Consider the following 56,205-nt stretch of genomic DNA (forward strand, 5'->3'; position numbering starts at 1 on the left):
CGGGCCCCAGCTCATCCACGGTTTAGGCTACCTGAGGGGTGACGGGCTCTCGATCGCCGCCACGGATCAGGCAAACACCTGGTCCGTGGCACCCTCAACATGCACGATTCCAAACACACAAGGGGTGTTCCAACGGAGTGAGGCGTTGGCTTTCCCTGGAACACCCCTCATCCGGCCCCGCCGACCATCTCCGCCAGCCTGCGCACCGTGTTCCAGTTGCGCGACGTTCCGACGCCTAGGCGCTTGTGATTGGCGGCGGCGAGCAGCCGCGAGCTCGGCCGCTGGCGCGAAAAGACCAGCCAGATATCGCCGTCGACCAAAAGCACCTTCTCATCATCGGCCGCGCGAGCCTGAAGTCCCGATAGCGCTTCGTCGGCGACAGGCTGGCGCATCACCCGAATCGCGACCTGGTCGCCGGCTTCCGCCGATTCGGCAGGGAATGGATTGGACGCCGCAAGCTTCAACCAATCCTCTGCGCGGCGCACGATAATATCGACATGGCGGCCGAAAGTTTTCTCGAAGGCCTTTTCCAGACGACGCTCAAGTTTCGAAATTTCGCCTGCCCGCGCCTCGAAGACCAGGTTGCCGGTCGACACCAGCGTGCGGACATTGTTGAAGCCGAGGCCCTCGGCCATCGCCTTGAAGTCCGACATGACGAGGCGCCGGCCTTCGCCGAGGCCAATGCTGTAGAGCAGCGCGACATAGGTTTGCATGATGGGTCCGCACGGCCGGCTCGCTGGATGGAGCGGGATGTGTTGAGATTCAGGTCAGGCCGAGCCGGAGTCGAAGACGGGCGCGAAGCGACCAAACTGGGTGGGTTCCGAGAACCGGCCTACGCCGGCCGAAGCCTTGTCTTACTCCCTCGTCACTACCATGAACGCTTCGGCCGGCGTAGGCCGGAAGCGCAGGAAGCCGCCATTTGCAGGCCGGCCTCACCTGAGTATCAACACATCCTAAACCAGGCGCGACTGGTCCACTGCCGCCGAGATGAAGCTGGCGAACAGCGGGTGCGGCTCAAGCGGCCGGCTCTTCAGTTCAGGGTGGTATTGCACGCCGATGAACCAGGGATGGTCGGGATATTCGACCGTCTCCGGCAGCACGCCGTCGGGCGACATGCCGGCGAAGACCAGGCCGCAATCTTCCAGCCGCTGCTTGTAGTCGACATTGACCTCGTAGCGGTGCCGGTGGCGCTCGGAAATCTGCGTGTCGCCGTAAATGTCGGCGATTTTCGAGCCCTTGGCGAGTTCGGCCTGGTAGGCGCCGAGCCGCATTGTGCCGCCGAGATCACCCGTGGCACGGCGCTTCTCCAGCATGTTGCCTTTCAGCCATTCGGTCATCAGGCCGACGACCGGCTCGTCTGTCGGGCCGAACTCGGTCGACGACGCGTGATCGACGCCAGCCAGCGAGCGTGCCGCCTCGATGCACGCCATCTGCATGCCGAAGCAGATGCCGAAATAAGGCACTTTCCGCTCACGCGCGAACTTGGCGGCCAGGATCTTGCCCTCGGAGCCGCGCTCGCCAAAGCCGCCGGGAACGAGGATGCCATGCACCTTTTCCAGCCAGGGAGCGGGATCCTCCTTCTCGAAGATCTCGCTCTCGATCCAGTCGAGCTTGACCTTGACGTGGTTGGCCAGGCCGCCATGCGACAGCGCTTCGATCAGCGACTTATAGGCATCCTTGAGGCCGGTATACTTGCCGACGACGGCGATGGTTACCTCGCCTTCCGGATTGTGGATGCGCCTGGACAGCGCCTGCCACGGCTCCATGCGCGGCTTCGGCGCCGGATCGATGCCGAAGGCGGCGAGCACCTCGGAATCAAGCCCTTCCTGGTGATAGGCCATCGGCACGTCGTAGATGTGCGGCACGTCCAGCGCCTGGATGACGGCGCTTTCGCGCACGTTGCAGAACAGCGAAAGCTTGCGGCGTTCTTCCTTCGGGATCGGCCGGTCGGCGCGCACCAGAAGGATATCAGGCGCAATGCCGATGCCGCGCAATTCCTTGACCGAATGCTGCGTCGGCTTGGTCTTCAATTCGCCGGCGGTCGGGATGTACGGCATCAGCGTCAGATGCACATAGACCGCATTGTTGCGCGGCAGGTCGTTGCCGAGCTGGCGTATAGCTTCCAGGAACGGCATCGCCTCGATGTCGCCGACAGTGCCGCCGATCTCGCACAGCACGAAGTCGTAGTCGTCATTGCCGTCCAGCACGAAATGCTTGATCTCGTCGGTGACGTGCGGGATCACCTGCACGGTCGCGCCGAGATAGTCGCCGCGCCGCTCGCGCTCGATGATGTTCTTGTAGATGCGGCCGGTGGTGATGTTGTCCTGCTGGTTGGCCGAGCGCCCGGTGAAGCGCTCGTAATGGCCGAGATCGAGATCGGTCTCGGCGCCGTCATCCGTCACGAACACTTCGCCATGCTGGTACGGCGACATCGTTCCGGGGTCGACATTGAGGTAGGGATCGAGCTTTTTGATCCGCGCGCGATAGCCTCGCGCCTGCAGGAGAGCCCCAAGAGCTGCTGCGGCGATGCCTTTTCCGAGTGAGGAAACCACGCCGCCTGTGATGAATACATATCGCGCCATGGGAGTCATCGCTTAACGCGGCCTGATTGATTCCGCCAGAGAAAAAACCGCCGCGAAGGCTTTTTCCCAAAATGGCGCGGGTGCCTCCAGAGCATGATCCCGAAAAGTGGAAACCGGTTTTCGGGAAAGATCATGCTCCACAAGGAACAGCCTTGGATTCAGTCAAAACAAAAGGGCCGGCGGTGCCGGCCCTTTCGGCAGTACGATGAAAAACGTCAGATGATGACGACCTTGGTGCCGATCTTGACGCGGCTGTAGAGGTCCATGACGTGCTCGTTGATCATGCGGAAGCAGCCGTTGGAGGCGCTGGTTCCGATCGAGTTCGGCGCGATCGTGCCGTGGATGCGCAGATGCGTGTCCTTCTTACCGTCATAGAGATAGATGGCGCGCGCGCCGAGCGGGTTCTCGCCGCCGCCGGGCATGCCGTCCTTGTACTGGCCGTAATGCTTCGGCTCGCGCTTCTGCATGTCGAGCGTCGGGATCCAGCGCGGCCATTCCTGCTTGTCGCCGACCGCCACCGTGCCCTTGAACTGCAGGCCTTCGCGGCCAACCGCGATGGCGTAGCGGCGGGCAGTGGAAAACGACTCGACGAGGTAGAGGCGGCGAGCGCTGGTGTCGATGACGATGGTGCCCGGCTCATAGCCTGTGAACGTGACGTCCTGCGGCACGAATTCCGGCTTTACCTTGAAGGGCCGCTTGGCGTCCTTTTTGGCTAGCGCCGAATCAAGTGCGCGGGTCTCTGGCAGATAGCTGATCGAAGACACCGAGGCACCGCCGAAGAGGCCTGCGAACAGCCCGCCGCTGCTCGTCTGCTTCTGCCCGGGTTGCTCGCTGCGCAACTCGCCATTGTTGCCGGTGGCGGTGATGTTCATGGCTTCGGCGGGGATCGGCTCTTCGGCCTTGACCTGACCGAGCGGCGCTATCGGCTCCAGCGGCGCGAGGATATTGGTGGTCTTCTTGGCCGGTTTGGCGTCGGCGACTTCAGATGCGGCCGCCCCGCCACCCTTCTTGGCGATCCATTCCTGGCGCGCTGCGTCCGCCTTGGCCTTCGCCGCTTCCCGCATCGCCAGCTTGCGAGCCTCGAGCGCCTTTTCCTTGGCGGCCTCCTTGTCGGCCGCGATCTTGGCCTCGAGCTTGCTGATCTGCGCAAGGTCGTCCGAGGTTGGATTTTTCTTCTTCTTGAGAAGCCTCAGCTGCGATGCGTCGCTCTTGGCGGCGACGACTGGAATTGCGTCGGTCGTCTCTACCGACGGGGAAGTGGCCAGATTTGCCGGTCCGGCAAAGGCCGCGGAACCCATGCCGAGGACGGCACAGACTCCCAGGAGGATGAAGCTGCGAAGCTGCATGGCGAAGATCCGATTGTTCAAAAGCAAGTTGCCCACGGCGTCGCCCGGCGCCCCCCAAGGACGCCGATAATGTGCCGCGCGCAATCTATAATCGATTAGCCGTCACCGCCTCAAGCTGAGGCAGGCGCCACGCCCAGTTGAATCTTTGTGATCGGACGCGCATTTGCCGCGACTGTGTTCAAAGAACAACAGGTCGCGGCCCGGTCCTTGGCCGGCTATTGGTTCGGAACCTGCGGGGTGACCGGCAGTGTGACGCCGTTGGTTGCCGGCGCCGGCGCAGCCGGAGCAGGCGTTGTCGCCGGAGCCGGCGCAGGCGCAGTGCTGCCGTTGGCAAGAGGCGTCGTGGTCGTCGTACCGCCCGACGGAGCCGCGGGAGCCGTGCCGCTGGCCGGAGCCGCGGGCTTGGAGGTGCCCACCGGTCCATTGGAACCCGGCAGCTGGTTGAGCACGCCGCTGCCCTGGCTCGACGTCGCCGGACGGTCGAGAATGTCGATCGGCTTCTCGCCGTAGCGGGCAAGGATCGACAGCGCCAGCGATGTCACGAAGAACGCAGCCGCCAGGATCGCCGTCGCGCGAGTCAGCGCATTCGCAGCACCTCGCGCGGTCATGAAACCGGAACCGCCGCCGATGCCCAGGCCGCCGCCTTCGGAGCGCTGCAGCAGCACCACGCCGACAAGGGCGAGCACGACCATGAGGTGGATGACGATCAGTACGGTTTCCATAATTTATCCTGGCGAGGCCTTGCGCGGCCGCGCATACGACCGGTGTTTTGGAGGCGGCTCCTTACAATGCTTTGGCGGCATTTCCAAGCCCGTGGCCGGGAATATGGGAAGCAATGCGGCCAATACAACGATTTATGCCGCGGAAGCCCGGGCGACGGTCTCTAGGCAATGTTCATGTAGGCTTCCGCGATAGCGAGGAAGTCGGCCGCCTTCAGGCTGGCGCCACCGACCAGCGCGCCATCCACATTCTCCACGCCGAGCAGTTCCACCGCGTTGGACGGCTTGACCGAGCCGCCATAGAGAATGCGCATCCTGGCCGCGGCATCGCCGAGCAAGCCGGTCAGCTTGCCGCGGATATGCGCATGCGCCTCGGCGACGTCGGCCGCCGTCGGGGTCAGGCCGGTGCCGATCGCCCACACCGGCTCATAGGCGATGATGGTGTTCGCCGCGGTGGCGCTGCTCGGGACGGAGCCCTCGAGCTGACGCGACAATATATCGAGCGTGGCGCCCGCCTCGCGTTCGGCGCGCGTCTCGCCGATGCAGATGATGGCCACCAGCCCTGCCCGCCAGGCGGCCGAAGCCTTGGCATGGACCATCGCGTCGTCCTCACCGAACAGTTCGCGGCGCTCGGAATGGCCGACAATGACGTGGCTCGCGCCGGCATCCTTCAGCATCTCGGCGGAAATCTCGCCGGTAAACGCGCCGCTTTCCTTGGGATGGCAATCCTCTCCGCCGGCCCGCACCGGCGTGCGCGACAGGATCTCGGCCGCGCGCTGGAGCAACGTCGCCGGCACGCACACCACCGCTTCGGTCTCGGCGTCGAGTCCGCTCATGAACCCGTTGCCGATCGACCGCAGCTCGTTGAGCGAGGCGCTGGTGCCGTTCATTTTCCAGTTGCCGGCGACAAGCGGGCGGATTCCAGGGGTCATGGGACGCGTTCTCCGAGCGACATTAAGCAGCGCCCTCACTACCAAAATCAGGTCACAAAGCAATCGACAGTGGACCGGAAGGGCGCTATTGCGCTTGTTTCAAACTCGGCGCATGCGAAAATGCGCAAAACTCGGAAGTATGCATGCTTGGTATATTGAGAAGCGCGGCGGGCACCTGGGTCGCGAAGGCGTTGCTGTCCTTGCTGGTGGTGAGTTTCCTCGCCTGGGGCGCCACCACACGCATGGTGGGTGGCGTGCTGGGCGGCCATCACGCGGTGATCACCGCCGGCGGCACCGAGGTCTCGATCAACGAGTACCGCCTGGCCTATAATCGCCAGCTCAGCCTGCTTTCCCAGCAATATGGCCAGCGCGTTACCCAGGAACAGGCCAAGCTGCTCGGCGTCGACAATCAGGTGCTGGCGCAGCTCGTTTCGGGCGCCGTGCTCGATGAACAGGCGCGCAAGCTGGGCCTCGGCCTTTCCAAGGACCGGCTGGCGGAGCTGACGCGCGAGGATCCGGCCTTCAAGGGCCCCAGCGGCCAGTTCGATCGCCGCACCTTCGAGTATCTCCTTCGCCAGCTCGACATGCGGCCGGAGGACTATCTCAGGAACCGTTCGCAGGTGGCCGTGCGCCAGCAGATCGTCGAGGCGATCTCCGACGGCCTCAAGGTTCCGCAGACCTTCTTGAAGGCGGTCTCGCTCTATCGCGGCGAGGATCGCACGATCGACTACCTCGTGCTGCCCAAGACGCTTGTGCAGCCGATCGAGGCGCCGTCCGATAGCGCCCTCAACGCCTATTTCGACGCCAACAAGAAGAACTACGCCGCGCCGGAATACCGCAAGTTCTCCTATGTCCGGCTCGAACCGCAGGACATCATGGATCCGTCCGCGGTGACCGACCAGCAGGTCAGCGACGACTATAAGAAGAATGTCGCGCGCTACACGACGCCCGAGATGCGCACCATCGAGCAACTGGTGTTCAAGACGCCGGATGCGGCCAAGGCGGCTTTGGATTCGCTGAAGGCTGGCGCCACCTTCGACAAGCTCGTCACCGCCGAAGGCAAGACGCAGGCCGACACGCTGCTCGGCACGCTGTCCAAGGACAAGATCGCCGACAAGGCAGTTGCCGACGCGGCCTTCTCGCTCAATGCCAACGAGGTAAGCCAGGTCGTCCAGGGCGCCTTCGGTCCCGTGCTCCTGCGCGTCACCGAGATCAAGCCGCAGGTCGTGAAACCGCTTTCGGAAGTGTCCGACCAGATCCGCAAGGACCTGGCGCTCGGCGAGGCAAGCCGCATCCTGCTCGACGTGCATGACAGCTACGAGGACACCCGCGCCTCGGGCGCCTCGCTCGCGCAGGCCGCCGACAAGCTGAAGCTTAAGGTCGTCACCATCGACGCTATCGACCGCACCGGCCAGCGGCCGGACGGCACTGTTGTCAACGACCTGCCGCAATCGGCCGATCTCATCAAGGCGGTGTTCGCGGCCGAGCCCAACACCGAGAATGAAGCCCTGACGACCGCCGACAACGGTTTCGTCTTCTACGAGGTGCAGTCGATCACGCCGGCGCGCGACCGCACGCTGGACGAGGTCCGCAAGAAGGTCGTGGCCGACTGGACGGAAGCCGAGACCGAAAAGCGGCTCGACCAGAAGGCGCAGGAGCTCGAGAAGCGCCTCAAGGCCGGCACCACGCTCGGCGTCATCGCAGGCGAGCTCAAGCTCGACAAACAGACCAAGCGCGGCTTGAAGCGCGAAGCCGACGATGCCGATTTCGGCAAGGAGGGTGCCGCCGCCATGTTCGGCGTCGGCGAAGGCGGCACCGGCCTGATCCCCTCGCCCACCGGCGACGGCCAGATCCTGTTCAAGGTCGCCGAGGTCTTCGAGCCGGCTGGCGCCGACGGCAGCACCGTGCCGGACGAGGCGCAGAAATCCTTCGGCGCCGGCATGTCCGACGACCTGCTCGACCAGCTGGTGGCGCAGCTTCAGTCGCAATACAACGTCCGCGTCGATCCGAACGCCGTTTCGCAAGCACAGACACGATGAGCGCGCTGAAGACACACATAGCCAAGGTCGCGACCGGCACCGCGCTGTCTTTCGAAGAGGCGCGCGAGGCGTTCGACATCATCATGTCGGGCGACGCGACGCCCGGCCAGATCGGCGGCTTCCTGATGGCGCTGCGCGTGCGTGGCGAGACGGTAGGCGAGATATCCGGCGCGGTCGCCACGATGCGCGCCAAGATGCTGCGTGTCGAGGCACCGCACGGCGCCATCGACATCGTCGGCACCGGCGGCGACAATTCGCACTCGGTCAACATCTCGACCGCTTCGGCCTTCGTCATCGCCGCCGCCGGCGTGCCGGTCGCCAAGCATGGCAATCGCGGCCTGTCCTCGCTGACCGGCTCCGCCGATGTGCTGACGGCGCTGGGCGTCAAGATCGATATCTCGCCGGAGATGATCGGCCGCTGCATTCACGAAGCCGGTGTCGGCTTCATGTTCGCGCCGGCGCATCATCCGGCGATGAAGCATGTCGGGCCGACCCGCGTCGAGCTCGGCACGCGCACCATCTTCAATCTGCTTGGACCGCTGTCGAACCCCGCCGGCGTCAGCCGCCAGATGGTCGGCGTCTTCCTGCCGGAATGGATCATGCCGGTGGCCGAGACGCTGAAGGCGCTGGGCGCCGAGCACGCCTGGGTCGTCCATGGCGATGGCTATGACGAGATCACAACCACGGGCGAGACCCAGGTTGCGGAGCTTGCCGGCGGCGAGATCCGCACCTTCACCCTGACGCCGGAAGCCTTCGGGCTGAAGCGGCACACCAAGGAAGAGCTGCGCGGCGGCGACGCAGCCTATAATGCCAAGCAATTGCGCGATATGTTGGGTGGCGCCGCCGGCGCCTATCGCGACACGGTGCTGATGAACGCCGGCGCCGGTCTGGTTGTGGCCGGCAAGGCGACGACGCTTGCCGACGGTATCGCGGCGGCAGCGCAAGCGATCGACAGTGGCCGCGCTCTTGCGGTGCTGGACAAGCTTGTCGAGATTTCGAACGGATAAGGCCTTGTCGGACATCCTGCGCAAGATCGAAGCCTATAAGCGCGAAGAGATCGCCGCGGCAAAGGGGCGCGTGCCTCTGGCCGAAATCAAGGCGCGTGCGAAGGACGCAGACGCGCCGCGCGGCTTTCTCGCGGCCCTGGAGGCAAAGCGCAGGTCCGGGAACTTCGCGCTGATCGCCGAAATCAAGAAGGCCAGCCCTTCCAAGGGCCTGATCCGCGCCGATTTCGATCCGCCGGCGCTCGCCAAGGCCTATCAGAAGGGCGGCGCCGCCTGCCTTTCGGTGCTGACCGACGCACCGTCTTTCCAGGGCGCGCCGGAATTCCTGACGGCCGCGCGGGCAGCCGTGCGCCTGCCGGCCCTGCGCAAGGATTTTCTCTTCGACACCTATCAGGTCCACGAAGCGCGCGCCTGGGGCGCGGACGCGATCCTGATCATCATGGCTAGCGTCGACGACGCGCTGGCCAGGGAATTGGAAGCGACCGCCTTCGAGCTCGGCATGGACGCGCTGATCGAGGTGCATGACGAAAAGGAAATGCGGCGCGCGCTTACCTTGTCGTCGCGGCTGATCGGCATCAACAACCGCGATTTGAGAACCTTCGCGACCAGCCTCGATGTTTCGGAGCGTCTGGCCGCCATGGTGCCGGCGGACCGGCTGCTGGTCAGCGAAAGCGGCATCTTCACGCATCAGGATTGCCGCCGGCTGGAGAAGAGCAAGATCGGTACATTCCTCGTCGGCGAGAGCCTGATGCGGCAGGCGGACGTGGCCGCGGCGACCGAGCTTCTGCTGACGGGCAAGGCGCCGGCCGAGGCCATCTGAGCATGGCCCTCACCCATCTTGGCGCCAAGGGCGAAGCCAACATGGTCGATGTCGGCGACAAGGCTGAGACGACCCGCACGGCAATCGCCGAAGGTTTTGTCACCATGCGGCCTGAAACGCTGGAGATGATCCTGGCCGGCGACGCCAAGAAGGGCGATGTTCTGAGCACCGCCCGCATCGCCGGCATCATGGCTGCGAAGAAGACGCATGAGCTGATCCCGCTTTGCCATCCGCTGCTTCTGACCAAGGTCGCCGTCGAGATCGAGCCGGACCGCGCGCTGCCCGGCCTCAAGGTCACGGCGCTAGCCCGCGTCACCGGCAAGACCGGCGTGGAGATGGAGGCGCTGACCGCCGCCTCGGTCACCTGCCTCACCATCTACGACATGGCCAAGGCGGTGGATCGCGGCATGGTGATTTCCGGCATAAGGCTGGTCGAGAAAACCGGCGGCAAGTCGGGCGACTACAAGGCCGATTCCTGATGCCGTTGGTTCCGATCGCCGAAGCGCTCGAACGCCTGCTCGACGGCGCAGCACCGTTGCCCGTTGAAAGCATTCCGCTGGCGGAAGCAGCCGATAGGGTCCTGGCGCAGCCGGTTGTGGCACTGCGCACGCAGCCGCCCTTCAACGCCTCGGCCATGGACGGCTATGCCGCGCGTTCCGCCGATGTGGCCTCAGTCCCAGCCCAGCTGGAAGTGATAGGCATGGCACCTGCCGGGCGCGGCTTTGCCGGAACCGTCGGCGACGGCCAGGCGGTTCGCATCTTCACCGGCGCGCCGCTGCCTGAAGGCGCCGACACCGTCGTCATCCAGGAAAACGTCCGCGACCTTGGCAACCGCAAGGTCGAAGTAACGGAACCAACCGTACCAGGACGCAACATCCGGCGCCGTGGCCTCGATTTCGGCGAGGGCGACGTGCTGCTGGACAAGGGTCGCGTGCTCGATGCGGCGGCGCTTTCGCTGGCGGCTTCTGCCAACCACCCGAGCCTGAATGTCGTGCGGCGCCCGCTGGTCGCGATCATCGCCACCGGAGACGAATTGCTGCCGCCGGGCAGCACGCTCGGCCCCGATCAGATCATTTCCTCCAATGCCTATGGCGTTGCCGCCGCCGCGCAGTCGGTCGGCGCGCAGGCGCTCGATCTCGGCATCGCCGCCGACCGCAAGGAAGCGATCGCCGCGCTGGTCAGGAAAGCGGTCGAGGCGGCCGCCGACGTCATCGTCACGCTCGGCGGCGCCTCTGTCGGCGACCACGACCTGATCCATGACGTGCTCACGGGCGAAGGCATGCAGCTCGACTTCTGGAAGATCGCCATGCGCCCCGGCAAACCGTTGATGTTCGGCCGGCTTGGCAATATCCGCTGCATCGGCCTGCCCGGCAATCCGGTGGCAAGCATCGTCTGCTCGCAGCTCTTCCTGAAACCGCTGCTTGCTCGGCTCGGCGGCCGCGATTTCAGGCAGGACGTGCGAACGGCCCGGCTGGGCGCCGCGATGCAGGCCAACGATCTCAGGCAGGACTATGTGCGCGCCGTGGTGCGCGATGACTCCGGCACGCTGGTCGCGACCCCCTTCGGCATCCAGGACTCGTCGATGCTCAGGATGCTCGCCGACGCCAACGGCCTGATCGTGCGCGAGCCCTTCGCGCCGGCCGCGGAGATTGGCGCCGAATGCAGCGTGCTTATGCTGCGCTGATACATCGACAACGCCGATCATTATTCGTCCACCAGCATCCGCGTCAGGGGATGGTCCGGATCGGCGAGACCATCGACAACGTTGAAATGATGCCGATCCGGCTCGACCACTGAACCGGTGGCGGCACCGAGCCCAGTCCAGATGTTGGCGAGCAATGCGCTCTGGCGAAGAAATTCCGAGCGCTCGCCGCCGCCGACCCAACAGGTGATGCGGGCTCCCTGCCGGGGCCGCAGCAAAGCCGGGCTTTCGCTCAACGCTTCCCGCTCGTCGATATTCAGGGTCTCGTTCAGGGCGGTGAACATCAGCGGCCGGAGGTCGTGCAGGCCTGAAATCGAAACGACCTGACGGATGCGCCGCGCCACGCCGGGCCCCAGCGGCGAGCCCTCGGTCACCATGCGGCTGGCGAGATGTCCGCCGGCCGAGTGCCCGCTCAGTATCAGCGGACCGTCGACCATGGCCGCCGCCTTGCCGATCGCGGCCGCGATTTCATTGACGATGCCGCTGATCCTGGTCTGCGGGCACAGCGTATAGGAAGGCATGGCGACGGCAAAGCCGCGACCGACAGCGCCGGCGGCCAGATGCGACCAGGAGTTCTTGTGCGACTCCATCCAGTAGCCGCCGTGGATGAACACCACGAGCCCCCTCGGCACGGCGGACGGGAGGAAGAGATCGAACCGGTTGCGCGGCGCCTCGCCATAGACGATGTCGAGCCGCGCCCTGCTCTGCGCCAACAACTTTTCGCGAAATGCGTGAGCCGGGCCGTCCCAGGCAGCCGGCCAGCGGTCGCCGCCGGCGATGTTCGCGCCGTTGGCGTAGGCGTCATCCCAGTCGACAATGCGGTGTCCCAGCACCGTCCCCTCCCGCGATCAGATCGATTTCGAGTTGTCTTTGTTCGGCATGCCATTCGAAGTCACGTGACGGCCTCCTTGACCGCATAGCGGGCCTCTTGCCAGGCGCCGGTGCGCAGGATGTCTTCCAGCACCTCGACGGCGTCCCAGACGTCCCGGTAGCCGACATAGAGCGGCGTGAAGCCGAAACGGACTGTCGACGGCGCTCGGAAATCGCCGATCACGCCGCGCTCGATCAAGGCGCGCATCACCTGGTAGCCATGCGGATGGGCGAACGACACCTGGCTGCCGCGTTCGGCGCCGTCGCGCGGGCCTTCCAGCTCGAGACCCAACGCGCCGCATCTAGCTTCGACAAGGCGGATGAACAGATCCGTCAGCGCGACGCTCTTCTCGCGCACGGCCGTCAGGTCGACTTCGTCCCAAAGATCCAGCGCGCCTTTCAGCGCCCGCATCGACAGCACCGGCTGCGTTCCGCACAGGAACCGCCGGATGCCTGAGCCGGCGGCATAACCCTGTTCGAACGCGAACGGCCTGGCATGCCCCCACCAGCCGCTCAGCGGCTGGCTAATGTCGCCATGGTGGCGGGTCGCGGCATAGATGAAGGCCGGCGCGCCCGGCCCGCCATTGAGATATTTGTAGGTGCAGCCGATCGCGAAATCGGCATTCGAGCCGTCGAGATCGACCGGCAGGGCGCCGGCCGTGTGGCAGAGGTCCCAGACGATCAGCGCACCGGCGTCATGGGCCTTGCGGGTCAGGGCGGCCATGTCGCGCAGCCGGCCGGACTTGTAGTTGACGTGGTTGACCAGGATGACGGCAACATCGTCGTCGATCAGGTCCTCGATCGTCGGGGCATCGACGCCTTCGAGCCGCAGCACCGTGCCGGGCCGCGTCGAGGCCACCCCTTCCGCCATATAGAGGTCGGTCGGGAAGCTGTCGCCCTCGGCAACGATCACCGGGCGCTCGGGCCGCATCGCGAGCGCCGCATGCAGGACCTTGTAGATGTTGATCGAGGTTGTGTCGCACACCACCGTCTGGCCAGGCGCGGCGCCGATCAGACGCCCGAGCCGGTCGCCCAGCTGGACAGGCATGTCGAACCAGCCGGCGGTGTTCCATGCGCGGATGAGATCCCGCGCCCATTCCTGCTTCGCTGACTTCTCGATCTCGCTGAAGACGTTGATTGAAGCAGCGCCGAGCGAATTGCCGTCGAGGTAAATCACCCCTTCCGGCAGAACGAAGCGATCGCGCAGGGCGCGCAGCGGGTCCGCGGCATCCATTGCCTCGACCTCGGCAAGATCGGGAATTCCCCTCATTGTGCTACCGCCTCCGCTTCGAACCGTGCCGCTACATCCTCAGGCGACCGAGGAGTTGTCTCATCACCGTCAGCGGCACGGCAAGAACCTTCTGTCCTGTGTTAGCTGGTCCATAGACGGCAAAGGCTGAGGGCCGGAATCGTCGCCAAGGTTGGCATTTTGGGTTCGTTTCGTTCACGGTACGGTGCATGCATGAATGAGCCGACGCGAAACCCTCGGTGCCTCAGCGACGGTGTCGCCTCTCAATTTCAGCTTAAGGAGAATTGCAAAATCGAGCGGAATCAATGACACAGCCCAGCCGCCGGCGGCCGGGCACCGTCGGATGCAACATTCTTTCGGCAGCCTTAAGAAATTCATTAAACTTTAAACGGTTGCGGAACACAACTGGAACAGATAGTGTTTGTTCTGGGTTTGTTTTTCTGATTCTGGTTTCGGAACCCATGGGGGCCGCCAATGCTGACGCGCAAACAACATGAACTCCTGATGTTCATCCATGAACGCCTGAAGGAGAGCGGGATTCCTCCATCCTTCGACGAGATGAAGGAAGCGCTGGACCTGGCCTCGAAGTCCGGCATCCACCGGCTGATCACGGCGCTGGAAGAACGCGGCTTCATTCGCCGGCTGCCAAACCGGGCGCGCGCGTTGGAGGTCTTGCGGCTGCCCGACTCGATCGCGCCCGGCCTGAATGCCGCAAGGAAATTTTCGCCAAGCGTCATCCAGGGCGGCCAGGGCAATCTAAGCCGCCAGGTCAAGCCGGCAGCGCCTTCGCGTACGCCGACGCCGAGCAATGACGACGACGCCGTTTCGGCCGTGTCCATTCCGGTGATGGGCCGAATCGCCGCCGGTGTTCCGATCGACGCCATCCAGCACCAGACGCATTCGATCTCGGTGCCGCCGGACATGATCATGGGCGGCGAGCATTATGCGCTGGAGGTCAAGGGCGACTCGATGATCGAGGCCGGGATCTTCGACGGCGACACCGTCATCATCCGTAACGCCAGCACGGCGAGCCCGGGTGAGATCGTTGTGGCGCTGGTCGACGATGAGGAAGCGACGCTCAAGCGCTTCCGCCGCAAGGGCGCCTCGATCGCGCTGGAGGCTGCCAACCCGGCCTACGAGACCCGGATCTTCGGACCGGATCGGGTCAAGGTGCAGGGCAAGCTCGTCGGGCTGATCAGGCGCTACTGATCCGGCTGCGAGGGCTTGGCCCTCTCAGGGCTTTTCATAAGGCGGCAGCCCCCTCGCCTCGCGCGAGTATTTGCGCTGCTCGTGCCAGGGCCGATATGGCTTTTCGACGGCATATTGGATGGCTGGGCGGGCCGTTGCCGATTGTGGATCGAAGAAGACGGCGGCGCTGCCGTCACGCGCCAGCTGGCGCTTGGTGACGACAAGCACACGCGGATCCCAGCAGGGATTGTAGGCCGTCGCATCGTTGATGACGATGAGGTCGGCAAAGCCGCAGGCAGGCCGGGCGCTGTCGCGGTTTTCGGCAAGCGCGACGATCGCGCCGGAAGGGTGCCGGCCGATGCAGAGGTCACCGGTGCAATAGAAGGGCGATCCTGGTGGCAGGTCGACAGGATCGGCGATGTCGAGAGCGTCTTTGGCAAACGTCTCCGGCGGCACGATTTCCTCGGCTTTCAGCGCCCGCTTCCAATTGTCGGTGGTGAACTCGTTGGAGCGTTCGCGGTTGACGGCAAGTTCGCCGCCGCCGATCGGCATCGCCACCAGATGCGCATCCTCCGAGATCAGCACATCCGGCGTGCGCACATGCGGGATCGCCAGCAGCGCGGCGAGGGCGAAGGGAACAGCGGCGAGCCTTAGCCAGGTGGTGGCCATGGTCGCGATGACCAGCGCGATTGTCGCCAGCAGCACCGACTGGATCGAGATCAATCCCACGGCATCGACCGGCGAGCGCTCGGAAATCCATGCCGAAATGGCAATCATCGCTGTCAGTCCCTTGCCCATCACATAGAGGAAGGGACCGTCGAAGCCGAACGGCATGGCGAGCGCGCTCAACACGGCGAACGGCATGACGATCAGCGAAACGATCGGCATCACCGCGAGGTTGGCCAGCAGGCTGAGCGGCGACACGCGTTGGAAATGCCAGATCGCAAACAGCAATGTCGCGCTGCCCGCAATGAGCGAGGTTACAGCGGCGCCACCCACGCCAACCGCCAGTTTTCGCGACAGGTATCCGAGGAACGAATGCTTTGCCAGCGGCGCGGTCGCTTTGCCGGCGCGATAGTCGGCAAAGCCGGCATAGGCCCCGACCAAGGCAGCGGTGGCGGCGAAGGACATCTGGAAGCTCGGGCCGACCACTTCATGTGGCGACACAAGGATGACGGCAATCGCCGAGATCGCCAGGTTGCGCATCGTCAGCGCCGCGCGGTCAAAGAGCACCGCGATCAGCATCACGGCGAGCATGATGAAGCTCCGTTCGGCCGCCACCACGATGCCGGAGATGACGAGGTAAGCGGCAATCGAGGCAAGCGCGATCGCAGCGGCGTATTTCTTCACCGGGCGGCGCGACGAGAAATCCGGAAACAGCGCGAAAGCGCCGCGCAGCAGGAACATGATCGTGCCGGCCACCAGCGCCATGTGCAGACCGGAGATCGAGATAATGTGGTAGATGCCGGTGCGTCGCATCGACTCGTTGATCGCTTCCGGAATGCCGGCGCGCACGCCGACGATCAGCGCCGCCGCGATCTCGCCTTCGGACCCGCCGATGCTGCTCCGGATGTGGTCGGCGATCCCTTCGCGCGCGTTTTCTATGGCCGATGCAATGCTTGCGCCCAACAGCACCCCCGTTGGCGCAGACGGAGTCGGTGCAATCAGCTTCGGGTCGCCCAGGAAAAAACCGCTGCCACCTATTCCGGCAAAATAGCTATCGAAGGAATAGTCGTAGCTGTCCGGCCGAACTGGGCCGGTCGGCGGCAGCAGCTTGACATAGCCGGTGAGCATCGACCCGGCCGTCATGCCGGGCGGGATCCTGCGCGCCGACAGCCGAACGCGGTCCGGCGCGTAGCGCAGCGTCGGATGCTCGGCGGACATGACGTCGATGGTCAGCCGCACACGGCCATTGGCCATCGCTTCGGCGGTGACCAGGCGGCCGGTCAGCCGTGTCTGGATTTCGGAACCCAGCATCGGGGTCGCCATCCGCCAGGTCTCCACCTTGGCCGCGAGAAACCCGAGCGCGCAGAAAAGCGATGCCATGAAGACAAGATGCGTTTTCTGCCAGGAGCGCGACACCGCCGCGCAAAGAGCCATCAGGGCCACCGCCGCAAGCGGCCTATAGAGATCGGGCTCGGTGCTCAGCGAGAAGTAATAGATGACGCCGGCGGCCAGAAACACCGGCACCAGCAGGAAGCCGACGCCGCGGTCGAGTTCCGTGGCGGCAGCGACGGCAACGCTTCGGCGCAGCGCAGGAAGCGAAACGGTGCCAAGCTGTTTTCGGATCCTGCCGACGATGGCTGTTGGCGAGGCTGGCTGCAGCGCACCGCCACCGGGCGGCGGTAGCTCGGCGGGCGGATGGAGTTCCGGAAGCGAAACCGGCGGTTCTTCGGCAGGCGCGGCATGAGCAAACATCAGGCGCTCGCTGACGCCAGCTGTCGTTTCCCCGCCCTCCCTCACGCCCCGGCCACGTCCAGCCATCGGGTCTGCCCCTTGCGCCCCAGACCGCCTATGGTACATGAACGCCGATCGCGTGGAAGTCTGCGCGAAACATGCATTTTTTCAGGTGCTTCTTCGAGAGTTCCATGTCCGACAAGGTCGTCACCCGTTTTGCCCCCTCGCCTACAGGCTACCTGCATATTGGCGGGGCGCGCACGGCGCTGTTCAACTGGCTCTATGCCAGGCACACCGGCGGCACGATGCTGCTGCGCATCGAGGACACCGATCGCGAGCGTTCCACGCAGGCTGCGACTGCCGCCATTCTCGACGGACTGACCTGGCTTGGCCTTTCCTGGGATGGCGAGGCCGTATCGCAGTTCGAGCGCGCCCCGCGCCATCGCGAGGTGGCCGAGGAGCTCGTGCGCTTGGGCAAGGCCTACTACGCCTATGAGACGCCGGCCGAGCTCGAGGCAATGCGCGAGGCGGCCCGCGCCAAGGGCCTGCCGCCGCGTTACAACGGCCAGTGGCGCGACCGCGATCCGTCCGAGGCGCCGGCAGGCGTCAAGGGCGCGATCCGCATCAAGGCGCCGACCGAGGGCGTGACGATCGTCAACGACCGCGTTCAGGGCGAGGTTCGCTTCCCGAACAAGGATCTCGACGACTTCATCATCCTGCGTTCCGACGGCGTCCCGACCTACATGCATGCCGTCGTCGTCGACGATCACGACATGGGCGTCACGCACATCATCCGCGGTGACGATCACCTGACGAATGCCGCGCGCCAGACGGTGATCTACAACGCCATGGGCTGGGACGTGCCGTCGATGTCGCACATCCCGCTGATCCACGGCGCCGACGGCGCCAAGCTGTCGAAGCGGCACGGCGCGCTCGGCGTCGAGGCCTACCGCGCCATGGGCTATTTGCCGGAGGCGCTGCTCAACTATCTGGCCAGGCTCGGCTGGAGCCATGGCGACGATGAGGTGATGTCGATCAAGGACATGGTCGCCTGGTTCGACATCGGCGACGTCAACAAGGGCGCTGCCCGCTTCGACTTCGCCAAGCTCGAGGCGCTGAACGGCGTCCATATGCGCAAGATGGACGACCAGGCGCTGTTCGACATCTTCGTCGCCACCTTGCCCTACCTCGAAGGCGGTCCGGCGCTCGCCGCAAAGCTCGATGACAAGCGCAAGGCGCAGTTGCTTGCCGCCATGCCCGGCCTCAAAGAGCGCGCCAAGACCCTGGTCGAGCTGGTCGACGGCGCGGCTTTCCTGTTCGCCGAGCGGCCACTGCCCCTGGACGAGAAGGCGGCGGGCTTGCTCAACGCTGATGCGCGCGCGATTCTGCGCGGCGCGCATGGCGCGTTGTCTTCCGTTCAAGGCGAGTGGAGCGCGGCCTCGGCGGAGGCTTCGATCCGCGAGTTCGCGCAGGCCGGCGGGCACAAGCTCGGCGCCGTGGCCCAACCGCTGCGGGCCGCGCTGACCGGCCGCAGCACCTCGCCCGGCGTGTTCGACGTGCTTGCCGTGCTGGGCCGCCAGGAAAGCCTGGCGCGCATTGGAGATCAAATCGATTAGGAGCGAGCTGGCCCAAAAAGATTGGCATTGAAAGGTGTGTTTCGCAGTGCAACATTAGGCCTTGGCCCAATCTGGCACGCACCTCCTAAAATGCGGTGGCGAGTTCGCGCATTCCGGTGACTTCGACGTGCCGTTTGCAGGAATTGCCTTGCCGGCATGAGGATACAAAAGGAGTTTGAGAATGAGCGAAGCTGCGACAAAACTGGAACCGGGCAGCAAGGCGCAAGGGTCGACCGCCAGGCTCGAACTCGCCGGCAAGACGCACGAATTCAAGGTGCGAAGCGGCTCGACCGGACCTGACGTGATCGATATCGGCGCGCTTTACAGCACGACCGGCGCCTTCACCTACGACCCCGGCTTCACCTCCACCGCAAGCTGCGAGTCGGCGATCACCTTCATCGACGGCGATGCCGGCATCCTCTTGCATCGCGGCTATCCGATCGACCAGCTTGCCGAACATGGCGACTTCCTCGAGGTCTGCTACCTCCTGCTCTACGGGGAACTCCCGACCAAGGCGCAGAAGGAGGATTTCGACTACCGCGTGACCCGCCACACCATGGTGCATGAGCAGATGTCGCGCTTCTTCACCGGTTTCCGCCGCGACGCGCATCCGATGGCCGTCATGTGCGGCGTGGTTGGAGCGCTGTCGGCCTTCTATCACGACTCGACCGACATCTCGGACCCGTATCAGCGCATGGTCGCCTCGATGCGCCTGATCGCCAAGATGCCGACGATCGCCGCGATGGCCTACAAATACCACATCGGCCAGCCGTTCATTTATCCGAAGAACGAGCTGAACTTCGCGGCCAACTTCCTGCACATGTGCTTCGCCGTGCCCTGCGAGGAGTACAAGATCAACCCTGTTCTGGCACGTGCCATGGAGCGCATCTTCATCCTGCACGCCGACCACGAGCAGAACGCCTCGACCTCGACCGTTCGCCTTGCCGGCTCGTCGGGCGCCAATCCCTTCGCCTGCATCGCCGCCGGCATCGCCTGCCTGTGGGGCCCGGCGCATGGCGGCGCCAACGAAGCGGCGCTCAACATGCTGGGCGAGATCGGCCATGTCGATCACATCCCGGAGTTCATCGCCCGCGCCAAGGACAAGAACGATCCGTTCCGGCTGATGGGCTTCGGCCACCGCGTCTACAAGAACTACGATCCGCGCGCCAAGATCATGCAGAAGACCGCGCATGAGGTGCTGGGCGAGCTCGGTATCAAGGACGACCCGTTGCTCGACATCGCGATGGAGCTGGAGAAGATTGCGCTGACCGACGCTTACTTCATCGAAAAGAAGCTCTACCCGAACGTCGACTTCTATTCCGGCATCACGCTGAAGGCGCTGGGCTTCCCCACCACCATGTTCACCGTGCTGTTCGCGGTTGCCCGCACCGTCGGCTGGATCGCGCAGTGGAAGGAAATGATCGAGGATCCGCACCAGAAGATCGGCCGTCCGCGCCAGCTCTACACCGGCGCCACGGAACGCGATTACGTGCCGATTGCGAAAAGGTAATCGAGCGAATAGCGAGATAGCGAGTAGCGAATAGGGGAAGAAGGGCAAAGCCGACACAGCCCTACTCGCTATTCGCTACTCCCTATTCGCTTTCTTGATGCACCCCATCACCACTTCCGCGGCGATCTCGCCAGAGGGCCGCTCGGTCGCCATGCGCCGGGCAATTTCAGCAAAGCCGGCCTTTTGCCAAGCGCGCATGCCGGTGTCGGCAAACAGGGCCTCAAGTTGCCGGGCAAGGTTCTCCGGCCGGACATACTGATCGTAGAATTCCGGAACCAGCGTGCGGTCGGAAATCAGGTTGGGCAACAGGGCGGACCAAGTCGTCACCATATGCTGCAGCAGCTGGCGCGCAATCGGATCGAGCTTGTAGCAGGAAACCATCGGAACGCCGGCAAGCGCCAACTCGAGCGACACCGTTCCCGACGCGATCAATGCCGCATCGGCCTTGCCGAAGGCCTGCCATTTGCGCTCCGGCTCGGTGATGATTTCCGGCTTGTCGTCCCAACTGGCGACCGAAGCCTTCACCAGCTCGGTGACATGCGGCACCGTCGGCAACAGCAGGCGCAGGCGATGGCCGCGTTGGCGCAGCGCCGACATCGCCTTGCCGAAGGGTTCCATCAGCCGGCGGACCTCGCCGCGGCGCGAGCCGGGCAGCACCAGCAGCGTCTTGACGCGGTCGTCGGAGAGGTCGCGCGGCTGGCTCTGCGCCTTGGCGGCGCCAAGCACGCCCGGATCCCGCGTCAGCCGGTGACCGACATAAGTGCCCGGTGGTCCGCCGAGACGGGCAAGCGCCTTCACCTCGAACGGCAGGATGCACAGGATGTGGTCGACATAGGGCTTCATCGCCACCGCCCTGCCCGGCCGCCAGGCCCATACGCTCGGGCAGACATAGTGAACGATAGGGATGGCGGGCGCCGTTGCGCGGACCTTCCTCGCCACGCGCAGCGAAAAGTCGGGACTGTCGATGGTGACGAGGCAATCAGGCCGCTCGGTCGCGATCGTCGCCGCGGTCTGGCTGATGCGACGCATCAGCCGCGGCAGGTCGCGCAGCACCGCGCTGAAACCCATCAGCGCGATCTCTCCGCCGTCGAACAGCGGCGTCAGCCCCAATTGCTGCAGGTGCCGGCCACCGATGCCGACAAGCTGAACCTTGCGGCCAGTCGTACGCTCGAGCGCCCGCACGATATCGGCACCGAGCAGATCGCCGGATTCCTCGCCGGCGACGATCGCGAGCTTGAGCGGCTTGTCAGCGGCCATCAGCCGGCTCCCGTTTGACCAGCTCCGTCGCGGGCAGGCCGACGATGAACAGGCCAAAGTCATTCGCGCGGGCAAGCGTGATCGGGCCTTCAAGGATAAGCGAACGGCCGGCCTCGACGGCTATGCCGGCAAGGCCTGCCGCATGCGCGGCCTCGATCGTCTGCGGGCCGATGGTGGGCAAGTCCGCCCGCAATTCCTGACCCGGCTTGGCGCATTTGACCAGCACGCCGCGCGTCTTGCCGGCGAGCCTGCCATGGTTGCGCAATTGCCTTGTTCGCTCGAGCAGTCCGTTGGTGCCTTCGATGCCTTCCAGCGCGATCGCCCGGCCGCCGATCGCGACCGCGGCCTGGCCGATATCCAGCGCGCCGATCGCCTTCGCCGCAGCCCGCGCCGCCTCGATGTCACGCCAGTCGGATTTGCGCGGCTCCGCCTTGGTCAGCGGGCCGCCGCCCGCAAGCAGTTCAGGCACGATCTCGTGCGCTCCGACGACCTTGATGCCCCGCTTTTCCAGAAAGCGCGTCAGGATCTTCAGCAAGCCATCGTCGCCGCGCGCCAGTCCCATGACCACTGTAGGCACGACGGCCAGCAGGCCAAGGCTCAGCCGCATGCCAGTCAATTTCGGCCTGCGCCTGATCTCGCCGGCCAGCACGAGATGGCTGATCCGTTTGCGCTTTAGCAGCGGCACCAGCGAGCCGAAGTCTTCAAGAGCAAGCTTCTCGGTTTCGTAAACGGCGAGGTCCGACTCGCGGTCGACCTCGCCCTCGGCCGCGATGATGACAGGCGGGTACCCTTGTTTTGCCAAGCTCGCGGCGACTTCCACCGGCAGACTGCCGCCGCCGGCGATAATGCCGATCCTGGCGCCCGGCGCGAGGTTTAGTTTCGTCCCGGCCGCCTCAGCCTTCGTCATCTGCATCGTCGCCGCCACCCTTCAGCGGCGGGACCGCATAGTGCCGCTTGCCGCCGCTGGCGATGAAGTCGATCATCTTCGTGGCGGCAGGAGACGAGGAGCCGAATTCCGCCCTGGCGAGATCGATATTCTCCGCGACGCTGCGGGAACGGTCGAAAATCGACCGGTAAACCTTACGTAGCAGGTAGATTTCCGAGCGCGCCAGGCCGGAACGCTTCAGCCCGACGATGTTCAGGCCGCGCAGCTTGGCGCGATTGCCGGCGGCGATCGCATAGGGAATGATATCGCCGACAACCGCCGAGCAGCCGCCGATGAAGGCGTTGTCGCCAATGCGCACGAACTGGTGAACGGCGGTCAGGCCGCCGATATAGACGTTGTCGCCTATCTCGCAATGGCCGCCGAGCGTCGCGCCATTGGCGAAAGTCGCGTTCTTGCCAACGACGCAATCATGGGCGATGTGGGCATAGGCAAGGAAATTGCCGTTGTCGCCGACACTCGTCTCGCCACGGCTGGAATCGGTGCCGACATGCATCGTGACGGCTTCGCGGATGGTACAGTTCTCACCGATGACGAGCGTGGTGCGCCCGCCCTTGTGCTTGGTGTTCTGCGGCGGCGCGCCGAGCGTCGCCATCGGATAGACTTTCGTCCCCGCTCCGACGGTCGTGGCACCCATCACCGACACATGGCCGACCAGCTCGACGCGGTCGCCGATGATTGAATCGGCGCTGATATGGCAGAAGGGTCCGATGCGGACGCCCTCGCCGAGCCGGGCTCCTTCTTCGACGACCGAGGAAGGATGGATGAATGTCGCGACTTTCATGAGCATTTCGAACCGTCAGCCGGTAACCATCATGGCCGAAACCTCGGCTTCTGCCGCCTTCGCGCCGTCAACCATCGCCTCACAGACGAATTTCAGCAGGTTACCGCGTTTCTTGATCTTCTTGACGTGGATCCTGAGCTGGTCTCCTGGAACCACCGGCTTGCGGAATTTGGCGTTGTCGATGGTCATGAAATAAACCAGCGAGGGCTTTTCAGCATTGAGGGTGCGAATGCAGATCGCTCCGGCGGTCTGGGCCATCGCCTCGATGATCAGCACGCCGGGCATGACCGGCTGTTGCGGAAAGTGGCCCTGGAAATGCGGCTCGTTGATGGTCACGTTCTTGATGCCGACGGCGGATTCGTCGCCGTCGATGTCGACGATGCGATCGATCAGCAGGAACGGATAGCGGTGCGGCAGGAGCTTCATCAGCCCCATGATGTCGACCGCCTCGAGTGTAGTTGCCACCATATCAGCCATTTCCGTCGCCTTGCTTGCGCGTCCTGGCCATCTTGCGCAGCATCGCTATCTCGCGCATGGCTTCCGCCATCGGCTGTGCCGGATAGCCTCCCCAAATCTCGCCTGCCGGCACGTTGTTCATGAATCCACTTCTCGCAGCAAGCTTGGCCCCCGGCCCGATGGTCAAATGATCGGCGAGGCCGACACCGCCACCCATGGTGACGTTGTCGCCGACGACGACGGAACCGGAAATACCCGAAAGGCCCGCTATAATGCAATTGCGGCCGATGCGAACATTGTGGGCGATCTGCACCAGATTGTCGATCTTGGTGCCTTGGCCGATGATGGTATCGGACATCGCGCCGCGGTCGACGGTCGAATTGGAGCCGATCTCGACGTCGTCCTGGATAATGACGCGACCGATCTGCGGCACGCGTTCAGGCCCCTTGGCGCCGCCCACGAAGCCGAAACCGTCCTGGCCGATCCTCGCGCCGCCATGGATGATGACACGATTGCCGACAAGTGCATATTGGATGCTGGCGCCCGGACCGACGAACCCGTCGCGGCCGATCTGGCAGGAGCGGCCAACAACGGCGTGAGGCGCGATGACCGTGCCGCTGCCGATGGACACGCCGGGACCGATCACGGCGCCCGCTTCGACGATCACCCCTTCCTCGATATGTGCGGACGGATCGACGAAGGCATGCGCCGAGATGCCGGTTTCTCCGGTCATTGGCCCCGGAGTTGCCGCATGCGGAAACAAAAGGCGCCCGACCATCGCGAAAGCCTGTTGCGGGCGAGGATGCATAAGCACCGCGACCCCTGGCGGTGCCTTGCTGGCAAAATCGGCGGGGCACAGGACCGCGGCCGCCCTCAGCGACTGCATCAGCGCGAAATTGCGCTTGCCGTCGACAAAGACGAGCGCGCCGTCGCCGCCCTCATTGGCGGGAGCGAGCGCCTCAATGGCAATTTCAGCCTGGGCGGTATCAAGCAGGCTGGCGCCGGTCAGATTCGCGACCTCGCCAGCCGTATACCGGCGTGAAGGCGCGAAGAACACCGGATCGGTCATTCCAGAAGCAATATCCAGCTGGGTCGGATCAGTCTAGTCCGGGCCGTCAGCCGGCCCGGAAACTCGCGACCACGAAATCAGAAGCGGGTCGCGATGCCGAAGTTGAATTCCTGCACGTTGTCGGTCGACTCTTTCTTGACCGGGATCGCATAGTCAATGCGGATCGGGCCGAACGGCGAAGCCCACATCAGGCCGACACCGACTGAAGCGCGGAGCTTCATGCCCACAGACGACTGATCGACCAAGCTCGGATCAAGCTTGTTGCCATAAAGGGTTGCGGCATCGGCAAATACCGCACCGCGCAATCCGAAGCTCTCCGGAATGACTGGGAGCGGGAACTGAGCCTCCGCCGAAGCATTGAAATAGGTTGTACCGCCGAGATGATCGCCCGCCCCGTTGCTATCGACAGGACCGATACCGCCATATTCGAAACCGCGGATCATGCGGTCGTTGCTCTGGAAGTGGTCAAAGATGCGTAGATCACCACTGCCGTAGCCAGCAATGTACCCAGCGCCGCCCGAGACGAGACCGACAAGGTCAAGCTGCTCCGACAAGGTCTCATAGACGCTCGCACGCCCAGTCACCTTCACCCACTTGGCATCGCCGCCGAGGCCGGCAAATTCGGTGGTACCGGTGATGTAGAGACCCTCATGCGGGTTCTTCATGTCGTCAATAGTGTTGTAGACAAGACCCAGGCTGACCGATGATTTCAGCCACGGGCTTTCTTGTATACCATTCACAATCGCTTGCGAAATATTGCAACCCGCATCAGGTATCCCGTCGCCATTTTGGTCGCAGCTATCGTCCAGCGAGTATTTTTCCTGCGAGATATTGTACGCCAGCTGTGTCGAAATGCTGTCGGTAATCGGCAGGCCGAACCGAACGGTCGCGCCGGTGGTGTCCGTATCGTAGTGGTCGTACTCGCGCGTCGACTTGTATATATCGAAACCCGCCGCGATTCGCCGGCCGAGGAAGTAAGGCTCGGTGAAGGAAACGGCATAGTCGCGCGAATGCCTGCCGCCGCCCGCCGACAGCTTGATGTACTGGCCACGGCCGAGGAAGTTGCGCTCGGTGACCGAACCCTCGATCGACGGGCCGGGCGTGTCGCCACCGGTCGAATAGCCGGCGCCGATGGAGAACTCGCCGGTCGACTTCTCGACCACGGTCACGACCAGCACGACCTGGTCGGGCGCCGAGCCAGGAACCGTCGAAATGTCGACAGACTGGAAGTAATCAAGGCCTTCCAGCCGCTTCTTCGCGCGCTGGATGAGAACTTGATTGAAGGCATCGCCCTCGCTGACATCGAATTCGCGACGGATGACATAGTCGCGCGTGCGGTCGTTGCCGCGGATTTCGATGCGCTCGATATAGGCTTTGGTGCCCTGGTCGATGGTGTAGACGACCGAAATGGTGTGGTTCTCGAAATTGCGATCGCCGCGCGGCGTCACCTGGGCAAAGGCATAGCCCGAGCCCGCGACCTTCTCGGTCAAGGCGACGATCGAATCCTCGACATCCTTGGCGTTGTAGACATCGCCCTTGTGGGTCTCGACGACGGATTCCAGCGCCTTCGAATCGACCTCCGGAATGGTGCTTTCCACGCTGACGTCGCCGAACGTGTAACGATCGCCCTCCTGCACCGTGATGGTGACCGTGTATTTGTTGGTGGCGTCGTCAAGCTCGCCGACGGCCGAGACGACCTGGAAGTCTGCATAGCCATGATTGTAGTAGAAGCGGCGCAGCAGCTCCTGGTCGGCGCGCAGCTTGTCCTCGTCATAGACGTCGTCGCGCAGCACGAAGGACAGCCAGGACGAACGCTTGGTGTTGATGACATCGGACAGGCGGCGGCTGGAATAAGCGTGGTTGCCGACGAAATTGATCGCCGCGATCTGCGTGCGGCCGCCTTCGTTGATGTTGAAGACCACGTTTACCCGGTTGTCGCCGAGATCCATGATCTGCGTGGTCACGGCGGCATCGTCACGGCCGATGCGCTTGTAGGCGGACTTGATCGCCTCGACATCGGCATCGAGCGTTTGCTGGGAGAAGGTCGCCCGCGGCTTCAGCTGGATACCCATCTGAAGCGCGTTATCCTTGATCTTCTTGTTGCCCTGGAAAAGGACCTGGTTGACGACCTTGTACTCGGAAACCTTGACGACCAGACTGGAACCGACCTGGTTGATCTGAACGTCCGAAAACAGCCCAGTGCCGAACAACGCCTTGACGGCTTCGTCGATATCGGAGCTGGAGAAGGGCTTGCCCGGCTTGATCGAGATGTAATTGCGGATGGTCTCCGCATCGACCCGCTGGTTGCCGCTGACCTCGACACGCAAAATGACCGCGGCCTCGGCCACCGAGGTGGCAGCGAACTGCACTGCGAGCGCGCCTGGCACGACCAGAGCGGCGGACAAAGCCGCCGCGGAAGCGGCGCTCAGAAACTTGGATGCTGCCTTCATCGGGCTTTTGTACCTTTTTCTCGTAGTCCCCACGGCGAGAAAACCGGACGTGCGGTATTTTCCCTTACCGTATTAACCGGATTTTCCCTACACGCAAGGCTCCCGGTTAATTTGTATTTACTTAACCGTACCGCGTGGCTTTCGCGTCACGCATATCCCCACGCATGGTAAACGGCATCTCAATATGGGTGGGGCTGAAGCCAAATTTCTTCATGATTTCAGCACCCAAACAGATCATTCCAAAAAACGAAGCCCATGAAACCGAGCACCAGGAACAGCCCGGTCCGATAGGCCATCTCCATCATTCGCTCCGAAACGGGCCGCCTTATGACGGCCTCCACGCCGTAGAACAACAGGTGGCCGCCGTCGAGAGGGGGAATCGGCAGGAGATTGAGAAATCCTATCCCGACTGACAGAAATGCAACAAGCTGCACCAGCCACTCGAAGCCCAGCTTTGCCGCCTGACCAGACATCTTGGCGATCTTGATCGGGCCGCCCAACTGGCATTTGTCCTCGCGTCCAAGCGCAAAGCGCTGCAGGAACTGACCGGTGCGTTCGATCACATGGCCGGTTTCCTCGACCGCCGCCACCACGGCGCCCGCCGGCGTATAGGAGATCAAACGTGGCTGGCCGAGCTCGGCATTGTTGACGACGCCGATAACCGCGACCTTGACCTTGTTGCCCAGCGCATCCTGCTGCTCCATGGGCTCCGGTGTCGCCGTGACGGCGATTTCCTTGCCGTCGCGCAGCATGGTGAAGGTGATGGCATCGCCTGCCCTGCCTGAAACCAGGCGCTGTACATCGGCGAAGGTCTCCACCTTGCTGCCGTCGACTTTGACGAATCGGTCGCCAGGCAGGATTCCGGCTTTCTCGGCCGGACTGCCCGCGGTGACCTGGGCCACCGTAGGTTCCAGAACCGGACGGCCATAGAGGGAAAACAGTACCGTAAACACGGCGATCGTCAGCAGGAAATTGAACAGCGGCCCCGCAACGACTGTCGCGGCGCGTTTCCATATGGGCTGCGTGTGGAAGGCGACCTCGCGCTCGGCATCGGTCAGCGATTCGATCTCCTCGGCGCTCGGCTGGCTCGACGTCGCATTCATGTCGCCGACGAACTTGACGTAGCCGCCGAGCGGAATGGCGCAAAGCTTCCAGCGCGTCCCGTGGCGATCGTTAAAGCCGACGAGCTCGGGGCCGAAACCGATGGAAAAGGCCTTCACGCCGATGCCGCACCAGCGGCCGATGAGATAGTGCCCCATCTCGTGGACGAACACGACGACGGTCAGCACGAACAGAAACGGCACGAGCGTGCCAAGGACGAAGCCTTGCGTGCTGAAGACCGCGTGAAAAATGTCGTTCAAGTCATGCCCTCAAATTCGCCCGCACACGACACTCCGCCGCGACTGTGGCATCAATCCGGGCGAAACCGTGGCGCGCGCCATTTTTCGCCTTGACCGTATCGTCGTTCAGTTCGGAAACAGCCCCAATGCCGGGTGCTCGGCGCCCGCCGCGACCCAACCAATGACGTACAGCGCGAACGCGGCCGCGACAAGCCCGTCGACCCGGTCCATGACGCCGCCATGACCGGGAATGAGGTTGCTGGAATCCTTGGCACCGTGCCGGCGCTTGACCCAGGATTCGAACAGATCGCCGATCTGGGAAACGATTGACAGCGCCAGCGCGGCGAGGCCGAGTTGGACGAGATTGCCGGCGCCGGCTGCAATTGCCAGCAGCAGTCCGGCGGCAAGGCCGCCAACTGCGCCCCCCAAGGCACCGCTCTGCGTCTTGCCGGGCGAAATCGACGGCGCAAGTTTCGGGCCGCCGACCGCGCGGCCAACGAAATAGGCCGCAATATCGGTCGCCCAAACCACGGCGAACAGGAAGAGAATCGCAATCAGTCCGGAATGGTTGTCGTCACGAAGATAGGCGAGCGAAAAGCCGGATAGCGCCGCATAAGCCACTCCGGAAGCTTCCCACTGGGCAACACCCCTGATCCGGGCGGCAATGGCCGCGACCGCCACGAGGATCATGACGAGGAGCACCAGCCACAAGGCCGGCAGTCCGGCGATCATCGCGACGATGAAGACCAGAATCAGCGCTTCCGGCAGGAAGCCGAGCGCCGCGCCGTTGCCCGAGCGCGCCATGCGCATCCATTCATAAAAGATCAGCGCCGCTATTCCCGCGCAGAACAGCCGGAACGGCAATCCGCCAAGCCAGGTGAGCACAAGCGTCAGCGCCGCCATCACGATTGCCGAGATGACACGCTGCTGGAGGTTGCTCATGCGTGGCGGCGCCTAAAGCGCGACATCGCGGGCGGCAAGCCCGCCGAAGCGCCGTTCGCGGCCGGCAAAGTCGCGCAAGGCATCGGCGAGATGTTCGCGGCTGAAATCCGGCCAGTAGCAAGGCAGGAAGACAAGCTCGCTATAGGCCGCCTGCCACAAAAGGAAGTTCGACAGCCTCAGCTCGCCGCTCGTCCGGATCACAAGCTCAGGGTCAGGGATGCCCTTTGTATCTAGCGAAGCGGCAAAGCTCTCCGCCGTTATCGCGTCGCTCGCCATGTCGCCGCGCGCGACGGCCTCCGCCAGCTTGCGGGCAGTGCGCACGATCTCGTCGCGGCCACCATAGTTGAAGGCGATGATGAGCGTCAGCGACTCGTTGCCCGCCGTCAGCGATTCGGCTTCCTGCAGCAGGCCTCTGATGTCTGGCTGCAGCCCTTGCTTGTCGCCAATTATCCTCACCCGCACGCCGTTCTGATGCAGTTCGGCAAGATCGCGGCGGATGAACAGCTTCAACAGACCCATGAGGTCGCTGACCTCAGATTTCGGCCGCGACCAGTTCTCCGAGGAAAAGGCGTAGACGGTCAGGTAGGAGATGCCGAGCTCCGGCGCCGCACGGACCGTCTTGCGCAGCGCCTCGACGCCCGCCCGGTGGCCGGCAAGGCGCGGCAGACCGCGCGCCTTGGCCCAGCGTCCGTTTCCATCCATGATGATCGCGACATGCGCGGGCGTTGCCATAATCTCGCTTTCGAGCCGGATAACCCGACCCTAAACCTGCATGATTTCAGCTTCCTTATCGGAAAGCAGGTGATCGATCGTGCTGATCATCTCGTCGGTCAGCTTCTGCACCTGGTCGGAGCGCTTGCGCTGATCGTCCTCGCTGATGGTGCCATCCTTCTCGGCCTTCTTGAGGAAATCCATGCCGTCGCGGCGAACATGGCGAACCGCGACGCGCGCATTCTCGGCGTAACCATGCGAGATCTTGACCAGCTCCTTGCGGCGCTGCTCGTTGAGCTCGGGCAGCGGGATCCTGAGCGTGGTGCCATCGACGATCGGGTTGAAGCCCAGATTGGCCTCGCGGATGGCACGGTCGACCGCGCTGACCATCGACTTGTCCCAGACCGACACCGAAATCATGCGCGGCTCCGGCACCGATACGTTGGCCACCTGGTTGATCGGCATCGCCGTGCCATAGGCCTGCACCTGGACGGCGTCGAGCAGGTTGCTGGAGGCCCGGCCGGTGCGCAGCGAAGCCAGATCGTGCTTGAAAGCGGCGATCGCCCCGTCCATGCGTCGCTTCAGGTCTTCGTACTCGCCACTCATGATCATCTCCTCGACCCGTTAGCCGGGTTCACTGCTTCTATCGTTTCTCGCCCGCGGTTCCGTCGTCGCTTGGCGGATCCCGGCGCCTGTTACTTGTCGGTGACGACCGTGCAATGGCCGCCGCCCCTCAGAATATCGCCGAAACCACCTTTTTCGTGGATCGAATAGACGATTATCGGAATGTTGTTTTCGCGCGCAAGTGCAATCGCTGCGGTATCCATGATCGCAAGCCCGCGTTTGATGACTTCGGCGTGGCTGATGCGGTCGAAGCGGACCGCGTTCGGGTCTTTCTTGGGGTCGGCCGAATAGACGCCGTCGACCTGCGTGCCCTTGAACAGCGCATCGGCACCGATCTCGGCGGCGCGAAGCGCGGCGGCCGAATCGGTGGTGAAGAACGGATTGCCGGTGCCGCCGGCGAAGATGACCACCTTGCCCTGGTTCATATAGGCGGTCGCCTGGCGCTGCGAAAAACTCTCGCAAAGTTCCGGCATGGCGATCGCCGAAAGCACCACGGCGTCGACGCCGATCTTGTTCAGCGAGGTGCGCAGCGCCAGCGAGTTGATGACGGTGGCGAGCATGCCCATGTGATCACCGGTGACGCGGTCGCCGCCCTTGGAGGCCACGGCGACGCCGCGGAAGATGTTGCCGCCGCCGATGACGACGCCCACTTCCACGCCCAGCGCGCGCGCCTCGGCGATGTCTGCGGCGATGCGGTCGACCACCGAGACGTCGATGCCGAAATGCTGCTCGCCCATCAACGCTTCGCCGGAAGCTTTCAGCACGACACGTCGATAGAGGGGCTTATCCGTCATCTTGATCCTCGAAAATCTCGGCGCGGCAATTTTGGAGGCAAAACCGCCCCCGCTTCACCTGGCGATGCTGTCATGACTGGCTGACCCGATACACGAAGGGCGCGGCGATGTCACGCCGCGCCCTCGTGCAAAATCCCAGGCTTTTTCGGTCAGTTGCTGGCTTTTGATCTTTGCCCTTTTCAATCAGTCGCTTGAGATGCTGACCGCTTCGCCTTCGATCACGACCGCGGGCGAATAGCCGGCCGGCTTGTCACCGGTGACCGCGCCGCCGGTCACCCGCACCTGGATCTCGGAGCCGAAATAGGGATGCGGGAACGGCGCCGGCGTGGCGCTGACCTTTTCCAGCCGCGCGCGAAGCTCCGCGGGGATCGAAAAATCGAGCGCGCCAAGATTGTCCTCGATCTGGGCGAGCTTGGTCGCTCCGAGGATGACGGAGGCGACGCCGGGCCGCGTCGCCACCCAGTTGAGCGCGACCTGCGCCATGCTGCGGCCGAGCTCGGCCGCCACCTTCTCGAGCTCCGCCACGATCGCCCAGTTGCGGTCGCTGAACTTCTGGAAGCCGGGATGCGTGGTGTTGCGGAAGCCATCGAGACGCCCTGCGTTGCCGTCCTGTATCGGTTTGTACTTTCCGCTGAGCAGGCCGCTGGCTAAAGGGCTCCACACCATGATCCCGGCGCCATGACGGGTCGCGAACGGCACATACTCATGTTCGATCGTTCGTTCCGCCAGCGAATATTCGAGCTGCAGCGCCGAGACCGGCTCGTAGCCGCGCAATTCGGCGATCGCCTGGGCGCGGCCGGCATACCAGGCCGGCACGTCGGAAAGACCGATATGGCGAACCTTGCCGGCGCGCACGAGGTCATCCAGCGTGCGCAGCACCTCCTCCGCCGGTGTGACCCTGTCCCAGACATGCAGCAGGTAAAGGTCGATATAGTCGGTGCCGAGCCGCTTCAACGAGGCATCCACCGCGCGCAGGATGTTCTTGCGCCCATTGCCTCCGGCATTCGGATTGCCCGGTTCCGCGTTGAAGGTGAATTTGGTGGCGATCACCGCCTTGTCGCGCAGGCCACGCTCGGCGACGAACTCGCCAAGCCAGGTCTCGGCCGTGCCGCCGGTATAGAGATCGGCGGTGTCGAAGAAGTTGCCGCCGGCTTCGACATAGGCGTCGAACATGGCGCGGGCGGTGTCCCTGTCCGCGCCCCAGCCCCACTCGGTGCCGAAGGTCATGGTGCCGAGCGCCAGCCGGCTGACGCGCAGCCCGCTGTTGCCAAGCGTGTAATAGATCATGCTCATGGTTGTCTTCCGATTCTGAACTGATGTGCTGCCGGTCACTGTCCAGGCGTCGCCTTTACCCAGGGATTGCCGCGCTCATGCGTCATGCGGAAGGTGAAGCCGTCGACCTTCCAGCCGGCAGCCGAGCGCGTCAGATGGTGCTCATAGGTGCCCCAGACCTCCCAGAGCGGGTCGCCATTGCCTTCCATGCGGTTCCAGGCATACCCGTTGGAATGAACGGTCGCGGCATTGGCCTCGAGCACAACCTGATGGTTGGTGCGCAGATGCAGGCTGGTCTTGCTGCCCTTGAGGTTGCCCGCCCAGGCGCCGATCAAGTCGTCGGAAGCGATGTTGGCCGCGGGCTGACCGGACAGGCTACTGAAATCGGCCGTAACGCGATCGGCGAAATAGCTGCGGGCGAGCGTCCAGTCCTGTGCATCCACCGCGCGGTCGATGGCGTCGGCGATACGGATCACCGCGCGCTCGTCGGCAAGCGCCTGCCAACCGGCCGGTTCGGCGCCGCCGGCATCGACCGGCGCCAGCGCCATGCCTGCAACGAAAGTTACGTGTCTCAAGGCGTTCATGTCTCTTCTCCTTGTGTGGGTAGCTCTGCGAACGGATGGATGATTGTCGGCGCGGGAGGGTTTGCCTTCAGCCCTTCGCCAGCGCGTCAACCACAACCTGAAACCGGCGCGGGTCGAAATAGTCGTGGTAAGCGGCGATAAAGCCGTTTTCGAAACGGAAGACCGCGATGTTGCTGTTGGTGTATTCGGTGCCGCCCTTGATTACGGCGCGGTTGCGGTATTCGACCACGACGGCTTCGGAGTCCGCCGCCGGATAGATGGCTGTCAGCTCGGATTCGAAGGATTCGAAATTGCCGAACAATCCTTTGAAGGCGTCCACGATCGCGGCCTTGCCGTCTATGCTGTCGCCAAATCCTGCCGACGGATAAGGCACGATGATCCGGCCGTTCTCGGCCCAAAGCTCAGCCCAGTTGTTGATGTCTTTATTGTGCAGCAGGTCGAAGAAGCTGCGGACGGTTTCGAGATTGCGGGCCTGATTGGCGTGTAGGTCGGTCATTTGAGGTCTCCCTGGCTCGGCTCGATCTGTGCTGTTTGACGCGCCTTAGATGCACCTCATTTGCTCCCTCGATAAGGTTGCATGATCTGCAAAGACTATGCGATATCATTCATGAATGGATCGCGATCTGCTCACACATCTGCCGGTCATCGTCGCCGTGGCGCGGCGCGGCGGCTTCGCGCTTGCCGCGGCTGAGCTCGGCATGAGCCCATCCGCCGTCAGCCATGCGGTCCGGCTCGTGGAAGAGCGCATGGGCCAGCCGCTCTTTGCCCGCACGACGCGCAGCGTCTCGCTGACGGAAGCCGGCAAAGCGCTGGTGGAGACGGCGGCCCCAGCGCTCCAGGACATCGCCGAGCGGATGGACCGCATCCGCGGCGTCAAGGGAAGGCCGGTCGGCCTGCTCAGGATCAACGCCTCCAACATCGCGATCCCCCTGGCGGTGACGGCGGTCGTCGCGGCCATGGCGGAGCGCTACCCCGACGTGACGGTCGAGATCGTTGCCGACCAGGGGCTTATCGATATTGTCGGCGAGGGTTTCGACGCCGGCATCAGGCTGGGCGAAATGATCGCGCAGGATATGGTCACCGTCAGGATGACGCCGCCATTCAAAGCCGTGATCGTCGCCTCTCCCGCTTATATCGGAAAGCACGGCCGCCCACGCGACGTTGCCGATCTCGCCAATCACAACTGCATCGGCTACCGGCTGGTTCGGTCCGGCGCGCTTTACCGCTGGGATCTGAGCGACAACGGCAAGGACGTCGTCGTCGAGACGCGCGGCACGGCCGTCGTCACGGATTCGCTTGGCGCCGTCGACTTGGCCCTGGCCGGCGTCGGGCTCGCCTATGTCTTCGAGCCGCTTGCGCGCGCCGACCTTGCCGCCGGCCGCCTCGTCCAGATCCTGCCGCAGACGGCGATCGAGGAGCCGGGCCTCTTCCTCTATTTCCCGCGCCGCGCGTCGATGGCGCCGAAGCTCAGGGCCTTTATCGACACCGCACAAGAAATCGGCCGGGCATCCATGCGGACACCCGGCCGAGTTGCCTGAGCTTGTAAGCTCTCATTTCAGGGAGCGCGGCGCGTCCCCTGGATCGGAGCTATTTCTTGACCGCTGCCGCGACTTCCGCCGCGAAATCGGTCGTTTCCTTCTCGATGCCCTCGCCCAGCGCGTAGCGCAGATAGGCAGTGATCTTCGCCGGAGCGCCGATCTCCTTCTCGGCATCCTTCAGCGCCTTCTCGACGGTGATGTCGGGATTGAGCACGAAGGCCTGCTTCAAAAGCACCACCTCTTCGTAGAACTTGCGCAGGCGGCCCTCGACCATCTTCTCGATGATGGCTTCCGGCTTCCCGGACTGGCGCGCCTGGTCGGAGAAGATCGCCTTCTCGCGCTCGACCAGCGCCGGATCGACTTCCTCGGCGCTCAGCGCGACCGGGTTGCTGGCGGCGACATGCATCGCGACCTGGCGGGCAAAGGCGTTGGCCGCATGCTCGTTGCCGGTGGTCTCGATCGCCACCAGCACGCCGAGCTTGCCGAGGCCGTCGGCAACCGCGTTGTGGACATAGGTCGCCACCGCGCCATGCGGCACGGTGAGCTTGGCCGAGCGGCGGAAGCCCATGTTCTCACCGATGGTGCCGACCGCGTCCTTGATGGTGTCGGTGACCGACTTGTCGGAGCCCGGATATTTGGCGGCGGCAACAGCCTCGGTCGTGCCATAGGCAAGCGCGACCTTGGCAACGTTGGCGACGATTTCCTGGAAGGCCGCATTGCGGGCGACGAAGTCGGTCTCGGAATTGACTTCGACGACCGCGGCTTCACGAACGCCGGAATCGACGCCGATCAGGCCCTCGGCCGCGGTGCGCCCGGCCTTCTTGTCGGCCTTCGAGATACCCTTCTTGCGCAGCCAGTCGACGGCCGCTTCCATGTCGCCGTTGGTCTCGTTCAACGCCGCCTTGCAGTCCATCATGCCCGCGCCGGTCAAGTCGCGGAGTTCTTTGACCTGTGCAGCCGAAATCGTCATTGTCGCCTCTTTGTTTCAAATGCGCCGACGCACCAACCGGGACTCGGATGATGCGCTCGGCAAAAGCGCTTTAGCGCGCCAACTTATTGGAAAGATGAAGGCCGGGTTCCGGCCTTCGATATCAAGCTTCCGGAGCTTCGCTGGCCGGAGCGTCGAGCGCTGGCTCGACCGGAGCCTCGGCCGAAGCGCCGATATCGACGCCGAGCGCGCCCTGCTGGCGGGCGATGCCGTCGATGGCGGCCTTGGCGATCAGATCGCAATAGAGCTGGATGGCGCGAGCCGCGTCGTCATTGCCAGGGATCGGGAAGTCGATCTTGTCCGGGTCGCAGTTCGAATCGATGATGGCCACGACCGGAATGCCGAGACGCTTGGCCTCGAGGATAGCGATCGCTTCCTTGTTGGTGTCGATGACGAACATCAGGTCCGGCGTCGAGCCCATGTCCTTGATGCCGCCGAGAGCCTTGTTGAGCTTCTCGCGCTCGCGGTCGAGGTTCAGGCGCTCCTTCTTGGTGAGGCCCTGGGCCTCGCCGGCCAGCGTCTCGTCGAGCTTGCGCAGGCGCTGGATCGAGTTCGAGATCGTCTTCCAGTTGGTGAGCATGCCGCCCAGCCAGCGCGAGTTGACATAGTACTGGGCCGAACGCTGCGCGGCGTCGGCGACGATGTCGGAGGCCTGGCGCTTGGTGCCGACGAACAGCACGCGGCCGCCCTTGGCGACGGTGTCGGACACCTGCTTCAGGGCCTGGTGCAGCAGCGGCACCGTCTGCGACAGGTCGATGATGTGGATGTTGTTACGGGCGCCGTAGATGTAGGGCGCCATCTTCGGGTTCCAGCGATGGGTCTGGTGGCCGAAGTGAACACCAGCTTCCAAAAGCTGGCGCATGCTGAAATCTGGCAGAGCCATTCTTTAGTTCCTTTCCGGTTGGCCTCCACGGACACAGGCATTTCGGACGGGATGTCCTGATGCCACCGGAGGTTTCAGCCGGATTTCTCCCGGGCAGACACCAAAGTCCGTGTGTGGAATGAGCGGGCATATAGAGGGGAAGTCCCATAAACGCAAGCCGTGCATCGCTGCGCGGCTCAACGTGCGGCAATCAGCGCACCGGTGCCGATCATCGCGCCGCCGGCGAACCTGTTCATCAGGCGCATGCGCCTCGGGGTGTTGAACCAGCCGGCTGCCCGGCCGGCCATCGCGGCGTAGATGCCCATGGTGATGACATTCACGCTGACCACCACAAGCACCACCAGCAAGCCATCGGCGAAGGTCATGGTATCGAGGTTCAAGATCAGTGGCATGATGGAGGCGTGGAACAGGATCGCCTTCGGATTACCGAGCGCAATGGAAGCACCGAGAACGAAGGACCGCGACAGCCGCGCCTGCGACCGAGGAGATTCGTCCGGTTGTTTGGCAGCGGCCCGCCACATCCTGATCCCGAGAAAGACGAGGTAAGCGGCGCCCGCGTATTTCAGCAGAAGAAAAATCCATTCGAAGGTCTGGGCAAGCGCCACCAGTCCGAGCAGCGCCAGGGTGACCAGCACGGCGTCGCCCGCGGCGACGCCAACCCCGGTCATGAACGCCCGGCCGAAGCCGCGCGACAAACCGTTGGTGATGACCGCGAACATCGCCGGTCCAGGCGTGGCGGCTGCCAATGTGATTGCGACACAATAGGCCAGGAACGCCGTCACCGTCATCGTCTAACCTTCCCATTCGGCACCCGCACACGGCGGAAGACCGCCACGATCTCCTCGCGGCTGCATTCGACGGCCCCTAGCCGCACCGCGCGGTCGCGCTCGAAGCCGGTTATATCGTAGTGCGGCGCCGACGTCTTGGGCGGCCCCTGGTAGGACGAGCGTTTGATGCCGAGTTCGGCAGCGAAGCGATGCAGCTCATCGACCTCGTCGGCAAGCAGGTGGCACCAGCGGTGGCCGGCCCATTTCCAGATCGCCGCATCGACATAGACCGCCATCAGGCTCGCCGCACTTGGTAAGCCTCACACATGGCGCCCTGAGGCCGGGCCCACAAGCCGGGTCGCCGATCGTCGGGAATCGCTATTTCGAAGCCGGGCAAGGCTTGGTCTGGTCGAACAGCGACAGGTTCACCAGCTTGCCGGTCATCGAGAAGTCGCCATAGTCCATGACAAGGTCACGGGTGATGCCGTTCTCGTGCAGCTTGAAGCTGATCCGGTATTCCGGCACCTCTTCGCCGCTTTTGTCGGTATCGTCGAAATAGGCGATGTCGACCGGCCAGTATTTGTCGGCAGCGAGCTTGGCCAGCGCCGGCGCTTCCGGATCCGTCTTTTCCGCGTCCGTCTTCTTGCCGACGACAACGGTGGTGGTCATCACCTTGTTGGCGTCCTCGGAACCGTCGAACAGGTTGGTCTGATAGAAATTCTCGCCCTTCTCGGCCTTGCCGATCAGCTCCACCAGATGCTGGGTCGGGAACTGCGTGGCCGCGAGCTCGAGGCTGCTTTTCTCGGGCTTGTCGATATCGACCTTGAGGCCCTTCGGTTCCCTGGTGGCTACCCCCTTCACCTCTTTGTCGAGGTTCTGGTCGACGAAGGATTTCGTCACGAAGGAAAAGGTCTTGCCTTCGGCATCCTCGAAAGTCGTCGTCTGCTGGTCGGTGAGCCTGGTGTTGTCGTTGGTCACGATCTGGGTAACGAAGCGGAACTTGACCGTGTAACCCTCGCAGGCAGAGCCGTTGAACTCGTAGACCATACGGCCGGTGATGCCGGTAATGCCCGAGCGATCGGATGCCTTGTTGAGCGTGAGATCGTAGACGGCGCGATGCGCCTGCAGCGCGGGCACCGCAAAGGCCGGCGCCATTGGGAACGCCGCAGAAAGACAGGCAGCGGCAAGAAAAAGGCGCGTTGCGCGCATACGTTGCTCCGATCGTCGCGGCCGCGAGGCAGGCCGCAGGGAAAGATGGTCCAGCTTAAAAAAAGTCGTGGCGGAAGCGAGGCAAAAATAGCAATTTCGGCCCGGCCAACGCGGCGCCTTCCAGCAATAGGGAAAACCAATGAGCGAAACAATCGAAAAGCGGCTAAGCGATCTGGGCGTCACCATTCCGGCCGCCGCCGCGCCCGCCGCGAACTACGTGCCCTATTGCCGCACCGGCAACACGCTGTTCACCGCCGGCCAGCTGCCGCTGAAGGACGGCAAGCTGCAGGCAAGCGGACTGCTCGGCCGCGACATCGACACCGCGGGAGGCAAGGAAGGCGCTAAATTCTGCGCCATCAACATCCTGGCGCAGGCCAAGGCGGCCCTCGGCGATCTCGAAAAGATCCGGCGTCTGGTCAAGATCACCGTCTTCGTCGCTTCCACGCCTGATTTCGTCGAGCAGCATCTTGTCGCCAACGGTGCCTCCGACTTCCTAGTCGCGGCGCTGGGCGAGCGCGGCAAGCACGCCCGCTCCGCCGTCGGCACCGCGTCGCTGCCGCTCAACGCGGCAGTCGAGATCGAAGCGATCTTCGAAGTCGAGTGAGATTTACTATGACCGATCTTTCCTGGCTGATCGCGCAGCCTGTCGCGCATCGCGGCTTCCACGACATGAACAAGACGCGCTGGGAGAACACGCTGTCGGCTTTCGCCGCCGCTGCCGAGCGCGGCTACGCGATCGAATGCGACGTCCACATCTCGGCCGACGGCGTTCCGATCATCATCCACGACAATGACCTTAAGCGCCTGACCGGCGAGGACGGGTTCATTTGGCAGCGCACTGCGGCGGAACTGACGTCGCTGAAGGTGGGCGGCACCAAGGACCATCTGCCGACGCTGCAGGAAGCGCTCGACCTGATCGACGGCCGCGTACCGCTGGTGGTCGAGTTGAAAGGCGTTCCCGGCCACGACGCGGGGCTGGTGGCAAGCGTCGGCCGGCTGCTCAAGCGCTACACGGGCAAGGTGGCGATCATGTCGTTCGATCACTGGCTGATCCGCGACTTCGCCAAGGACGCGCCGGGCATCCCCGGCGGGCTGACCGCTTACGGCACGGAGAACCAGTTGATCGAAGCGCATTTCGCCATGCTCGCGCATGACCTTGCCTTCACGTCCTACGCCGCCGGCGATCTGCCGAACCCCTTTGTCAGCTTCGTGCGCGAAAAGCTCAAAATGCCTGTCATCACCTGGACCGTGCATGACCAGCCGGCGGTCGACCTCACCTTCAAATATGCCGACCAGATGACCTTCGAGGGTTTCGAGCCCGATCTGGTCAAGGTCGCCTAGAGCCGGATGATTTCAGGTCGAAGCGACCTGAAATCTGATCCGCCTCTAAATCAATCAAAGAGAGAGCATGGTGTCGTCCGAAAAACCGCTTCACACTTTTCGGCATCATGCTCTAGGCGGTGCCTGAAACGTGACTTGTAGCAGCCCTGAGGACGCTTAAATAAGCCGCATGGATCAAGGCGACGACGACGATGGACGGGCAGCGAACGCGGATTATGCGATCCGCGTCGCGGCGGGCATCGGTGCCTTCACCTGCGAGGAATGGGACGGCTTTGCCGGCACCACGCGCAGAGATAGAGAAAACGGCTACAACCCGCTGGTTTCATTCGCTTTTCTAAGCGCCTTGGAGGATTCCGGCTGCGCTGTCCGGCGCACTGGCTGGCAGGGCCATCACCTGCGGCTGGAAACGGCGCAAGGCAGGCTTCTCGGCGCTGTCCCTTGTTATCTGAAATCGCACAGCCAGGGCGAATATGTCTTCGACCATGGCTGGTCCGACGCCTTCGAGCGCGCCGGTGGCCGCTATTACCCAAAGCTGCAATGCTCGGTGCCGTTCACGCCGGTCACCGGCCCTCGCCTGCTGGTCAGCAAAGGCGAGGACGCAGGCGCCGTGAAGGCCGGCCTGGCGGAGGGGTTGAAGCTCGTGACCGACAAGCTCGGCGTCTCTTCCGCGCATGTCACCTTCGCCAGCGAGCCCGATGTCGCGACGCTGGAAGCGGCAGGGTTCCTGCATCGCACCGACCAGCAGTTCCATTTCTTCAACGAAGGCTTTTCGACCTATGACGACTTCCTCGCCACGCTCGCCTCACGCAAGCGAAAAGCGATGAAGAAGGAGCGTCGCGAGGCGCTCGCCGACGACATCTCGATCGACTGGCTGACTGGCAAGGACATCACCGAAAAAGCCTGGGACGATTTCTTCGCTTTTTACATGGATACCGGCGGCCGCAAATGGGGCCGGCCCTATCTCAACCGGCAGTTCTTCTCGCTGATCGGCGAGCGCATGGCCGATGACATCCTTCTGGTGATGGCGAAGCGCAACGGCCGCTACATTGCCGGCGCCATCAACTTCATCGGTTCCGACGCGCTTTACGGACGCAACTGGGGCTGCATCGAGGATCACCCCTTCCTGCATTTCGAGGTCTGCTACCACCAGGCCATCGACTTCGCCATCGAGCGCAAGCTCAAAGTGGTGGAGGCAGGCGCGCAGGGCGAGCACAAGCTGGCGCGCGGCTACCGGCCGGTGACCATGCATTCGGCGCATTACATTTCGCATCCCGGCCTGCGCAACGCCGTCGCCGACTATCTCAGGCGCGAGCGGCGCGAGGTCGAGCGCATGGGCGAATATCTCGAAGAGCACACGCCCTTCCGCAAGGACCTCGGGGATTAATCCTGGGCGACGAAAAAGGCGGCTTGGCGGTCGATCTCCCCTGAACGCCTTGCCGCCCACCGGCGGCTTCGCTACACCGGACGGCGAATGCAATTGGGAGTGTCACCCCATGGCCGAAGCCTATGATCCCGGCAACATCTTCGCGAAAATCCTGCGCGGCGAGATCCCCTCGCACCGAGTCTATGAGGACGACGCCGTCGTCGCCTTCATGGATGTGATGCCGCAAGGCACGGGCCATACGCTGGTCGTGCCCAAGGCGCCGTCGCGCAACATGCTCGACGCTGATCCGGCAACGTTCGCTCCGCTGTTTGCGGTCGTGCAGAAGGTGGCGGTGGCGGTGAAAAAGGCCTTCAACGCCGACGGCGTCACCATCATGCAGTTCAACGAGCCGGCTTCCGGGCAGACCGTCTACCATCTCCATGTCCACGTCGTGCCGCGCTTCGAGGGCGTGCCGCTGAAGCCGCATTCCGGGCAGATGGAGAAGCCGGAGGTGCTGGCCGAGAATGCCAGCAAGGTCCGGGCGGCTCTGGCGGGCTGAGATGGGGCGAAATCAAAAGTTCAGATAAAGTCCCGCCAGCAGCAGAAACTCGGCTGTGGCGATGCCGACGACCATGCGCTTTCCCGACACCAGATAGGCGACGAAACCCAGGGCCGCCGCCGCTATCCTCAAGCCAAACGAAGTGTGCGCAAGCGCGCCGCCTGGAAAGACAATCAGGTTGCCGATGACGGCGGCAACAAGCGCCGTCGCCATGGTGCGAACCAGTACCAACAGGTCTGAATCTTCGGAAAGCTTGCCGCCAAGATAGACACCGAGGAAGCGCCAGATATCCGTCGCGGCGAAACCGGCGACGAGAATGAACATGTATGGCCACCACCAGGCGCCGCTGGAAAAGTAGCTCACGCCACGCGCACCTTGCGCCGCCGCAAGTGCAAGCCATAGGCGACCGTGCCGCCGATCAGTCCGGCAACCAGCAGATCGATCTGGGGCAACACTATGTGGAAGACCGGTCCGAGGACGAGGCCCAGGACCATTGCCACATGCCCTGCCCGTTCGCGTGCGGACCCCCACAACGAGGTCAGAAAATACATCGGCGTCAACATCAGCAACGCCGCCGAAACGGCGGACGGCAGCGCATCCGCCACTGCATAGACGACGGTCACGACGATGACATTCGTCGTCACCAGCGTGCCGCCGAGGCCGGCATAGTAAGTCGTACGCATGTGAGGCGGGACGCGCTTGAGGCGCTCCATGGCCAGCACCCAGGAGGTCACGGCCACGAAATGCGCCAGGAGATAGAGCACGCCTTGCCGGGTCTTCCCGGCGCGCATCTCGGGTGCTAGCGCCATCACCATCGGCATCAGACGTATGGCGGACAGCGTGACGGCGAACATCGCCGCCGGCAGCGCCGCTCCCGAGGCGATCGCGCCCACCAGCACGACCATGGATGGCAGCGCCCACACCGTTGCGGTCATGAAAGCGGCCTGTAAGACCGTGACCCCGGCGCCTTTCGCCAAGGCGGCAAAGCCAATGAACGAGCTGATGAGGATCAGGGCAGGCAGGGAAAAGGCCGCGCGGACACCACCCAGGAACCAGGTGGAACGAGGCGCTGTGGCGTCCGAGATCCAAGTCGACATGTGCCGGCCATAGCATGCGCGGCCGTAGGATGCGACCGCACCGAAAGCGGCGCATCGTCTTTCCATTGATCCAGGAAAATCTGTTGTGGGTTGGAGGACATCGGCCACGGGCAGCCACAAACTCTGCCCGAAAACGCCGGCAAGATCTGTGCGGCATTTCCACGTTCTTCCTTGCAACAAAAAAGCCCCGTCGCCGGGGCTTTTCTGCAATTCGGGATAAGGCCGATCAGCTCTTGCGCGGCAGTTGCGGCACCAGGCTGCGCTTATTGCCGTCCTTGCCCTTCGGCTCCGGCTTCTGCGCCACCGCCTTCTTGGGCGCCGGCTTCTTGGCCACCGCCTTCTTCGGCTTCGGCGCGTCTTCCGGCTCTTCCTTCTTCGGCTGCACCGGCGACTCGTCGGCGAGCGATTCGAGCTTCAGGCCGGACTCGCCGGTTTCCTTCTTCTCGACGGTGACGCGCACCGTGCCGCCCTTCTTGAGCTTGCCGAACAGCACCTCGTCCGCCAGCGGCTTCTTGATGTGCTCCTGGATGACGCGGCCGAGCGGACGCGCGCCCATGCGCTCATCATAGCCCTTGTCGGCCAGCCAGGCGATCGCGTCCGGCGACAGGTCGAAGGTGACGCCACGCTCGGAGAGCTGGGCCTCGAGCTGCATGACGAACTTCTGCACCACCTGATGGATGACCGGCACCGGCAGCGAGCCGAACGGGATGATCGCGTCGAGACGGTTGCGGAACTCCGGCGTGAACAGCCGGTTGATCGCCTCGACGTCGTCGCCTTCGCGCTTGGTCGAGCCGAAGCCGATCGCCGCGCGCTGCGCATCCGACGCGCCCGCATTGGTGGTCATGATCAGGATCACATTGCGGAAGTCGATCTGCTTGCCGTTATGGTCGGTCAGCTTGCCGTGGTCCATCACCTGCAACAGGATGTTGAACAGGTCCGGATGCGCCTTCTCGACCTCATCGAGCAGCAGCACGCAATGCGGATGCTGATCGACGCCGTCCGTGAGCAGGCCGCCCTGGTCGAACCCGACATAGCCGGGAGGCGCGCCGATCAGCCGCGAGACGGTGTGGCGTTCCATGTATTCCGACATGTCGAAGCGGATCAGCTCGACGCCGAGCGAGGCGGCAAGCTGCTTGGCCACTTCCGTCTTGCCGACGCCGGTCGGACCCGAGAACAGGTAGGAGCCGATCGGCTTCTCCGGTTCGCGCAGGCCGGCGCGCGCCAGCTTGATCGCGGAGGTCAGCGCGGTGATCGCGGTATCCTGGCCGTAGACGACGCGCTTCAGCTCGACATCGAGCCCCTGCAGCACCTTCTCGTCGTCGGCCGAGACCGTCTTCGGCGGGATGCGCGCCATGGTGGCGATCGTCGCCTCGATCTCCTTGATGCCGATCGTCTTCTTGCGCTTGGCTTCCGGCACCAGCATCTGCGAGGCGCCGGTCTCGTCGATCACGTCGATCGCCTTGTCCGGCAGCTTGCGGTCGTTGATGTAGCGCGCCGACAGCTCGACCGAGGCCTTGATCGCCTCGCTCGTGTAGCGGACCTTGTGGAACTCCTCGAAATAGGGCTTCAGGCCCTTCATGATCTCGATGGCGTCCTCGATGGTCGGCTCGTTGACGTCGATCTTCTGGAAGCGCCGCACCAAAGCGCGGTCCTTTTCGAAGAACTGCCGGAACTCCTTATAGGTGGTCGAGCCGATGCAGCGGATCGCACCGGAGGACAGCGCCGGCTTCAGGAGGTTCGATGCATCCATGGCGCCGCCAGAGGTGGCGCCCGCCCCGATCACCGTGTGGATCTCATCGATGAACAACACCGCGCCCGGATAGTCCTCGAGCTCCTTCACGACCTGCTTCAGCCGCTCCTCGAAGTCGCCGCGATAGCGCGTGCCGGCCAACAGCGTGCCCATGTCGAGCGCGAAGATGGTGGCGTCCTGCAGCACTTCCGGCACGTCACCCTCGACGATGCGCTTGGCCAGCCCCTCGGCGATCGCCGTCTTGCCGACGCCCGGGTCGCCGACATAGAGCGGGTTGTTCTTGGAGCGGCGGCACAGCACCTGGATGGTGCGGTTGATCTCGCTGTCGCGGCCGATCAGCGGGTCGATCTTGCCGGCGCGCGCCTTGTTGTTGAGATTGACGCAGTAGGCCGTCAGCGCGTCCTGTTGCTTCTTCTTGCCGTTTTCCTCCTGCGGCTCGGCGCCGTTCTGGCCGCCCTGCTCGTCCTCGGCGCCGCGCGGGGTGCGCGATTCCGAAGCGCCCGGACGCTTGGCGATGCCGTGCGAGATGTAGTTGACCGCGTCGTAGCGGGTCATCTGCTGTTCCTGCAGGAAGTAGGCGGCGTGGCTCTCGCGCTCGGCGAAGATGGCGACGAGCACGTTGGCGCCGGACACTTCCTCGCGGCCGGACGACTGCACATGGATCACGGCGCGCTGGATGACGCGCTGGAAGCCTGCCGTCGGCTTGGAATCCTCGTCGTAACCGGTGACGAGGTTGTCCAGTTCGGTGTCGATATAGGTGAGAACGGTGTGCTTGAGCTCGTCGAGATCGACGTTGCAGGCGCGCATGACGGCGGCCGCCTCGGTGTCGTCGATCAGGGCAAGCAGCAGATGTTCGAGCGTCGCATACTCGTGATGCCGCTCGTTGGCGAATGTCAGCGCCTGATGTAGCGCCTTTTCCAGGCCTTGGGAGAAAGCCGGCATGTTACCTCACTTCTTCTCCATCACGCATTGCAGCGGATGCTGATTCTGTCGGGCGAAATCCATGACCTGGGACACTTTGGTCTCGGCCACCTCGAATGTGTAGATACCGCACTCGCCCACTCCATGATTGTGAACATGAAGCATGATGCGCGTGGCGGCCTCGCGGTCCTTTTGGAAAAAACGCTCCAGGACGTGAACGACGAACTCCATGGGCGTGTAGTCGTCGTTCAGAATGAGGACCCGGTAGAGACTGGGCTTCTTCGTCTTGGTTTTGGTGCGCGTGATGACAGCGGTACCGCGACCGGGATCGTTACGGTCCCCGTCACTTTGCATTCGCACCACGCCCGCCGTGGCAGTCAAACCGATCGTCACGTAGTCCAGCCTTTTCGAATCCTCATGCGAGTTCAACATGTAGGTTCTCGATGGACGATTTTAAGCCCTTCTGTTTAGCTGACAATATGGCTAGGTGGGCAAACCTCAGCGAATTTCTCAATCGTGAATGCGGCAATGTGCATCGGGTTGCGGTCGTGCATGAAAAAACCCGGCCGCGTTTCCGCGACCGGGTCCTTTCCGCAGGCCGGTTGGCCGTATCGGGTCTGATGCGACGAAATTACTTCGCCTTGGCGACCACCGATTCGAAGGGCTTGTAAGCTTCCTTGGCGAGCTCGGCATAGAGATTGCCGATCTTGCTGGCCTCGGCCACGAAGCTCTCATAGCTCTGCTTGGCGTAATCGGTCTGGATCTCGATGGCCTTCTCGATCGACTTGGCCGCGAACAGCTTCTCGACGGCGGCGCTGCCGGCTTCGAAGCTCTTCTTGGTGTATTCGCCGGCTTCGGTGGCGATCGCCTGCGCGCCCTTGGTGAGCGAGGCAAAGCTCTTCAGCCCGGTGTCGGCAAACTCCTTGCCGTATTTCGAGAAGTCCTCATAGGTCTGGGTCATTTCATTCTTCCCTTGGTTGAAACGCCCTTTTGGCCCCGGGCGCCCTTGTGCAATGCACCTCAATATATTGTGCGATGCACAAAAGTCAAGAATCCCTTGGGTAAGCAGGGGCGCCAGCGCCACCGGCCCGGTAAAATTCGATTAAAGAGAAGCTCGATTTGCCGAAAAATGGTGAACGCGGCGGTTACCATAAACGGATTGGTAACGCTGCGCGCGATAGCTTGGCCAGAAGTGAGGCAGGCACTCCCTTTGCCGCCTCCGGGGCAACGAAAATTCAGGGTAAGTAACGGTGCGTCAGGCGTTGTCGGGCTTCGTTTCCAAATCTTCATTCTCCTTCAAGGCAATCATGGTTGCCGCGCTCGCGGTAACGATTGTCGCCGCCGATGTCGCGTCGGCCCTTGCCGCCAAGTCCGCGGCCATCGTCGTCGACGCCAAGACCGGCAAGGTGCTCTATTCGGCCGACGCCAATGGCAGGCGCTATCCGGCCTCACTCACCAAGATGATGACGCTCTACCTCACCTTCGAGGCGCTGGCGAAGGGCAGGATCAGCAAGAACACGCCAGTTCCGTTTTCCGCGCATGCCTCCGCCGAGGCGCCGACCAAGCTTGGCGTGCGCCCCGGCGGCTCGGTTCCGGTCGAGACCGCGATCCTTTCGATCGTGACGAAATCGGCGAACGACTCGGCCACCGCGCTTGGCGAGATGCTAGGCGGCAGCGAAGACAATTTCGCCCGCATGATGACGGCCAAGGCGCGTCAGCTCGGCATGAACGGCACCGTCTTCCGCAACGCCAACGGCCTACCCGATCCGGGCCAGTTCACCACGGCGCACGACATGGCGATGCTTGGCATCGCGCTGCGCGAGCACTTCCCGCAATATTACGGCTATTTCTCGCAGCGCTCGTTCCTGTATGGCCGTCAGCGCATCAACGGCCACAATCGCTTGCTCGGCCGCATCAAGGGCGTCGACGGCATCAAGACCGGCTACACCCGCGCCTCGGGCTACAATCTGGTGTCCTCCGTCGCCGATGGCGATCGTCGGCTTGTCGCTGTGGTGATGGGCGGCGCTTCCGGCCGCAGCCGCGACAACCAGATGGCCGCGCTGATCAACACCTATCTGCCGCGCACTTCTACACGCGGCGGCGGCGATCTCATCGCCAAGGGCAACGATAACCCGATCAAGACGCTGGCCAAGGTCTTCTCGCCCAAGCAAGACGCTCCGACTCCGGACGAAAAGCCGGCGACGGATGACACTGTCGTTGCCTCGGCTGACGACGTTGAGGACGACACCCAACAGGTCGCCGAAGAGACGAAGCCCGTGATCCAGGTCAAGAAGGTGAAGACGGTTGCCGTGGCCGCCATGACGCCGGCTCCCAAGCCGCAGGAGACCACGTCGCAGGCGGTCACTGCCTATGCCGAACCGGCACCCGCCGGGCCGGCGATCGATCCGGTCAAGACGTCGTCGGTTCCGTCCGGCTGGGTGGTTCAGGTTGCCTCCTCGCCCACCAAGTCGGGAGCTCAGAGCCTTCTCGATCAGACCGCCAAGCAGGCGCCGAAGGTCCTGGCGGATGCTTCCGGCTTCACCGTCGCCTTCAACAAGGACGGCACCACCTACTACCGCGCCCGCTTCGGCGGCTTCGGGTCGAAGGACGCTGCCTGGAAGGCCTGCGATGCGCTGAAACGCAAGAAAATCTCGTGCTACGCCGTCGAGCAATAGGCGGCTGTTGAAATCTCCCGGAAGGTACCGGCGTCGAAGGAGACTAATCGTGATTGGAGAGCAGGACGTCCTTGGCTTCATTGATTCGCGCCGCCAGGACAGACGTGCCGCCGACATCGGCGTTCAGGCGCTGCATCAGGCGGCGGTGCGCCTTGCGGATATCCGCCGCGGCAGCCCCCGCTTCAAGACCAAGGACCTTGTAGGCCTCCTCCTTAGTCATGGCGCCCGCACCTGGCGCAACACTCAGCCCTTCGCTACCGTGCGGCTGCGCGTCCTTGCGCCAGACGGGAAAACGGCCGTCAAGATACGTCTCTAAAAGCTGGCGGCTCTCCGGGTCCGGATCGAGCTCGCCATGAAGCTGGCGCAGATCCGTCAGTCCCATCGCGCCAAGCATCTTGCCTTCATAACGCCCGGCCAGAACAAGTCCCTCGAGCTTGCCGCTGTCATGGTCGAGGTCCATTTCGAGTGCGGCGGTGCGCACCGTCGAATGTTTGGAGGCGGCCGCGCGGGCCGGAGGCCGCCGCGTGCGTATCCACCCGACCCAGGCCAGCGCCGCGAGCAAAAGCAACCCGCCTATAAGGCTGCGGCCGAAGATCAGCATCGGCGCGCCGACCAGGCCCAGCAAGGCCGGCCCAAGCGACCTGAGGCTGTCCGCCATCCTTGCCGGATCCGCGCGCACAAAAAGCACCGCGGCGCCGAAAAGCACCACGAGCACCGCTGCCAAAGCGAGGATCACGCCCATCGGTTAGCGCCATACGGATGACTGAGCATAGGAAATAGGATGGGACCTAGGTCCGGCGCTTGCAAGCCCCACGCTGGACGAGCCGAAGGGCCAGCGCGGGACAGCGATACACAAGCCGCTTTAGAGCAGCCCGAGTTCGGCGAGTTCCAGTCTCAGCTTCGGCGGCATTTCGGCGAATGCCAACCTGCCCTTGCCGAGATCGGCCGGCGCATCAGCGGGCTTGAGGTAACGCCAGCCTTGGAAAGCGCGCCGCGGCTGCCAGTCGGTGCGCACAACCTCGGGATCGAGCACCAGATGGCAGCGGCCGATACCTTCAGCGTCAGTAAAAGGCCGAATCTCGGTGATCAGTTGCCGGCACTGCACGCTGCCCTTGATCACCCAATAGAGCGAGCCGCCATCGGTAATCTCGCTGCCGCGCGTCGGCACCATGCGGGTGGTGTGCCAATGCTCGGCCGGCTCGCCCGCACGGCGCCGCTCATCGAGGCGGAAGGCGATCCACTCTTCGAGATCCTCGACGCTGTCGCAGCCGACGCACAGTTTGATGAGATTGAGAGACATGCCCCAAGATTTAGCCGCAAGGGTTGACGCGTCAACGCCTCGAGCGACTTCTCCACAGGGCCAGCCTGGAGTCTCGGTAAGACCTCAGCACTCGACCACATTCACGGCCAGCCCGCCGAGGCTGGTTTCCTTGTACTTCTCGTTCATGTCGAGGCCGGTCTGGCGCATGGTCTCGATCGCGGCGTCCAGCGGCACGAAATGCGTGCCGTCGCCTTTGATGGCCAAGGAGGCGGCGGTCACTGCCTTCACCGCGCCGAGCGCATTGCGCTCGATGCAGGGCACCTGCACCAGGCCGCCGACCGGATCGCAGGTCATGCCGAGATGATGCTCGAGCGCGATCTCGGCGGCGTTCTCCACCTGCTCGGGCGTGCCGCCCATGACGGCGCAAAGACCCGCCGCTGCCATGGCCGAGGCCGAACCCACCTCGCCCTGGCAACCGACCTCGGCGCCCGAGATCGAGGCGTTGGATTTGATGATGCCGCCAACAGCGGCGGCTGTCAGCAGGAAGTCGCGGATGCTCGGCTGGTCCGCTTCGGGATGGAAATGCAGCCAGTAACGCAGCACGGCCGGCAGCGTGCCGGCCGCGCCGTTGGTCGGCGCGGTGACGACGCGGCCGCCGGCGGCGTTCTCTTCATTGACCGCCATGGCGTAGATCGACAGCCAGTCATTGGCGAGCAAGGGATTGGGCCGGTTCTGCTGCCACTGTTCCTGCAGCTTGTCGTGCAACTGCCGCGCGCGGCGGCGCACCTTCAGCCCGCCCGGCATGATGCCGTCCTGCGACAGGCCGCGGTCGATGCAGCCTTTCATCGCGCTCCAGATCGCGTCCAGCCCGGCATCGAGCTCCTCGCGCGACATGTGTTTTTCCTCATTGGCGCGCTTCATCTCGGCGATCGAGAGCCCGCTCTTTGCCGCCATCGCCAGCATCTCGACGGCATTCTTGAACGGGTACGGCACCTTCTTGCCTTCGGTCGTCACCGAGCCCTTGGACTTCATGCGCTGCAGCTCTTCCTCGGAAACGACGAACCCGCCGCCGATCGAATAATAGATGCGCTTGAGCAGCAGCCGGTCGGATGCGTCATAGGCATAGAAGGCCATGCCGTTGGCATGACCGGTCAGCGGCGTCTTGCGGTCGAGCACGAGATCCTTGGCGGGATCGAAACGGTATGTTGGGTGCCCCGGCGGTGAAATCCGCTTCTCAGCGCCGATACGGGCGACGATGCCGTCGGCCTCGTCCGGATCGACCGTCTGCGGCGTCTGGCCGGCCAGGCCGAGGATCACGGCGCGGTCGGAACCATGGCCGATGCCGGTATAGGCGAGCGAGCCGTGCAGGCTGGCGCCGATGCGATCGACCTTCACGCCCGCCGGGCGCGGCCAGTCGCCGGCCAGGATCTCGTCGAGGAAGCGGCGCGCGGCCGTCATCGGCCCCATGGTGTGCGAGCTCGATGGGCCGATGCCGATCTTGAACAGGTCGAAAACCGAAAGGAACACGGGGCCGTTGTCTCCTGGAGGCCGATCAAGGCTTACATATAGGAACTCCCGCGATGTTTCCGCTGTTTTGCGTGTCGCGGCGCGGCGGCTGCCGACCTTGTTTGCTCCGCCAGCGACATTGCCGGGCCGACGCCTCCTGCCCCCGTCGAAGCGCTGGCTTCGCCTGTGTTACAAGAGCGCATGGGCGACTCACTTCACCTTTCAGTGGCAGATCTGGCGGCTTTGATCTTCTTCCTGGTTGTCTGGGTGCTGCATACGCTGGCCTCCGACGGCAGGCTGATCAGCCGCGTGTCGCTGACGACCGCGATGAACGCCCAGCGCGAAGCCTGGATGCGCAATATGGCCGAGCGCGAGATCCGCATCGTCGACACCGCCATCATGGGCGGCCTGCAGCAAGGCACCGCCTTCTTTGCCTCGTCTTCGCTGATTGCGCTCGGCGGCTGCTTTGCCCTGCTCGGCGCCTCTGACCGCGTGCTGCAGGTTCTGGCCGACCTGCCCTTCGGCGCGGCGGCGTCGCGCGAAACCTTCCAGACCAAGGTGTTCGGCCTGGTGCTCATTCTCGCCTTCGCCTTCTTCAAATTCGGCTGGGCCTACCGGCTGTTCAACTATTGCTCGATCCTGATCGGCGCGGTGCCGACGCCGCATGGCCCGGCTTCGCGCAATCCGGTCAGCGAAACCGCGGTGTGGCGGGCGACACGCATGAACGTGCTCGCCGGCAAGCACTTCAATTCCGGCCTGCGCGCCGTCTTCTTCTCGATCGGCTATCTCGGCTGGTTCGTCGACCCGGTCGTCTTCGTGATCTCGACGCTGGTGCTCCTGGCGGTGCTGGTGCGCCGCCAGTTCTTTTCAGCGGCGCGGCAGGCGGTGCTCGGTCAGCCGCCCGGCCCCGGGAAGAGCTGATCGATCTTGCCGGAGAGCCTGTAGGCGAAAAGCCCAATCCACTCGCGGACGGCGATTGTGGTCGACTGCAGCGAGTCGACGGGATTGTCGCGGTAGAAGCCGACGCCTTCCTTGCCCGAGCTTCGATAGTCGACCGGCCACGGAATGGTCGCAAAGCCCGCCTTGTCGAACAGCGCCTTGGCGCGCGGCATGTGGAAGGCCGAGGTGACCAGCAGCCAGGTCTCGCCAGGTTTCGGCTCGACAAGCTTTCGCGAGAAGACAGCATTCTCGTAGGTGTTACGCGATTTGTCCTCGAGGATCAGGCGATCGGCCGAAACGCCGAGCGCCCCGAGCAGCCTCGGCGCCGTGTCGGCATCGCCCTCGCCGTCGAGGAAAAGCGAACCATTGCCGCCGGACACGACGATCTTCGCCTGGGGAAAGCGCCTGGCCAGGATCGCCGTTTCGACCATACGATCGCCGCTGCTGTTCAGCTCATAACCGCCGCGCGCCAGATTGATGGCGCCCTCGAAGCCGCCACCGAGCACGACGATGCCGTCGACCTTCTCGGGCAATGGCGGCTTGGGGAAGCGTTCTTCAAGCGGATTGAGCATCATCGCGCCGACCGACGTCCAGGCCGAAAGAACCAGGATCGCGATGCCGAGCACGCTGCCCGTCGCTGCCAGCCGGCGGCGCCTCAACAGCGCCGCCACCAGGCCGGCAAGCAGCAGGAAGATCGCCAGGTTGATCGGTTGGCCGAAGAACCAGAATATCTTGGAGAGGTGATAGAACAGCCTCGAGCGTCCTTTTCAAAGCCGACGGAAAAAATACCAGCCATCGCCAAGAGAGCGAACAACGATGTATCCGTCCTCTGAAACGGGCGGGACGTCCTCAGGGCGCGTCACGTGAAGGTAACCGATCTCGTAGTGGGGTGAGTCGAACGCCAGAATCAGGGCAAAACAATCCGCGAAACTGCAGCTTTCCTTTACGTCTCCGCCAGCGCGTTTTTTCAGATCGCTCGATTGAAGCTTCATCAAAAAGCTCCTTATAGCCGGGCGCATCATGATCGATGTTTGGATATTGACTTGTTGGATGAAGCCCAACCTGGCTACGAATCTTTTCGATCGTTTCTTGCTTCTCACGGAAATGAGCAATGATCACATCGTCGGTGGACGCGGCAAGCACCAGATGGGAGTGTATCCACTCAGCTCCCTTGAGAGTGATGGATGAAGTGCTTGTCATTTCGGCTGGAGATTGAGACAGCCCGTATTTGAAGCTCATGCGCACCGTTTTTGGCATCGCATACGCTGACCCGGAAATCCCCCAGCTTTCCCCCTCTTTGACCAGATAAACGTATAGATTCATCCTTCGAGCGGGGAGCTTGTCCTTGTAGTATGTTGTCTCCGGAGCAATCGCAGTGAGGCTGACAACCGCGTTGTTGCTCTGATTGCTGACCAGTTCGTAGCTTTGTGGCGCACTCAGGTTGTTCGCTAGCTCGCGCTGCACAAATACAACCGGATCCTCAGCTGCCGTCGCTGCAATAGGCGCGATTGTCACGACAATCGAGGCGAATAAGGCCTTTGCGTACATTGCTCCCCCTTTGCTTCAGGTCAAATCTGACCCAAGCATGGTTGGGATGGCAACCCGGGATTGGAATCTTCTTGGGGCTTCCAATACAGGACCTTGGGCAGTTACCACCACTTCTCCGGCTGGAATTTGCCAGCTGCCTGTTCGATGACATGCGCCGTCTGGAACAGCGTTTCCTCGTCGAACGGGCGGCCGATCAGCTGCAGGCCGAGCGGGAGGCCCTTGCCGTCGAGGCCGGCCGGTACGGAAATGCCGGGAAGGCCCGCCATGTTCACCGTCACGGTGAAGATGTCGTTGAGATACATCTTGACCGGATCGGAGGCCATGTCCTCGTCGGCGATGCCGAAGGCGGCCGACGGGGTTGCCGGCGTCAGGATGACGTCGACGCCTGCTGCAAAGACGTTTTCGAAATCGCGCTTGATCAGCGTGCGCACTTTCTGCGCCTGCAGATAGTAGGCATCGTAATAGCCGGCCGACAGCACATAGGTGCCGATCATGATGCGGCGCTTGACCTCGCGGCCGAAGCCGGCGGCGCGCGTCTTCTCATACATGTCGATGATGTCCTTGCCGGGCACGCGCAGGCCGTAGCGCACGCCGTCGTAACGAGCGAGGTTCGACGAGGCCTCGGCCGGCGCCACGATATAATAAGCCGGCAAGGCATATTTGGTGTGCGGCAGCGAGATGTCGACGATCTCGGCGCCGGCATCCTTCAGCCAGGCAATGCCTTTCTGCCAGAGCGCCTCGATGTCTTGCGGCATGCCGTCGACGCGGTACTCCTTCGGAATGCCTACCTTCATGCCCTTGATCGGCTTGCCGATCGCCGCCTCGTAATCCGGTACCGGGCGGTCGACCGAGGTCGTGTCCTTCGGGTCGACCGAAGCCATCGACTTCAACAGGATCGCGGCGTCGCGCACGTCGCGCGCGATCGGGCCGGCCTGGTCGAGCGAGGAAGCGAAAGCGACGATGCCCCAGCGCGAGCAGCGCCCGTAGGTGGGCTTGATGCCGACCGTGCCCGTGAAGGCGGCAGGCTGGCGGATCGAGCCGCCGGTGTCGGTGGCGGTTGCGCCGGCGCACAGAAATGCGGCCACGGACGACGCCGAGCCGCCGGACGAACCACCCGGCACCAGCTGGGCGTTGTCCAGCGTGCGCTGGGTCTTGGTGCCGCCGGCGGAGACGAAGCCGCCATCGCCCTGATGCGTCGTCGGCATGACGACCGTATTGACACGCGAGCGGCGCCAAGGGTTGATCACCGGACCGTAATAGGAGGTTTCGTTGGACGAGCCCATGGCGAACTCGTCCATGTTGAGCTTGCCGAGCATGACGGCGCCGTCGGCCCACAGATTGGACGTTACGGTGGACTCGTAGCGCGGCCTAAACCCGTCCAGCACATGGCTGCAGGCCTGGGTGTGGATGCCTTCCGTGGCGAACAGGTCCTTGATGCCGAGCGGAATGCCTTCCAGCACGCCGCCCTCGCCCCTGGCAAACTTCGCGTCGGAGGCTTTGGCCATGTCTCGCGCCTTGTCGGCGGTGACGGTCACATAGGCATTGAGCACCGGATTGGCGCGCTCGATCGCCGCGAGATAGGCCTCGGTGATCTCGGCCGCGGTGATCTCCTTGCCGCGCAGCTTGGCGCGGGCCTCGGAAATGGTGAGATGTGTGAGATCGCTCATCAGGCAAGGCTCTTTTCGTAAAACACCGACCATTCGGAGTCGGGATAATCCAGCACCGGTCCGCAACGCGTGAATCCGGCGCGCTCATAAACGGTCCAGGCGGCGGGGTGGCGATCGCCGGTCTCGAGCACCAGCCGCGTCAATCCTTCCTGGCGGGCAAACGCCTCGACGCGTCCGACGATCTCGGCGCCGATCTTTTGGCCGCGATGCGACGGCCGCGTGTACATGCGCTTGACCTCGCCGATCGCCTCGTCGTGGCGCTTCAGCGCGCCGCAACCTACCGCAAGGCCGTTGTCGCGCGCGATGAACACCGTCGTATCCAAACCAGCCATCTGCTCGACGGTCAGATGATAGCAATGCTCGGGCGGCGTCAGTTCGAGCAGCGCGGCATTGAGTTCGGCGACCAGCGCGCGCACGTCGTCCTGCAAAGGCGTCTCGACGGCGATCTCGACAGCCACGGCCTACTCCACCACCTTCGGAACGAGGAAGAAGTTCTCTTCGGTTGCCGGCGCGTTGGCGACGATGTCGGTGGGCTTGTTGCCGTCGGTGACGACATCCTGGCGCTTCTTCATCTCCATCGGCGTGACCGAAGTCATCGGCTCGACGCCCGAGACATCGACCTCGTTCAGTTGCTCGACGAAACCGAGGATGGCGTTCAATTCGCCAGTCATGCGCTCGGCGTCCTCCTCGCTCACCGCGATACGGGCAAGGTGCGCGACGCGCTTCACGGTCTGAAGATCAACGGACATGTTCTTTTCGCCTCGGGAAAACCAGTGCGGGCTATAGCGGCGCGGCGCTCAGCGCGCAACATGGATGATGCCGGAGCGATCGCGCGCGTTGCCCGCCGGTTGATAAGGCGAGCTAGTTGTGAGCTTTCAGGAGGTTGTCCATTCGGCCCCGACCGAGAAAGCTGAGGTTGTCGAAGCTTCAGTGATTCCCGGAGGACCGAATGAACATCCACAAGAATGCCCGTCTAACGCCGCTGCGTCGAGA

General features: G+C 63.6%; 55 protein-coding genes. 15 read left to right on the plus strand and 40 right to left on the minus strand.

What is annotated here, in order from left to right:
* Positions 1–167 precede the first annotated feature (167 nt).
* The 5 genes from EN852_RS33195 to tpiA all read right to left on the minus strand — a co-directional run bounded on the left by EN852_RS33195 (position 168) and on the right by tpiA (position 5,579).
* The gene (locus EN852_RS33195; protein WP_127879998.1) at positions 168–713 is read right to left on the minus strand and encodes a DUF1697 domain-containing protein; all 546 of its coding nucleotides are present in this window, start codon (positions 711–713) and stop codon (positions 168–170) included.
* A 240-nt stretch (positions 714–953) separates the two neighbouring features.
* Complete coding sequence (locus EN852_RS33200) at positions 954–2,591, minus strand: CTP synthase (protein ID WP_127879999.1); 1,638 nt, start codon at positions 2,589–2,591, stop codon at positions 954–956.
* A gap of 206 nt (positions 2,592–2,797) precedes the next feature.
* Positions 2,798–3,928 carry a L,D-transpeptidase gene (locus EN852_RS33205; RefSeq protein ID WP_127880000.1) on the minus strand — a complete coding sequence of 377 codons (1,131 nt, stop codon included), beginning with the start codon at positions 3,926–3,928 and terminating at the stop codon, positions 2,798–2,800.
* 215 nt (positions 3,929–4,143) lie between these two features.
* Positions 4,144–4,650 (minus strand): preprotein translocase subunit SecG, encoded by a 507-nt coding sequence (gene secG, locus EN852_RS33210; protein ID WP_127880001.1) that lies wholly within the window; start codon positions 4,648–4,650, stop codon positions 4,144–4,146.
* Between the two features lie 161 nt (positions 4,651–4,811).
* Entirely contained in the window at positions 4,812–5,579 is a 768-nt protein-coding gene (tpiA, locus tag EN852_RS33215; RefSeq protein ID WP_127880002.1) for a triose-phosphate isomerase, read from the minus strand.
* 143 nt (positions 5,580–5,722) lie between these two features.
* Between tpiA and EN852_RS33220 the strand changes: the two genes are divergently transcribed.
* Genes EN852_RS33220 through glp form a run of 5 tightly spaced genes read left to right on the plus strand, consistent with a single transcriptional unit; the run spans position 5,723 to position 11,126 of the window.
* A complete protein-coding gene (locus EN852_RS33220; RefSeq protein WP_127880003.1) occupies positions 5,723–7,618 on the plus strand; it encodes a peptidyl-prolyl cis-trans isomerase in 1,896 nt (631 codons plus the stop codon).
* Positions 7,615–8,625, plus strand: coding sequence for an anthranilate phosphoribosyltransferase (gene trpD / locus EN852_RS33225; RefSeq protein ID WP_127880004.1), 1,011 nt, complete (start codon positions 7,615–7,617; stop codon positions 8,623–8,625). The genes EN852_RS33220 and trpD overlap by 4 nt, the downstream gene beginning before the upstream one ends.
* A gap of 4 nt (positions 8,626–8,629) precedes the next feature.
* Positions 8,630–9,442, plus strand: coding sequence for an indole-3-glycerol phosphate synthase TrpC (gene trpC / locus EN852_RS33230; RefSeq protein WP_127880005.1), 813 nt, complete (start codon positions 8,630–8,632; stop codon positions 9,440–9,442).
* A complete protein-coding gene (gene moaC / locus EN852_RS33235; protein ID WP_127880039.1) occupies positions 9,439–9,921 on the plus strand; it encodes a cyclic pyranopterin monophosphate synthase MoaC in 483 nt (160 codons plus the stop codon). The genes trpC and moaC overlap by 4 nt, the downstream gene beginning before the upstream one ends.
* The gene (gene glp, locus EN852_RS33240; RefSeq protein WP_127880006.1) at positions 9,921–11,126 is read left to right on the plus strand and encodes a gephyrin-like molybdotransferase Glp; all 1,206 of its coding nucleotides are present in this window, start codon (positions 9,921–9,923) and stop codon (positions 11,124–11,126) included. The genes moaC and glp overlap by 1 nt, the downstream gene beginning before the upstream one ends.
* A gap of 20 nt (positions 11,127–11,146) precedes the next feature.
* Here the strand turns inward: glp and EN852_RS33245 are convergent, their stop codons facing one another.
* Together EN852_RS33245 and kynU are read right to left on the minus strand one after the other, a co-directional pair.
* Entirely contained in the window at positions 11,147–11,977 is an 831-nt protein-coding gene (locus tag EN852_RS33245) for an alpha/beta hydrolase (RefSeq protein WP_127880007.1), read from the minus strand.
* A 59-nt stretch (positions 11,978–12,036) separates the two neighbouring features.
* Complete coding sequence (gene kynU / locus EN852_RS33250; protein WP_127880008.1) at positions 12,037–13,284, minus strand: kynureninase; 1,248 nt, start codon at positions 13,282–13,284, stop codon at positions 12,037–12,039.
* Positions 13,285–13,737: 453 nt separating this feature from the next.
* Here kynU and lexA point away from each other — a divergent pair, with 453 nt between their 5' ends.
* Positions 13,738–14,472 carry a transcriptional repressor LexA gene (lexA, locus tag EN852_RS33255; protein WP_127863933.1) on the plus strand — a complete coding sequence of 245 codons (735 nt, stop codon included), beginning with the start codon at positions 13,738–13,740 and terminating at the stop codon, positions 14,470–14,472.
* Between the two features lie 24 nt (positions 14,473–14,496).
* On the opposite strand, the gene EN852_RS33260 is transcribed toward lexA, so the two are convergent.
* Positions 14,497–16,935 carry a ComEC/Rec2 family competence protein gene (locus EN852_RS33260; RefSeq protein WP_127880009.1) on the minus strand — a complete coding sequence of 813 codons (2,439 nt, stop codon included), beginning with the start codon at positions 16,933–16,935 and terminating at the stop codon, positions 14,497–14,499.
* Between the two features lie 104 nt (positions 16,936–17,039).
* On the opposite strand from EN852_RS33260, the gene gltX reads away from it, so the two are divergent.
* Together gltX and gltA are read left to right on the plus strand one after the other, a co-directional pair.
* Positions 17,040–18,464, plus strand: a complete 1,425-nt coding sequence (gene gltX, locus EN852_RS33265; RefSeq protein WP_127880010.1) for a glutamate--tRNA ligase — start codon at positions 17,040–17,042, stop codon at positions 18,462–18,464.
* A gap of 181 nt (positions 18,465–18,645) precedes the next feature.
* Entirely contained in the window at positions 18,646–19,974 is a 1,329-nt protein-coding gene (gltA, locus tag EN852_RS33270; protein WP_127863930.1) for a citrate synthase, read from the plus strand.
* 75 nt (positions 19,975–20,049) lie between these two features.
* Here gltA and lpxB read toward each other — a convergent pair whose 3' ends face one another.
* From lpxB to EN852_RS33340, 14 genes are all read right to left on the minus strand, one after another.
* On the minus strand, positions 20,050–21,231 hold the full coding sequence (lpxB, locus tag EN852_RS33275) for a lipid-A-disaccharide synthase (RefSeq protein WP_127880011.1): 1,182 nt from the start codon (positions 21,229–21,231) through the stop codon (positions 20,050–20,052).
* Entirely contained in the window at positions 21,221–22,138 is a 918-nt protein-coding gene (gene lpxI / locus EN852_RS33280) for a UDP-2,3-diacylglucosamine diphosphatase LpxI (RefSeq protein ID WP_127880012.1), read from the minus strand. The genes lpxB and lpxI overlap by 11 nt, the downstream gene beginning before the upstream one ends.
* Positions 22,125–22,958 (minus strand): acyl-ACP--UDP-N-acetylglucosamine O-acyltransferase, encoded by an 834-nt coding sequence (lpxA, locus tag EN852_RS33285; RefSeq protein ID WP_127880013.1) that lies wholly within the window; start codon positions 22,956–22,958, stop codon positions 22,125–22,127. Before lpxA ends, lpxI begins: the two co-directional genes overlap by 14 nt.
* Before the next feature lie 15 nt (positions 22,959–22,973).
* Positions 22,974–23,435: a 3-hydroxyacyl-ACP dehydratase FabZ gene (gene fabZ, locus EN852_RS33290; protein WP_127880014.1), complete on the minus strand. Its 462-nt coding sequence runs from the start codon at positions 23,433–23,435 to the stop codon at positions 22,974–22,976.
* Positions 23,428–24,483, minus strand: coding sequence for a UDP-3-O-(3-hydroxymyristoyl)glucosamine N-acyltransferase (gene lpxD / locus EN852_RS33295; RefSeq protein ID WP_127880015.1), 1,056 nt, complete (start codon positions 24,481–24,483; stop codon positions 23,428–23,430). The genes fabZ and lpxD overlap by 8 nt, the downstream gene beginning before the upstream one ends.
* A gap of 77 nt (positions 24,484–24,560) precedes the next feature.
* Complete coding sequence (gene bamA, locus EN852_RS33300) at positions 24,561–26,933, minus strand: outer membrane protein assembly factor BamA (RefSeq protein ID WP_127880016.1); 2,373 nt, start codon at positions 26,931–26,933, stop codon at positions 24,561–24,563.
* A gap of 218 nt (positions 26,934–27,151) precedes the next feature.
* Positions 27,152–28,294 carry an RIP metalloprotease RseP gene (gene rseP, locus EN852_RS33305; protein WP_127863923.1) on the minus strand — a complete coding sequence of 381 codons (1,143 nt, stop codon included), beginning with the start codon at positions 28,292–28,294 and terminating at the stop codon, positions 27,152–27,154.
* Positions 28,295–28,399: 105 nt separating this feature from the next.
* The gene (locus EN852_RS33310) at positions 28,400–29,215 is read right to left on the minus strand and encodes a phosphatidate cytidylyltransferase (protein WP_127880017.1); all 816 of its coding nucleotides are present in this window, start codon (positions 29,213–29,215) and stop codon (positions 28,400–28,402) included.
* A gap of 12 nt (positions 29,216–29,227) precedes the next feature.
* Positions 29,228–29,947, minus strand: a complete 720-nt coding sequence (locus EN852_RS33315; RefSeq protein ID WP_127880018.1) for an isoprenyl transferase — start codon at positions 29,945–29,947, stop codon at positions 29,228–29,230.
* Positions 29,948–29,977: 30 nt separating this feature from the next.
* Positions 29,978–30,532 (minus strand): ribosome recycling factor, encoded by a 555-nt coding sequence (frr, locus tag EN852_RS33320; RefSeq protein ID WP_082037291.1) that lies wholly within the window; start codon positions 30,530–30,532, stop codon positions 29,978–29,980.
* Between the two features lie 89 nt (positions 30,533–30,621).
* Positions 30,622–31,344, minus strand: a complete 723-nt coding sequence (gene pyrH / locus EN852_RS33325) for a UMP kinase (protein WP_042642552.1) — start codon at positions 31,342–31,344, stop codon at positions 30,622–30,624.
* 183 nt (positions 31,345–31,527) lie between these two features.
* The gene (locus EN852_RS33330) at positions 31,528–32,637 is read right to left on the minus strand and encodes an aldo/keto reductase (RefSeq protein WP_127880019.1); all 1,110 of its coding nucleotides are present in this window, start codon (positions 32,635–32,637) and stop codon (positions 31,528–31,530) included.
* A 35-nt stretch (positions 32,638–32,672) separates the two neighbouring features.
* Positions 32,673–33,200 (minus strand): nuclear transport factor 2 family protein, encoded by a 528-nt coding sequence (locus EN852_RS33335; RefSeq protein WP_127880020.1) that lies wholly within the window; start codon positions 33,198–33,200, stop codon positions 32,673–32,675.
* Positions 33,201–33,267: 67 nt separating this feature from the next.
* Positions 33,268–33,696: a nuclear transport factor 2 family protein gene (locus tag EN852_RS33340; protein ID WP_127880021.1), complete on the minus strand. Its 429-nt coding sequence runs from the start codon at positions 33,694–33,696 to the stop codon at positions 33,268–33,270.
* A 115-nt stretch (positions 33,697–33,811) separates the two neighbouring features.
* On the opposite strand from EN852_RS33340, the gene EN852_RS33345 reads away from it, so the two are divergent.
* Positions 33,812–34,738 (plus strand): LysR family transcriptional regulator, encoded by a 927-nt coding sequence (locus EN852_RS33345; protein WP_127880022.1) that lies wholly within the window; start codon positions 33,812–33,814, stop codon positions 34,736–34,738.
* A gap of 49 nt (positions 34,739–34,787) precedes the next feature.
* On the opposite strand, the gene tsf is transcribed toward EN852_RS33345, so the two are convergent.
* From tsf to EN852_RS33370, 5 genes are all read right to left on the minus strand, one after another.
* Entirely contained in the window at positions 34,788–35,708 is a 921-nt protein-coding gene (tsf, locus tag EN852_RS33350) for a translation elongation factor Ts (RefSeq protein ID WP_127880023.1), read from the minus strand.
* 121 nt (positions 35,709–35,829) lie between these two features.
* The gene (gene rpsB, locus EN852_RS33355; protein ID WP_042642561.1) at positions 35,830–36,609 is read right to left on the minus strand and encodes a 30S ribosomal protein S2; all 780 of its coding nucleotides are present in this window, start codon (positions 36,607–36,609) and stop codon (positions 35,830–35,832) included.
* 176 nt (positions 36,610–36,785) lie between these two features.
* The gene (locus tag EN852_RS33360; protein WP_127880024.1) at positions 36,786–37,397 is read right to left on the minus strand and encodes a LysE family translocator; all 612 of its coding nucleotides are present in this window, start codon (positions 37,395–37,397) and stop codon (positions 36,786–36,788) included.
* Positions 37,394–37,672, minus strand: a complete 279-nt coding sequence (locus EN852_RS33365; RefSeq protein ID WP_127880025.1) for a DUF4031 domain-containing protein — start codon at positions 37,670–37,672, stop codon at positions 37,394–37,396. The genes EN852_RS33360 and EN852_RS33365 overlap by 4 nt, the downstream gene beginning before the upstream one ends.
* Before the next feature lie 82 nt (positions 37,673–37,754).
* Positions 37,755–38,585: a cell envelope integrity EipB family protein gene (locus EN852_RS33370; RefSeq protein WP_127863911.1), complete on the minus strand. Its 831-nt coding sequence runs from the start codon at positions 38,583–38,585 to the stop codon at positions 37,755–37,757.
* Between the two features lie 139 nt (positions 38,586–38,724).
* Here EN852_RS33370 and EN852_RS33375 point away from each other — a divergent pair, with 139 nt between their 5' ends.
* The 4 genes from EN852_RS33375 to EN852_RS33390 all read left to right on the plus strand — a co-directional run bounded on the left by EN852_RS33375 (position 38,725) and on the right by EN852_RS33390 (position 41,848).
* Positions 38,725–39,189: a RidA family protein gene (locus tag EN852_RS33375; protein WP_127863910.1), complete on the plus strand. Its 465-nt coding sequence runs from the start codon at positions 38,725–38,727 to the stop codon at positions 39,187–39,189.
* A gap of 8 nt (positions 39,190–39,197) precedes the next feature.
* The gene (locus tag EN852_RS33380) at positions 39,198–39,926 is read left to right on the plus strand and encodes a glycerophosphodiester phosphodiesterase (RefSeq protein ID WP_127863909.1); all 729 of its coding nucleotides are present in this window, start codon (positions 39,198–39,200) and stop codon (positions 39,924–39,926) included.
* Positions 39,927–40,095: 169 nt separating this feature from the next.
* The gene (locus EN852_RS33385) at positions 40,096–41,310 is read left to right on the plus strand and encodes a GNAT family N-acetyltransferase (RefSeq protein WP_127880026.1); all 1,215 of its coding nucleotides are present in this window, start codon (positions 40,096–40,098) and stop codon (positions 41,308–41,310) included.
* A 109-nt stretch (positions 41,311–41,419) separates the two neighbouring features.
* Positions 41,420–41,848, plus strand: a complete 429-nt coding sequence (locus EN852_RS33390) for an HIT family protein (RefSeq protein ID WP_127863907.1) — start codon at positions 41,420–41,422, stop codon at positions 41,846–41,848.
* 12 nt (positions 41,849–41,860) lie between these two features.
* Here the strand turns inward: EN852_RS33390 and EN852_RS33395 are convergent, their stop codons facing one another.
* The 5 genes from EN852_RS33395 to EN852_RS33415 form a co-directional block, all read right to left on the minus strand.
* The gene (locus tag EN852_RS33395; protein WP_127880027.1) at positions 41,861–42,211 is read right to left on the minus strand and encodes an AzlD domain-containing protein; all 351 of its coding nucleotides are present in this window, start codon (positions 42,209–42,211) and stop codon (positions 41,861–41,863) included.
* The gene (locus EN852_RS33400; protein ID WP_127880028.1) at positions 42,208–42,945 is read right to left on the minus strand and encodes an AzlC family ABC transporter permease; all 738 of its coding nucleotides are present in this window, start codon (positions 42,943–42,945) and stop codon (positions 42,208–42,210) included. Before EN852_RS33400 ends, EN852_RS33395 begins: the two co-directional genes overlap by 4 nt.
* 226 nt (positions 42,946–43,171) lie before the next feature.
* Entirely contained in the window at positions 43,172–45,637 is a 2,466-nt protein-coding gene (gene clpA / locus EN852_RS33405) for an ATP-dependent Clp protease ATP-binding subunit ClpA (protein WP_127863904.1), read from the minus strand.
* Positions 45,638–45,643: 6 nt separating this feature from the next.
* Entirely contained in the window at positions 45,644–45,970 is a 327-nt protein-coding gene (gene clpS / locus EN852_RS33410) for an ATP-dependent Clp protease adapter ClpS (RefSeq protein WP_036258315.1), read from the minus strand.
* 277 nt (positions 45,971–46,247) lie between these two features.
* Entirely contained in the window at positions 46,248–46,577 is a 330-nt protein-coding gene (locus EN852_RS33415) for a phasin family protein (RefSeq protein WP_095818678.1), read from the minus strand.
* Between the two features lie 289 nt (positions 46,578–46,866).
* Between EN852_RS33415 and EN852_RS33420 the strand changes: the two genes are divergently transcribed.
* Positions 46,867–48,291, plus strand: a complete 1,425-nt coding sequence (locus EN852_RS33420; RefSeq protein WP_127880029.1) for a D-alanyl-D-alanine carboxypeptidase family protein — start codon at positions 46,867–46,869, stop codon at positions 48,289–48,291.
* A gap of 43 nt (positions 48,292–48,334) precedes the next feature.
* Here EN852_RS33420 and EN852_RS33425 read toward each other — a convergent pair whose 3' ends face one another.
* The 3 genes from EN852_RS33425 to EN852_RS33435 all read right to left on the minus strand — a co-directional run bounded on the left by EN852_RS33425 (position 48,335) and on the right by EN852_RS33435 (position 51,079).
* Positions 48,335–49,033, minus strand: coding sequence for a molecular chaperone DnaJ (locus EN852_RS33425; RefSeq protein WP_127880030.1), 699 nt, complete (start codon positions 49,031–49,033; stop codon positions 48,335–48,337).
* 120 nt (positions 49,034–49,153) lie between these two features.
* On the minus strand, positions 49,154–49,591 hold the full coding sequence (locus EN852_RS33430; RefSeq protein ID WP_127880031.1) for a DUF1489 family protein: 438 nt from the start codon (positions 49,589–49,591) through the stop codon (positions 49,154–49,156).
* 84 nt (positions 49,592–49,675) lie between these two features.
* Complete coding sequence (locus EN852_RS33435) at positions 49,676–51,079, minus strand: L-serine ammonia-lyase (RefSeq protein ID WP_127880032.1); 1,404 nt, start codon at positions 51,077–51,079, stop codon at positions 49,676–49,678.
* A gap of 180 nt (positions 51,080–51,259) precedes the next feature.
* Here EN852_RS33435 and EN852_RS33440 point away from each other — a divergent pair, with 180 nt between their 5' ends.
* Positions 51,260–51,979, plus strand: coding sequence for a DUF599 domain-containing protein (locus EN852_RS33440; RefSeq protein WP_127880033.1), 720 nt, complete (start codon positions 51,260–51,262; stop codon positions 51,977–51,979).
* On the opposite strand, the gene EN852_RS33445 is transcribed toward EN852_RS33440, so the two are convergent.
* The 5 genes from EN852_RS33445 to gatC all read right to left on the minus strand — a co-directional run bounded on the left by EN852_RS33445 (position 51,952) and on the right by gatC (position 55,961).
* On the minus strand, positions 51,952–52,749 hold the full coding sequence (locus EN852_RS33445) for a YdcF family protein (RefSeq protein WP_127880034.1): 798 nt from the start codon (positions 52,747–52,749) through the stop codon (positions 51,952–51,954). The two genes, EN852_RS33440 and EN852_RS33445, sit on opposite strands and share 28 nt — an antisense overlap.
* Before the next feature lie 97 nt (positions 52,750–52,846).
* Complete coding sequence (locus tag EN852_RS33450) at positions 52,847–53,545, minus strand: hypothetical protein (RefSeq protein WP_127880035.1); 699 nt, start codon at positions 53,543–53,545, stop codon at positions 52,847–52,849.
* Positions 53,546–53,646: 101 nt separating this feature from the next.
* On the minus strand, positions 53,647–55,212 hold the full coding sequence (locus EN852_RS33455) for an amidase family protein (protein ID WP_127880036.1): 1,566 nt from the start codon (positions 55,210–55,212) through the stop codon (positions 53,647–53,649).
* Positions 55,212–55,670 carry a GNAT family N-acetyltransferase gene (locus EN852_RS33460; RefSeq protein WP_127880037.1) on the minus strand — a complete coding sequence of 153 codons (459 nt, stop codon included), beginning with the start codon at positions 55,668–55,670 and terminating at the stop codon, positions 55,212–55,214. The genes EN852_RS33455 and EN852_RS33460 overlap by 1 nt, the downstream gene beginning before the upstream one ends.
* A 3-nt stretch (positions 55,671–55,673) precedes the next feature.
* A complete protein-coding gene (gene gatC / locus EN852_RS33465) occupies positions 55,674–55,961 on the minus strand; it encodes an Asp-tRNA(Asn)/Glu-tRNA(Gln) amidotransferase subunit GatC (protein ID WP_127880038.1) in 288 nt (95 codons plus the stop codon).
* Positions 55,962–56,205: the final 244 nt, after the last annotated feature.

It is taken from the genome of Mesorhizobium sp. M2E.F.Ca.ET.209.01.1.1 (genome assembly GCF_004010375.2).
Classification (GTDB): domain Bacteria; phylum Pseudomonadota; class Alphaproteobacteria; order Rhizobiales; family Rhizobiaceae; genus Mesorhizobium.

What these genes read in the sequence shown, in the direction of transcription:
- EN852_RS33195 (WP_127879998.1), bottom strand. Translation starts at nt 713, where the DNA reads ATGCAAACCTATGTCGCGCTGCTCTACAGCATTGGCCTCGGCGAAGGC.
- EN852_RS33200 (WP_127879999.1), bottom strand. Translation starts at nt 2,591, where the DNA reads ATGACTCCCATGGCGCGATATGTATTCATCACAGGCGGCGTGGTTTCC.
- EN852_RS33205 (WP_127880000.1), bottom strand. Translation starts at nt 3,928, where the DNA reads ATGCAGCTTCGCAGCTTCATCCTCCTGGGAGTCTGTGCCGTCCTCGGC.
- secG (WP_127880001.1), bottom strand. Translation starts at nt 4,650, where the DNA reads ATGGAAACCGTACTGATCGTCATCCACCTCATGGTCGTGCTCGCCCTT.
- tpiA (WP_127880002.1), bottom strand. Translation starts at nt 5,579, where the DNA reads ATGACCCCTGGAATCCGCCCGCTTGTCGCCGGCAACTGGAAAATGAAC.
- EN852_RS33220 (WP_127880003.1), top strand. Translation starts at nt 5,723, where the DNA reads ATGCTTGGTATATTGAGAAGCGCGGCGGGCACCTGGGTCGCGAAGGCG.
- trpD (WP_127880004.1), top strand. Translation starts at nt 7,615, where the DNA reads ATGAGCGCGCTGAAGACACACATAGCCAAGGTCGCGACCGGCACCGCG.
- glp (WP_127880006.1), top strand. Translation starts at nt 9,921, where the DNA reads ATGCCGTTGGTTCCGATCGCCGAAGCGCTCGAACGCCTGCTCGACGGC.
- kynU (WP_127880008.1), bottom strand. Translation starts at nt 13,284, where the DNA reads ATGAGGGGAATTCCCGATCTTGCCGAGGTCGAGGCAATGGATGCCGCG.
- lexA (WP_127863933.1), top strand. Translation starts at nt 13,738, where the DNA reads ATGCTGACGCGCAAACAACATGAACTCCTGATGTTCATCCATGAACGC.
- EN852_RS33260 (WP_127880009.1), bottom strand. Translation starts at nt 16,935, where the DNA reads ATGGCTGGACGTGGCCGGGGCGTGAGGGAGGGCGGGGAAACGACAGCT.
- gltX (WP_127880010.1), top strand. Translation starts at nt 17,040, where the DNA reads ATGTCCGACAAGGTCGTCACCCGTTTTGCCCCCTCGCCTACAGGCTAC.
- gltA (WP_127863930.1), top strand. Translation starts at nt 18,646, where the DNA reads ATGAGCGAAGCTGCGACAAAACTGGAACCGGGCAGCAAGGCGCAAGGG.
- lpxB (WP_127880011.1), bottom strand. Translation starts at nt 21,231, where the DNA reads ATGGCCGCTGACAAGCCGCTCAAGCTCGCGATCGTCGCCGGCGAGGAA.
- lpxI (WP_127880012.1), bottom strand. Translation starts at nt 22,138, where the DNA reads ATGACGAAGGCTGAGGCGGCCGGGACGAAACTAAACCTCGCGCCGGGC.
- lpxA (WP_127880013.1), bottom strand. Translation starts at nt 22,958, where the DNA reads ATGAAAGTCGCGACATTCATCCATCCTTCCTCGGTCGTCGAAGAAGGA.
- fabZ (WP_127880014.1), bottom strand. Translation starts at nt 23,435, where the DNA reads ATGGCTGATATGGTGGCAACTACACTCGAGGCGGTCGACATCATGGGG.
- lpxD (WP_127880015.1), bottom strand. Translation starts at nt 24,483, where the DNA reads ATGACCGATCCGGTGTTCTTCGCGCCTTCACGCCGGTATACGGCTGGC.
- bamA (WP_127880016.1), bottom strand. Translation starts at nt 26,933, where the DNA reads ATGAAGGCAGCATCCAAGTTTCTGAGCGCCGCTTCCGCGGCGGCTTTG.
- EN852_RS33310 (WP_127880017.1), bottom strand. Translation starts at nt 29,215, where the DNA reads ATGAGCAACCTCCAGCAGCGTGTCATCTCGGCAATCGTGATGGCGGCG.
- EN852_RS33315 (WP_127880018.1), bottom strand. Translation starts at nt 29,947, where the DNA reads ATGGCAACGCCCGCGCATGTCGCGATCATCATGGATGGAAACGGACGC.
- frr (WP_082037291.1), bottom strand. Translation starts at nt 30,532, where the DNA reads ATGAGTGGCGAGTACGAAGACCTGAAGCGACGCATGGACGGGGCGATC.
- pyrH (WP_042642552.1), bottom strand. Translation starts at nt 31,344, where the DNA reads ATGACGGATAAGCCCCTCTATCGACGTGTCGTGCTGAAAGCTTCCGGC.
- EN852_RS33330 (WP_127880019.1), bottom strand. Translation starts at nt 32,637, where the DNA reads ATGAGCATGATCTATTACACGCTTGGCAACAGCGGGCTGCGCGTCAGC.
- EN852_RS33335 (WP_127880020.1), bottom strand. Translation starts at nt 33,200, where the DNA reads ATGAACGCCTTGAGACACGTAACTTTCGTTGCAGGCATGGCGCTGGCG.
- EN852_RS33340 (WP_127880021.1), bottom strand. Translation starts at nt 33,696, where the DNA reads ATGACCGACCTACACGCCAATCAGGCCCGCAATCTCGAAACCGTCCGC.
- EN852_RS33345 (WP_127880022.1), top strand. Translation starts at nt 33,812, where the DNA reads ATGGATCGCGATCTGCTCACACATCTGCCGGTCATCGTCGCCGTGGCG.
- tsf (WP_127880023.1), bottom strand. Translation starts at nt 35,708, where the DNA reads ATGACGATTTCGGCTGCACAGGTCAAAGAACTCCGCGACTTGACCGGC.
- rpsB (WP_042642561.1), bottom strand. Translation starts at nt 36,609, where the DNA reads ATGGCTCTGCCAGATTTCAGCATGCGCCAGCTTTTGGAAGCTGGTGTT.
- EN852_RS33360 (WP_127880024.1), bottom strand. Translation starts at nt 37,397, where the DNA reads ATGACGGTGACGGCGTTCCTGGCCTATTGTGTCGCAATCACATTGGCA.
- EN852_RS33365 (WP_127880025.1), bottom strand. Translation starts at nt 37,672, where the DNA reads ATGGCGGTCTATGTCGATGCGGCGATCTGGAAATGGGCCGGCCACCGC.
- EN852_RS33370 (WP_127863911.1), bottom strand. Translation starts at nt 38,585, where the DNA reads ATGCGCGCAACGCGCCTTTTTCTTGCCGCTGCCTGTCTTTCTGCGGCG.
- EN852_RS33375 (WP_127863910.1), top strand. Translation starts at nt 38,725, where the DNA reads ATGAGCGAAACAATCGAAAAGCGGCTAAGCGATCTGGGCGTCACCATT.
- EN852_RS33380 (WP_127863909.1), top strand. Translation starts at nt 39,198, where the DNA reads ATGACCGATCTTTCCTGGCTGATCGCGCAGCCTGTCGCGCATCGCGGC.
- EN852_RS33385 (WP_127880026.1), top strand. Translation starts at nt 40,096, where the DNA reads ATGGATCAAGGCGACGACGACGATGGACGGGCAGCGAACGCGGATTAT.
- EN852_RS33390 (WP_127863907.1), top strand. Translation starts at nt 41,420, where the DNA reads ATGGCCGAAGCCTATGATCCCGGCAACATCTTCGCGAAAATCCTGCGC.
- EN852_RS33400 (WP_127880028.1), bottom strand. Translation starts at nt 42,945, where the DNA reads ATGTCGACTTGGATCTCGGACGCCACAGCGCCTCGTTCCACCTGGTTC.
- clpA (WP_127863904.1), bottom strand. Translation starts at nt 45,637, where the DNA reads ATGCCGGCTTTCTCCCAAGGCCTGGAAAAGGCGCTACATCAGGCGCTG.
- clpS (WP_036258315.1), bottom strand. Translation starts at nt 45,970, where the DNA reads ATGCAAAGTGACGGGGACCGTAACGATCCCGGTCGCGGTACCGCTGTC.
- EN852_RS33415 (WP_095818678.1), bottom strand. Translation starts at nt 46,577, where the DNA reads ATGACCCAGACCTATGAGGACTTCTCGAAATACGGCAAGGAGTTTGCC.
- EN852_RS33425 (WP_127880030.1), bottom strand. Translation starts at nt 49,033, where the DNA reads ATGGGCGTGATCCTCGCTTTGGCAGCGGTGCTCGTGGTGCTTTTCGGC.
- EN852_RS33430 (WP_127880031.1), bottom strand. Translation starts at nt 49,591, where the DNA reads ATGTCTCTCAATCTCATCAAACTGTGCGTCGGCTGCGACAGCGTCGAG.
- EN852_RS33440 (WP_127880033.1), top strand. Translation starts at nt 51,260, where the DNA reads ATGGGCGACTCACTTCACCTTTCAGTGGCAGATCTGGCGGCTTTGATC.
- EN852_RS33450 (WP_127880035.1), bottom strand. Translation starts at nt 53,545, where the DNA reads ATGTACGCAAAGGCCTTATTCGCCTCGATTGTCGTGACAATCGCGCCT.
- EN852_RS33455 (WP_127880036.1), bottom strand. Translation starts at nt 55,212, where the DNA reads ATGAGCGATCTCACACATCTCACCATTTCCGAGGCCCGCGCCAAGCTG.
- gatC (WP_127880038.1), bottom strand. Translation starts at nt 55,961, where the DNA reads ATGTCCGTTGATCTTCAGACCGTGAAGCGCGTCGCGCACCTTGCCCGT.